Consider the following 42539-nt stretch of genomic DNA (forward strand, 5'->3'; position numbering starts at 1 on the left):
ATCCGCAAGCGGGGGGAGCCGCTACCGGTCGTGTCTGCACGCTTTGTCCCGGTGCCGCTCGGCTTTCTGCCTGCCGGGCGTACCGGCTCCGAGGAGCTGACGATACGAATCGAAATTCCCTACCACGCCGGCAGTCTGTCGGTGCACTGGCCGGTGGAGGACGGCGAGGGCTGTGCACGTTTGCTTCGCGGGCTGCTCGCATGATCCGCATCGAACGCATCTGGCTGGCCACCGAGCCACTGGACATGCGCGCCGGCACTGAAACAGCCCTGGCGCGGGTTGTTCAGGTGTTCGGTGCGGCGCAGCCGCACACGGCTTACCTGTTCACCAACAAGCGCGCTAACCGGATGAAAGTGCTGGTGCACGACGGCTTCGGTGTCTGGCTCGCGGCCCGCCGCCTTAACGAGGGCGGCTTCGTTTGGCCCGGTCGCGAGCAGGGCACGCAGCGCGAGCTGAACCCCGAGCAGTTGCAAGCGCTGGTGGTCGGCCTGCCTTGGAAACGGCTGGGGCAGGACGCCGCGATCAGCCTGCTGTAACACCCGCATCGGCTATCAACCATCGCTGCGCGGCAATTCACCGAACGCCTTATCGTCAGGTAAGGACGGGGCCGTCACAATCGGCCACATGCCCTCGACGACCTTCGACCATCTGACCCCCGAGCAACTGCGCGAACTGGCCGCGCAGTTGGCCGAGCGTGTCGTCCACCTTGATCAGCAGGTATCCGGTCTCAGCCAGCAGGTTCACTTCCACAAGACCCGCAACGAGCAGTTGGCCCACGAGATCGCGATCCTCAAGCGTCACAAGTTCGCCAAGCGAAGTGAGCAACTGAGCCCCGATCAGATCAGCCTGCTTGATGAACTGCTCGACACCGATATCGCCGCTATCGAGGCAGAACTGAAAGCCGTAAATCCCCCAGCGGCCCAGGGCGAACCCCGCCAGCAGCCCAAGCGTGCGCCGCTACCGGCCCAGTTTCCGCGCACCCTGATCCATCACGAGCCGGACAACACCCAGTGTGCCTGCGGCTGCCAGCTCAAGCGGATCGGCGAGGACGTCAGCGAAAAGCTCGACTACACGCCGGGCACCTTCACGGTGGAACGGCACATCCGTGGCAAGTGGGTCTGCGACCAGTGTGAGACGCTGATCCAGGCACCGGTGCCAGCTCAGGTGATCGACAAGGGCATCCCCACTGCCGGCCTGCTGGCTCATGTCATGGTGGCCAAATACGCCGACCATCTGCCGCTGTACCGGCAAGAGAAGATCTTTGGCCGTGCGGGTCTACCTATCGCGCGCTCGACATTGGCACAGTGGGTCGGACAAACCGGCGTGCAGCTCCAGCCGCTGGTCGACGCCTTGCGCGAAGCGGTACTGGCGCAAGGTGTGATTCACGCCGACGAAACCCCGGTGCAGATGCTGGCCCCAGGCGAGAAGAAAACCCATCGGGCTTACGTTTGGGCTTACTGCACCACGCCCTTCGCCGACCTGAAGGCGGTGGTCTACGACTTCAGCCCGAGCCGCGCTGGCGAACACGCACGTAACTTCCTCGGCTCCTGGGGCGGCAAGCTGGTCTGTGATGATTTTGCGGGCTACAAGGCCAGCTTCGAGCAAGGCATCACCGAAATCGGCTGCATGGCCCACGCCCGGCGCAAGTTCTTCGACCTGCACGTAGCTAACAAAAGCCAGTTGGCCGAGCAGGCGCTGCACTCGATCGCCGGCCTCTATGAAATCGAACGGCAGGCGCGTGACTTGAGTGCTGAGGATCGGTGGCGGATACGGCAGGAAAAGTCCTCGCCGATCCTCAACGCGCTGCATAAATGGATGCTGGCCCAGCGCGACCTGGTGCCTGATGGATCAGCGACCGCCAAGGCACTCGACTACAGCCTTAAACGCTGGAAAGCGCTGACGCGCTACCTGGATGACGGCGCCGTGCCCATCGACAACAATCGGGTCGAGAACCAGATCCGGCCTTGGGCGCTTGGACGCTCGAACTGGCTGTTTGCCGGCTCGCTACGCAGCGGCAAACGGGCGGCGGCGATCATGAGCCTGATCCAGTCGGCGCGCCTTAACGGTCACGACCCGTATGCCTATCTGAGAGATGTGCTGATGCGCCTGCCGACGCAACGGGCGAGCGAGATCGGCCAACTGCTCCCACATCAGTGGATGCCTGCCTGAGGCAAGCAAATAACGACAGCGGTGTATCACCCCAAACAGCCTACCCGTAATAGTCTCGCACTGATTTTTATGCGTGCAGCGTGTGATACAGAGCAGGCGTGCAGCATGTGATACAGCCTACCCGTGCACCGTGTGATACAGCTTGGGAAGGTGACTTGGCTAGACGCTTACGGACTTGTCGAACTCGCGCCAAAAAATCTGTTTTAAGCTCAAGCCACAAATATTCTCTAGCGGTTCGGGTATTGCCTCCGGGCCTACCTCCATAAAGCTGCGAATACACTCCCACTGCGCCATGGAGGAAATTCCACCGCCGGTATTGACCATCAGCACCCAGCCTTGTTTGTCGGGGGCGTAGTCTTCGTGCTCTTCCCCCTTGAGCGGGAACCACAGCAGCAGGCTGCCGTGCTTGCTGGCGCCGCCGGTATTGAGGCTGAGCGCACTGGGGGCAATGGCATGTACTCGCTCCCAGGGAACAAACCAGTAGCTACCATCAGGTTCGGTGATACAGACCTCGCGGCGCTGGCGATTAAAGCGAATCGGCGGGATCAGTGGCTTGCGGTACTGCTTGATAAACAAGTACCAAAGGGTGCCCATAAGCCCCCCCATAACCCCTAAAACCACCAGGCTGGCCACAATATCCCCACCTAAAGCGGCCCAAATAGCAACAGCGACAAATAAGAATGTCCCCATATGCAACGTCAGCCAACCCGCTCCCATGGAAAAGCTGCCGATATCCAAAAACACCTGATTTTTACGCCAGATGATATTCATCAGGTCGCTGGCGGGTTGGCCGGTTGGAATGGGTAATGGGGCCAGATGCTCCTGCTTCCGGAGAAGCCCCTGGGCGTGTTCGGTCATTGACTTTCCTTGGGTTGGAGCTGCTCAGCGCTCACTGGTACGGTGCTACAGCTATCGATAAGCAAAGGGCCGTCATTGGAGGCATGCTCAACGACTGCAGTGCCTCGGATGATATAGCGCAGACCCATGCCGCCGCCGACCACCATTTGCTGCGGGCCGAGTGTGCCGGCCTGCATAGCCAACGGGCTATGGTACAAAACCTGAAGCTGCCAGTAATGGCTGTCGGCGCGCTTGGGCAGTGCACCGCTCAAGCGCAAGCCCATACCCTGATGAATAGGTAACCATTGGCTTTCCAGATTGCCTAACCACTGCCGGGTACAGTCGGTGGGGGTGTTGCGGTTGTCGAATGCCGCAAGCTTTACATACAGCTGAGTACGTTCGGGATTGGCCCCCGGTAGAAACAGTTGCAGGCTGTCGGTTCGACTCTCGATCACGATGCTGTGATCACTCTGCCCAATCTGGCGGCTATGCAGGCTCGCGGAGGCCAATAGCTTGGGCTTAAACAGCAGGTCAATCAGGGTTTGCAGCTCCTCGCTGCGCTGCGCCGGGCTGTCGCCCCAGCGCCGCTTTTGCCCCCAGTAACATTGCTCAAGGAAGGCTTGCAGCTCGCTGTCCTTGAAATAGTTCCAGGCCAGGTACAGTCCTTCGATAATCAGCAGTAGCCAGTTCACTGGCACGATGCGCAAGGTGAACCACTTGATCGCCTGTTCGGTGGTCCATTTCCCAGTCAGCGCCATATAGGTAGCATAACCACCCAGGCCGGTTTGAGCGCTCATTACACCGAAGACTGCACCATCATGCCCCAAACGTGCCCAATGATCAGCCGTCCAATAGGCACCGTCTTTATGCATTTCAGCGGAAAGTTTGAGTAAATCGAAAACGGCTCCAAGAGTGGCCAATACACCAGTAGTAAAACCAAACAGCGTTACGATGGGAGCCTTAGCACCGAACTTGCTGATTTCAACCCGCCCAGTCGCCTCCCACGCCGCACCGATCACTGCCGATAGCGCCGCCCCTACCTTGAGGTTTTCGGCCAGATGTTCACGACTACGCACCTCATCATGCTCGCGCCCCTGGTCGCGCTGATTAAGTACCTGCACGTTGTTCATATGCAGCAGCAGAGCCGCCAGTGGCAGCACGCCACCCAGGGTGTTCAAACTCTTGATACCGGTGACAGCCGGGGTCAGACCTTTCTGCAGATTTTGCCCGGCAAGCCGACCCCAGTCCCACAGACGTTGCCCCACCGTACCGCTGAGGCTAAAGCCCATGCTGCCGGCCTTGATGGCGCTGTCCGAGCACAGCCTTACAATCACCAACAGCGCACGTAGCGGATCGGGGAAGCGCTGGATCAAATTGCTCGGGGCTGCGCTACTGGCCAGGTGCTCGGCCTCCAACGCAGCAAAGGCCGCAGACAACCGCGATACAGACTGCCCCCAGTCTGCGCCGCTTGGGCCGCCGAGCTCACTGAGCCAGGCATATTTACCACTGGCCACCAGGCTGCCGATCAGTTGGCCAATAGCCGCCTGATTGGCACTGGTGAGGGCTGCTTCTACCTCGGCGCCACGGTCTGCCAGGTCCATCAACGAGGGGCTGAAACCACTGGCCAGCAAGCTGAAAGGTTGTTCAACCGAAGGCGAGCGCAGCAGATTTACGGCCAGCTGAGTGCCAGGACCGCTGCTGCACAAGGCACTCAGGCTGTTGAGGCTGAGTTCACTGAGCCAGGAGCAGTGTGCGCCGTTGTCGTAATCGGCATACCAGAGCGCGCTCCCGTGGCGCGCCAGGTAGGTGGACATGTCTTTATAAAGCACCTCGCGGCGGGCAAACAGCCATTGGCGGTGCGGCTCGGCGATCTCGGCCATCCATTTCTGCATAGCTGCCAATTGCACACGGTCAGCAACCTGAGCGCTGCTTTTGGCGTCAGTCATGTTGTGGACCTTATTGGCCTGGTAGGCCATGACCACACCTTGCAACTGTCCGTGCAGATCCAGTGGAATAAATTCCCGGGTAGGAGCCAGAACCACTTCTTCACGGCGATGAATATCGGCAATGCGAGCATCAGCGGCAGCATGACCAATTCTGTGGCGCTGACGCTGATTGACTGCGGTCTCTTCGTCGAGCAAAGGGGTGAGTTCGCGCCGGGCCTTGAGCAGAATATCGCCCTGCTCCGGGGTGAGCTGGATATCGCGATCGCGGTAACGGTAGTTGATCAGGTTGCTCAGCTCTGCGCCGTCTTCACTGATCAGGCTGTTGATAAAGCCGGCGATCATCCCTTTGTGGGCGTGCTCCTGATCCCAGTCTTCTTCGCGCTGATTGACCATGCCTTGCTCATGATTCAGATCACGCAATACACCCAGATCATCGTCCAGGCTGGCGAACACCCCGTGAAGCTCGACAGCCTGGCTGCGCGCGCTGCTCAGCCAGGTATCCGTTGCCGGCACGTCCCATGGTTCCGCGCTCCATTCGCCGGGCGCGTGTTCGGCAGCTTCTGGCTGGCGGGCTGCGGCCCGTTCGCGCTCGTGCAGCCAGGTACGGGCATGGACGTACGCCTGAATGCGCTCGGGGGTAGGCTCGTCCATCATCTGCTTGCCGAGGGTATCCACACCCCCGCGGTAGGCGTCGCCGTTCTGCGCGTAGTCGTGGGACAGGGCTCGATCGCGAATCTCGGGCATCAGCTCGGCCATGACCTGCTCGGCGCTGTCCAAAGCTGGGCAATGGTCGGCCTCCAAGGTGCGCGCGACTTGAGTCAGGCTGATGCAGCGCATGCGGGCGCGGCGCTCGCTCGGTTCGCCGGTGAGGCGCTGGTGGACAGCGGCGGTCAAAGGGATTTCGGTATAAAGCAACAGGGCGTCGTGTTGTTTGTTTAGTGCGATGCCAGCGATGCTGCCGTTGGCTACGGCGCTTGCGGCGTCATCCAGTCCCTGCTCCAGCAACTGGCCGTCGGCGGCCACGGCAAAGCGGCGCAGCGGTCCTTGGTCGTGCCAGAGATAAAGGTAACCGGGGCGCAAGCGGCGCAGGGCCATGGGATGGCTCTGGGTTCCGCTCGCTGGTCTACAGCGTTTATGCGCGGCTGGCTGTTCGGCCAGGGCATAGCGTACGGGAACGATAAAAACCTCGGCCTGGCGCGCCGGACAGCTGGCCATGGGGCTGGACAGGTCGTCCTTTTCGAAGTCCTGTTGCGCGGCTTGGTCGGCGTGGGCCAGGCGTAGCGTTCGATCCTGAGGGCGGGTGGTCATGCGACTGACTCCTTGTCGGTACGCAGCAACTGGCATTGCAGTTCGCCGATGAGGTTGTCCAGGCGTTGTGCGGGTAGCGGGCCGCGCTGTTCGAGCAGTTGCCGATAAGTTTCGTGCTCGGGGGCCTGCGGAAAATCACTGCCCAACTCGGCCAACAAGCTCGCCCAACGGGCGACTTCATCGGCCGCGCTATAGCCATATCGTGCCGCGCTTTGACGACACAGGGTGACGAATTGCTGCTGGGCGGCAGCATCCATGCCCTGTAGCGATTCAGGGAAGAAACGCTGCAGATGGGCCAGCAGACGCTGATCGAAGCAGGCGTGCTTGGCCTGGTTTAACTGTTCCAGTTGTTCTTGGGAGAGCCGCAGCCAAGGCGTGTCGTCATAGCGCGCAAAGGTCTGCGGCTTGTTCTCGCGTAGCAGCGCCAGTTTCGCGCCAGAATCTGCCGGTAGGCGAATACGCTGCACCGGCCCCATCAATGGATCGCGCTCGTCCGCATTCAGCGGGCCCAGCCATAAAGCCATGATGCGTGGGTCGTGGTAGCGGAACAGAGTCGTTTGTTCACCTTCCAGGCGCACATGAATCAAGCTGCGCAGGTGCTCGACCAGATCGTCTTCGCTCGCATCGGACTCGAGCCAGATACCAGCCGTTGCTTGCCACTCCTGCTGGAATACCTGCGCAAGTTCGCTGTGCGGCCGTACCGCTACCAGCAGCGGGCCGACTTCTGCCAACGGTTCATAGGTGCTGTGTTGATAAAGCAGATGCAGCGAGGGGGATTCTTCCAGGCCGTAAATTCGGACAGCCAGTCCTTCGATCTGCGCGCCATCGAGTAATAGGTAGCTATGCAGCAGCGATTGGGCCGTCATACTTTGGCCTCGGTCTGCTGACAGATTTCACAGATCGGCAGGGCGGTACGCGCGGCCTGTTGCAACGCCTGTTTCTGCGCCTGAATCAGTAACTCACCGGCCTTGTCGGCATCCGCCGCCCTCACCTTGCCCGGCAACACTGGCGCCGCGCCCGAGCCCTTACCCGGACTTCCCCCGGAGTTCATTCGAATCACCGGCCCCACCATCGTGATGCCGCTCGCATCGAGCTTCATAAAGCTACCGGCGGCTTTGAAGGTCAGTTCGCTGCCAGCTTCAAGGACAACTTTCAGGCCGCTGGACAGGTGGATTTCCTGGCCGGCTTCAATGAACTGGCCGGTACCAATCTTCAGGTGTTGGCTGTTACCCACGGTGAGGTGGTCGTTGGCGCGGATTTCGGTCTTGCGGTCGGCGTGGGTGGTGCGGTGTTCTTCGGCGCGGAACTCGCTGTAGCTGTTGGCCTCCACGGTGTCGTGGCGCTCGTGGCCGACGCGGATTTTCTGGTCGTGCTCGATGTTCTCGTCCCAGTCGCGCTGGGCGTGGAGGTAGATCTGTTCGGCGCCCTTGCGGTCTTCGATGCGCAGTTCGTTGTAGCCGCCACCGCCCGGGCTGCTCAGGGTCTTGAACACGGTGCGGGTCTTGTTCGCCGGCAGGTCGTAGGGGACCTGGTGTTCCTTGTGGTACAGGCAACCGGTCACCAGCGGTTGATCGGGGTCGCCTTCGAGGAAGGTCACCAGCACTTCCATGCCAACACGCGGGATGGCGATGCCGCCGTAGCGGTCGCCGGCCCAGCTGGAGCTGACGCGCAGCCAGCAGCTGGTCTTGTCATCGGCCTGGCCTTCACGATCCCAGTGAAATTGAACGCGTACTCGGCCGTACTCGTCGCAGTGGATTTCTTCGCCTGCCGGCCCGGTAACTACGGCGGTCTGGCTACCGAGAACCTTCGGTTTCGGATGGCGAAGGGCCGGGCGGAAGGGGATGTCCCAGGGGGTGGCGGTGAAGTGGTTGCGGTAGCCTTGTTGGAAGCCGGAGCTGGTAAGAGCCCCCTCACCCCAGCCCTCTCCCCATAGGGGAGAAGGGGCCAGTCCGTGTTGAACCGGGACATTGGTAATTGACTCCTCCAGTACCTGTGGCTGCTTACCTTCATGCAGCACTTCGGTCAGCAGCCAGAGCTGGTTCCAGTCGCTGCGCGGGTGTTCGCCGAGCGGGAGGAAGTGCCCGCTCGCCAGTTGCGGCTGGTCGCTTTCGCCTTCGGCCAGTTCGTAGTCGTGGCGGTGGCGCTCCAGGGCGCGTTGCGACAGGTGCTTGCCGCGGGCGCGCTCGGTGAAGCGGCCGGGGTAATCGTAGTCTTCAAGGTCGGGCTGGAAGTCGCTGTGGAACGCGGCCTCCATGTTCAAGCGCGGCTTCTCGAAATCGTAATCGCGGCGCGTGACGCGGCTGGTGCGGGTTTCCAGGCGCAGGCCGAAGCGCTTGATCACCGGCTGGTCGGCGACCAGACCGCTGTCCTGCTGATAGGCGGTGGCGGCGAGCCTGGGGAAGACCGTCTGGTCATCGCCGAAGACCAGCACATGGCCAGCTGTGCTGTGCTGGAAGTGATAGTGAATACCCTCTTCCTCGCACAGGCGCTGGATAAAGTGCAGGTCGGTTTCGTCGTACTGCACGCAGTACTCGCGCTGTGGGTAGATCACCGGGCCGAGCTGGAAGCGGTAGGCATCGGCCTGGATGCCATGCTCCTCGAGCACCTGGGCGACGATCTGCGGCACGCTCAGGTGCTGGAAGATGCGCTGGTTGGTGCGATGGGCAAGGTAGGCCAGCTGCGGCACGAGCGTGACGCGATAGCGGGTCAGGCGCTTGCCGGATTCACCTTGGGCGGCTTGATGCACCAGCCCGTGGATGCCGCTGCCGTCCGGGGCGAAGGCGAGGAAGGCCGGGCGATGCAGCAGGCTTTCCAGATCCAGATCGGGGTGCTCGCTGACCAGTTCCAGGTCGAAGCGGTAGGGCTGGCTGATGGCCTCGCGGCCCTGGAATTGGAGCACCTTGAAGTCGTGCTCGACGCCTTCGAGGGAAAGCGTGAAGTGGGCCTGGTTGGCTGGGGCGAACATCCATGTTCCTCCTGTTCAGTCCATGTATCAGCGCATGGGCGCTTGCGGAGCCCCGTGTAACACAGGCCGGCCGCTCTAGAATGCATGGTCCGCGCATTCCAGAACGACGATGGCGGAATCTGTTCAGTGCTTCGCAAAAAGCATTCGGCCAGGCGAGCCTGGCCGAAGCGGGACCGCGGCGAATCAGCCAGCGATCGGGGTGCGCCAGTCGTCGGAGCCGGAGGTGCCGGAAACCTCGTGGGTCCAGACGATCTTGCGGTAGGTGAAGTACACGTCTTCCAGATGAGTGAAATGGGACATGTTCGGGTCCTGGCAGTTGGGCATGCGCGACTGCACGTCGACGATCACCGCATCTTCCAGTTCGATGGTGAAGTAGTGTTCCTGGGTGCCGGTGGACGAGGTGCGGTACCACTCCAGACGGCACTTGTTCAGGCGCTCGCCGGAAGTCAGAGCGTTGAAGATCAGCGGCGACGACTTATCGAATACCTTGGTGATCATCAGCGGCTTGTGTACGCGCTGGCCTGTCGGCTGGCCGGACTGCGGGTCACGCGGGATGATGACCTGATGCTGGAAGGCCTGCACCAGGATCTGGTCCTCATGGCCTTCCTGGAAGATGTTGCCAACCGAGTCCTCGGTGAAGGTGCCGGCGGTGATCAGGCCTTGCTTGGTGCCTTCGAGGGACAGATACGCGGGTGTTGGCATGGGTGCTCTCCTTGTCTGAAATGAGTGCCAAATGGCCATTTCGTAACAACAATCGCCATGCCAAAAATAAAAAACTGCTTATTTATCAAAAAGATATCTAATTTAAATTACACAGCCCGAATAGCAGAAGTGATGCCCGACACAGAAAGCTGCGCAAGTTCCTGCGCAGACATGGCAACAAGTTGCGCAACGCCCACCAAGCTCGTGACTCATCGCACTGCGAACAGCTTACCCACAAACTTATCCACAGAATGCTGCGCAAGAAATTGCGCAGGCCATTGCCCCTGATGAGGCCTCATCCACTTTTCTGCAGGCAAAAAAAACCTCGAACTTCATTGGGGGAGGGGGAAGTTCGAGGTCCAAATCCGGACCGCTAGGGCGGGGTCCAGAGATCTGCCAACACTTAACACAACAAGGAGCATCGAAGGGCTTTTACACCCTTCGCATGCTCTGACCGGATGGTTGCAGCGGAAGTTCAACGCGGACGAAAAAAATTTCGTCGACTACCGACATTTTTCGGCAGCCCGGTCAGTGGGCCTCGTCCCAGTTGTTGCCAACGCCCGCTTCGACCAGCAGCGGTACGTCCAGCTGGGCCGCCTCGCTCATCAACGGACAGATCTGCTGGCGGACCTGCTCGACCAGGTCTTCGCGCACTTCCAGCACCAATTCATCGTGTACCTGCAGGATCACCCGCGCATCCAGCCCGCTCTGCTGCAGCCAGCCGTCCACGGCGATCATGGCGCGCTTGATGATGTCCGCTGCGGTGCCCTGCATCGGCGCGTTGATCGCGGTGCGCTCGGCGCCCTTGCGCATGGCGCCGTTCTTCGAATTGATCTCCGGCAGGTATAGGCGCCGGCCGAACAGCGTCTCGACATAGCCCTGCTCGGCGGCCTGGGTGCGGGTGCGCTCCATGTAGGCCAGCACGCCGGGGTAGCGGGCGAAATAACGGTCGATGTACTCCTGCGCTTCCTTGCGGCCGACGTCGATCTGCTTGGCCAGGCCGAAGGCGCTCATGCCGTAGATCAGGCCGAAGTTGATCGCCTTGGCGCTGCGTCGCTGGTCGTTGCTGACCTGCTCCAGCGGCACGCCGAACACCTCGGCAGCGGTGGCGCGGTGCACGTCGAGGTCGTTCTGGAAAGCGTGCAGCAGACCGGCATCCTGCGCCAGATGAGCCATGATGCGCAGCTCGATCTGCGAGTAGTCGGCCGCGAGCAGCTTGTAGCCCGGCGCCGCGATGAAGGCCTGGCGAATACGCCGGCCCTCGGCGGTGCGGATCGGGATGTTCTGCAGGTTCGGATCGCTGGAAGACAACCGCCCGGTGGCGGTCACCGCCTGGTGGTAGCTGGTGTGGATGCGCCCGGTGCGGGGGTTGATCTGCTGCGGCAGCTTGTCGGTGTAGGTGCCCTTGAGCTTGCTCAAGGAGCGGTGCTGCATGATCACCTTGGGCAGCGGGTAATCCTGCTCGGCCAGTTCAGCCAGCACGCTTTCCGCGGTGGACGGCTGGCCGCCGGCGGTCTTGGAGATTACCGGGCAGCCGAGCTTGTCATAGAGGATCGCGCAGAGCTGCTTGGGCGAGCCGAGGTTGAACTCCTCGCCGGCAATATCGAAGGCCTCGCGTTCCAGCTGCACCAGCTTGTCGCCCAGCTCGACGCTCTGCTGGCCGAGCAACTGCGCATCGACCAGCGCGCCGTTGCGCTCGATGCGCGCCAGCACCGGCACCAGCGGCATCTCGATCTCGGTCAGCACCTTGAGCAGCGATGGCGTCTGCTCCAGCTTGCCGAGCAAGGTCTGGTGCAGGCGCAGGGTGACATCGGCGTCCTCGGCGGCGTAGGGGCCGGCCTGTTCGATGGCGATCTGGTCGAAGGTCAGCTGCTTGGCGCCCTTGCCGGCGATGTCCTCGAAACGGATGGTGCCACGGCCGAGATATTTCAGCGCCAGGCTATCCATGTCGTGGCGAGTGGCGGTGGCGTCCAGCACGTAGGATTCGAGCATGGTGTCGAAGGTCATGCCGCGCATCTCGATGCCGTAGTGCATCAGCACGTTCATGTCGTACTTGCCGTGCTGGCAGATCTTGGTCTTCGCCGGATCCTCCAGCAGCGGCTTGAGCGCGCCAAGCACGGCATCAAGCTCGAGCTGCTGCGGCACACCCATATAGGAATGACGCAGCGGCACATAGGCCGCCTGGCCCGGCTCGACGGCGAACGACACGCCGACCAGCTCGGCGCGCTGAGCATCGATGCTGGTGGTTTCGGTATCGAAGGCGAAGCACTCGGCGTTCTTCAGGCGCTCGAGCCAGGCATCGAACTCGGCCGGATCGAGGATCGTGGTGTACTCGGCTTCGGCCTGGATCGAGCAGCCTTCGGGCTGCACCTCGCAGTTCTCGCCCGCGGCCTTGGCCTCGCGCAGCAGGTCGTCCAGCCAGTTCTTGAATTCCAGCTCGCGGTACAGCGCAATCAGCGCCTCGCGGTGCGGCTCGCCGGGCATCAGGTCGGCGACCTCGACGTCCAGCGGCACGTCGAGCTTGATGGTCGCCAGCTCATAAGACATGAAGGCGGCGTCGCGGTGTTCGGCGAGCTTGGCGCCCAGTGACTTGGCGCCGCGGATCGGCAGGCCGGCGACCTGGTCGAGGTTGTCGTAAAGCCCCTTGAGCCCGCCGGGAATACCGTTGAGCAGGCCACAGGCAGTCTTTTCACCCACGCCTGGCACGCCCGGAATGTTGTCGACCTTGTCGCCCATCAGCGCAAGGAAGTCGATGATCAGCTCCGGGCCGACGCCGAACTTGTTCTTCACGCCTTCGATGTCATAAACGCTGCCGGTCATGGTGTTGACCAGGGTGACGTGCGGACAGACCAGCTGCGCCATGTCCTTGTCGCCGGTGGAGATGATCACGTCGCGGCCGAGCGCCGCGCACTGGCGCGCCAGGGTGCCAATGACGTCGTCGGCCTCCACGCCTTCCACGCACAGCAGCGGCATGCCGAGGGCACGGACGCTGGCATGCAGCGGCTCGACCTGGGAGCGCAGGTCATCCGGCATCGGCGGACGATGAGACTTGTAGTTCTCGAACAGCGCGTCGCGGAAGGTTGGCCCCTTGGCATCGAAAACCACCGCGAACGGACTGTCCGGGTATTGCCGACGCAGGCTGAGCAGCATGTTCAGCACGCCCTTGACCGCGCCGGTCGGCTTTCCGGTTGAGGTGGTCAGAGGAGGCAGGGCATGGAAGGCGCGATAGAGGTAGGACGAACCGTCCACCAGGATGAGGGGAGCTTGGCTCATGAGCGGAATCAACCTTTTCGGCGGGCCCGGAGCTAGAATGCCAAGGACCACTTATCGACAAAGGGACAAGGTTACCATGCGCGCTCTCAAACACCTGATGCTGGCCAGCCTGCTGGCGTGCGCTCCCCTGGCCGGTTTTGCCCAGGAGTCGGTCGACGGCGAGCCCGACGTAACCATCCGTCAGGAAGGCGACCGTACCGTCGAGGAATACCGCGTCAATGGCTTCCTCTATGCCGTGAAAGTCACGCCCAAGCATGGCAAACCGTACTTTCTGGTGCGCGCAGACGGCAATGACGGCAACTTCGTCCGTTCCGACCAGCCGGACATGCTGATCCCCTCCTGGAAGATCTTCAGCTGGTAACCCATCAACCGCCGGGAGGACAGCATGTCGGTATTCACGCCCCTGCAACGCGATGAACTGGAAGCCTTTCTGGCGCCGTACCGGCTCGGCCGGTTGCGCGGCTTCCAGGGCATCGTCGCAGGCAGCGAGAACAGCAATTTCTTCGTCAGCCTCGAACAGGGCGAATACGTCCTGACGCTGATCGAGCGTGGTCCGACCCAGGATTTGCCGTTCTTCATCGAGCTGCTCGACGTGCTGCACCGCGCCGGCCTGCCGGTGCCCTATGCGCTGCGCAGCGAGCAGGGTGAGGCGCTGCGCAAGCTGGCGGAAAAGCCTGCGCTGCTGCAGCCGCGCCTGCCCGGCAAGCATGTGATGGCGCCCAATCCGCACCATTGCGCCGAGGTCGGCCGGCTGCTGGCGCGTCTGCATCTGGCCACCCGCGAGCACATCCTCGAACGCGCCAGCGACCGCGGTCTGGACTGGATGCAGGAACAGGGGCCAAGCCTGGCGCTGAGCCTGTCCGAGGACCAGCTGCCGCTGTTGCGCGAAGGCCTGGCAGAGATCGCCGAGCTGCGGCCGAAACTCTTCGCCCTACCGCGCGCCAACCTGCACGCCGATCTGTTCCGCGACAACGTGCTGTTCGAAGGCAGCCACCTGACCGGCGTGATCGACTTCTACAACGCCTGCTCCGGGCCGATGCTCTACGACCTGGCTATCGCCGTGAACGACTGGTGCTCGCACCCCAATGGCGAGATCGACGGTGAACGCAGCGAACCACTTCTGGCGGCCTACTCCGCCCTGCGCCGCTTCACCCCGGCCGAAGCCGAGCTCTGGCAGCCGATGCTGCGCGTGGCCTGCGTGCGTTTCTGGCTATCCCGGCTGATCGCGGCGCAGCGTCACGAAGGCAAGACGGACGTGCAGGTGAAAGATCCCGGCGAATTCCATCGGCTGCTGAAAGCGCGCCAGCATCCATCCAGCGCGCTGCCTTTTGCCTTCTAGGTCGATTCCCGCTACCGGCTCGGCGCGAAAGCGTTCAGCACCTCGCAAATTTTCCAGCGCAACTTGCGACCGCCGGGGCTTTACCCCAAAGTGCCGGGCGCACAGGATGCGCGCTGGCGTTAGCCGAAATGCGCGACTCGCCGATCATCGAAAGGAATCGATGCATGCCCTCCATCTATCAGCTCAAGCCCCGTTTTCAGGCACTACTACGCCCACTGGTCCAGCGCCTCCATGACAGCGGCATCACGGCCAATCAGGTCACGCTGGCAGCGCTGGTCGTGTCGCTGGCAGTCGCAGCGGCGGTCGCGCTGCTGATCGAGCACCTCTGGATCTTCCTGCTGATCCCACTGTGGATGCTGCTGCGCATGGCACTGAACGCCATCGACGGCATGCTGGCGCGAGAATTCGGCCAGCAATCGAAGCTCGGCGCCTACCTCAACGAACTCTGCGATGTGTCCGCCGATGCGGCGCTCTACCTGCCGCTCGCGCTGGTGACCGGCGTCTGGCCAGCTGCCGTGGTGCTGGTGGTGGTGCTCGCAGCGCTGACCGAGTACGCCGGTGTACTCGGTCCGATGGTGGGCGCCTCACGCCGTTACGACGGCCCGATGGGCAAGAGCGACAGGGCCTTCGCCTTCGGCGTGCTGGCCACCGGCGTCGCCCTGGGCCTGTTGCCAGCCGCCTGGATCAACGGCTTGTTGCTGCTGATCGCCGGGCTGTCGATCCTCACGCTGAGCAACCGGGTCAGACAAGGCCTGGCGGAAACCGCAGCGGCGCCAGCCGAAGCGGACTGAACCGCCACCCGCCCGCACCACCGACTTTCCGCCCCGATACCGAGGAACCTCCCATGCTCGGCGCCCTGCTCGCCTTCGCGATCACTTCCGTTGCACGCCTGCTAACCGGTACGCGCAGCCTCTGGATCGGCTGCGCGCCGCTCAACCGGCAACGCATCTATTTCGCCAACCACAGCAGCCACGGTGATTTCGTGCTGCTCTGGGCATCGCTGCCGCCTGACCTGCGGCGCAGGACCCGGCCCGTCGCCGGCGCCGATTACTGGCAGAGCAGCGCGCTGCGCCGCTTCGTCATCCATCGCCTGTTCAACGGTGTGCTGGTGGAGCGCGAGCGCAGCGGCCCGGAGTCGAATCCGCTGCAACCAATGCTCGACGCCCTGGCCGGCGGCGATTCACTGATCCTCTTCCCCGAGGGCACGCGCAATCTGGAAGAAGGCCTGCTGCCGTTCAAGAGCGGGCTGTATCGCCTGGGCCTGGCGTGTCCGGACGTGGAGCTGGTGCCGGTGTGGATCGCCAACCTCAATCGGGTGATGCCCAAGGGCCGCAGCCTGCCGCTGCCCCTGCTGTGCAGCGTCAGCTTCGGTGCACCAATGAGTATCGAAAAGGACGAGGACAAAGACGCGTTTCTGCAGCGCGCTCGCCTGGCTCTGCTAGAACTGGCCCCGAAGGAAGACTGACATGGATCGCAATACCCTGCTGCTGTTCGCCGGTATCGGTGCCCTGCTCGCCCTGGCATCGCTGATCGGCTTCGTCCTCAAGCGTCGCAGCGGCGGCGAGAGTCCGGTGATCGACAACCTCAACGCCCGCATCAATGCCTGGTGGGTGATGGTAGCGCTGATCGGTATCGCCTTCTGGCTCGGCCACACCGCCGTGGTGATCCTCTTCTACCTGGTGTCGTTCTTCGCGTTGCGCGAATTCATGACGCTGACGCCGACACGCAGCAGCGACTATCCGGCCTTGGTCGCGGCGTTCTACCTGGTGCTGCCGCTACAGTATCTGCTGGTAGCGGTCGGCTGGTACGGCCTGTTCGCCATCTTCATTCCGGTCTACGTGTTCCTGTTGCTGCCGATCCTGGCGTCGCTGGGTGGCGACACCACGCGCTTTCTCGAACGTGCCTCGAAGGTGCAATGGGGCCTGATGATCGCAGTCTTCTGCGTCTCCCACGTCCCTGCCCTGCTCACCCTGGAAATTGCCGGCTACGAAGGTCGCAACCTGCTGCTGATCGCCTGGCTGATCATCGTCGTGCAGCTCTCCGACGTGTTGCAGTACGTCTGCGGCAAGCTGGCCGGCAAGCGCAAGATCGCGCCGCGTCTGTCGCCGTCCAAGACCGTCGAAGGCTTCGTCGGCGGGATCTTCCTCGCGACACTGATCGGCGCGGCGCTGTTCTGGATCACCCCGTTCGCCTGGTGGCAGGCGGCGCTGATGGCGCTGCTGCTGAACCTGCTGGGCTTCTTCGGCGGCCTGGTGATGTCGGCGATCAAACGCGACCGTGGCGTCAAGGACTGGGGGCACATGATCGAGGGCCACGGCGGCATGCTCGACCGGCTCGATTCGGTCTGCTTCGCCGCGCCGATCTTCTTCCACCTGGTGCGCTACGGCTGGACCTGACCAGCCTGGCACTTGCGCTGCCCGGCGAACCGCCGATCGCCCCGAGGGTCGAACCTGCCACGGCTCTCGGAGCGATTTGCCTCTCGCCTACCGAACGGATCGCCCACCGCTGCTGCGCCACCGCGTTAAGATGGCAGCACGCAGCCGCCGTTTCGGTGCACCAGCTCCGCGATGGTGTCGCCATCGAATTCAGGAATCACCAATGACCCAACGCAACGTAATCAACGCCTCGGTTACCCCCAAAGGCAGCCTGGAAACCCTGTCGCAACGCGAAGTACAGCAACTGAGCGAAGTCGGTTCCGGCAGCACGCACAAGCTGTTCCGCCAGTGTGCCCTGGCAATCCTCAACACCGGCACGCGCATCGATAACGCCAAGACCATCCTCGAAGCCTATGAGGACTTCGAGGTGCGAATCCTGCAGCAGGATCGCGGCGTACGCCTCGAGCTGTTCAATGCGCCGGCCGACGCCTTCGTCGATGGCGAGATGATCGCCAGCACCCGCGAGATGCTCTTCAGCGCGCTGCGGGACATCGTCTATACCGAGAGCGAACTGAGCAGCGCGCGCATCGATCTGAGCACTTCCCAGGGCATTACCGACTACGTCTTTCATCTGCTGCGCAACGCCCGCACGCTGCGTCCGGGCATCGAGCCGAACATGGTGGTGTGCTGGGGCGGCCACTCGATCAGCACCGAAGAGTACAAGTACAGCAAGCGCGTCGGCCATGAGCTGGGCCTGCGCAGCCTGGATGTCTGCACCGGCTGCGGTCCGGGCGTGATGAAGGGGCCGATGAAGGGCGCCACCATTGCCCACGCCAAACAGCGCCGCGTTGGCAGCCGCTATTTGGGGCTGACCGAGCCGGGCATCATCGCCGCCGAGGCGCCGAACCCGATCGTCAACGAGCTGGTGATCCTGCCGGACATCGAGAAACGTCTGGAAGCCTTCGTCCGCGTCGGTCACGGCATCATCATCTTCCCCGGCGGCGTCGGCACGGCCGAGGAGTTCCTCTACCTGCTCGGTATTCTGTTGCACCCGGCCAATCGTGAAGTGCCGTTCCCGGTCATTCTCACTGGGCCTAGCGATGCGGCGGATTATCTGCAGCAGCTGCACGATTTCGTCGGCGCGACCCTTGGCGAGGAAGCCCAGAAGCGCTACCAGATCGTCTTCAACGACCCTACCGAAGTGGCCCGGCAGATGACCGAGGGCCTGCGCGAAGTACGACGGTTCCGCCGCGAGCGCAACGATGCCTTCCACTTCAACTGGCTGCTGAAGATCGAGGAAGGTTTCCAGCGACCCTTCGATCCGACCCACGAGGCCATGGCCAGCCTGCCGCTGCGCCGCGACCTGCCGCCCCACGAGCTGGCCGCCAACCTGCGCCGCGCGTTTTCCGGCATCGTCGCCGGCAACGTCAAGGACAAGGGCATCCGCCGCATCGAGCAATACGGCCGTTACGAGATCCACGGTGACACGGCGATCATGCAACCGCTGGACAAGCTGCTGCAGGCCTTCGTCGAGCAGCACCGCATGAAACTGCCCGGCGGCGTGCCCTACACCCCGTGCTACCGCGTGGTCAGCTGAAGCTGCCGAAAGGCCGGGCGGCAACGCCCGGCCTTTGTTCATACGCGATGCGGCTGCGGCGCCGCCCTGAACACCAGTGCCAACCCCAGCAGAATCGCCCCCATTCCCAGCAAGCCGGTGCGCGACAGCTGATTGCCGAGGAACAGGTAATCCATCCCCACGGTCACCACCGGCACCAGGTAGAACAGACTGGTGACGTTCACCAGATTGCCGGTCTGGATCATGCGGTACAGCAGCAGCTGCGCCGCCACCGAGATCACCAGACCCAACCACAGCACCGGAATGATGAAGCCCGTCACCGCTTCCAGGCGCATCGGCTGGAACGGCACGAACGCCAGGCACAGCAGCAGGCTGACCCCGTACTGGGTCGGCAGCACCTCCACCGGGCTCTGGCGAACGCGCTGCTGCAGGATCGCGCCCACTGTCATGCACAGCAGCGCGCCGAGGGCGAAGAGCATCCCGGCGAGCGAGAAGCGCGCCAGCACCAGACTCTGAAATACCACCGCGGCCAATCCGGCCAGTGCCACCAGTAATCCCAGCAGACGCAGCGGCGAGAAGCGTCGTTCGAGGAGCAACAGGGTGAGAATCGGCTGCACGCCAAGCAGCGTCGCGATCACACCCGGCGTCACGCCATGGGCCATGGCCTGGAAATAGCAGATCGAATAGCAGCCGATCATCAGCAGTCCGGTGGCCGCCGTCTGCCAGACAGTACCAGGCGCCGACCGCCAGCGTCGGCGGTAGAGGCCGATCAACAGAACGGCACCCAGCGCCAGCGCGAAGCGCACGATCAGCAGGGCAAACGGGGTGCCGTGGTCCAGCCCCCAGCGGGTGAAGATTGCCGCGCTGCCCCACAGCAGCACGAACACGGTCATGACGCCGTAGGACGTCCACAACGATTTGTTGAAAGTCATCAGTGATTACCTGTCGAAGCGAAACAGGCTCCAGCGACGCCGAAGCGCGCGCACACCGACCCAGAAGGATCGGAAGCGAAAACCGGAGCTGCGAAGTGTGGGCGGATCAGCCCAGCGCAACCGCCTGTGGAGGTGGTGGCGCGATTGCCGGATCGGCAACGACAGAGGGAGGTGGAGCGAGTGCGCACAACCGGGCCGCGCCGAGATCGACGGGCTTCAGGAGTAACAGGCTGCGAGCAGTGGAAGACATTGGTTCAACGGCCGGACGGCGGTATGGAGAACGAAAACTAGCAGAGCCAGGCCCGCCGGGTAAAGCGGGCCTGACGAGCGTCACGGCAGGCGAAATCAGCGCAAGCCGTTTAGCCGCACTTGGAGTTGCCGCAGTTCAGGCAGGTGGCGCAGCCGTCCATCTGCACCACGGCCTGGGTATTGCACTTGTTGCACAGCTGCGCGCCGGCCGGGAAACCCTCGCCCGGCTCGACCGCCACCGCGCCCTGGCTGGCTTCGTAGGCGGCGCGCTTCTCGGCTAGGTACTTGAGCTGGGTTTCGTCCAGCGCATGACCTTCGAGCATGCCGATGGCGATCAGATGGCGCTCCAGCACCGCACCGATCTCGGCCACGATCGACGGCATGTAGACGCCGCCCTTCTTCAGGTAGCCGCCGCGCGGATCGAACACCGCCTTCAGCTCCTCGACCAGGAAGGTGCAGTCGCCACCCTTGCGGAACACCGCAGACATGATGCGGGTCAGCGCCACGATCCACTGGAAGTGGTCCATGTTCTTCGAATTGATGAATATCTCGAACGGCCGGCGCTGCTCGTGCGGGGTGCCGGCGTTGAGCACTATGTCGTTCACGGTGACGTACAGCGCGTGTTCGAACAGCGGCGACTTGATCTTGTAGGTCATGCCGATCAGGGTTTCCGGACGCTGCAGGCTCTCGTCCATCTCCACCACATTGACGGCCTTGCTCGCCTTGTTATCGGTACTGGCGGCAGCGGCCGCGGGGCGTTCGAGGGCCTCGTCGACGACCTTGAAGCCCTTGATGCGCTGGGTGATCTTTACGGTCATTGTGCAGATTCTCCTGCCGGGCGCAGCGATGGCCCGGCGCTTATACGATTGGCAGTCCGGTTCAGTACTTGCCGTAATAGCCTTCTTTGAGGGCGTCGAACAGGTTGGCGGCGGTGTTCACCTCGCCGTCGTACTCGACCTCCTGGTTGCCCTTGAGCTCGACCACGCTGCCGTCCTCCAGAGTGAAGCGGTACAGGGTCTTTTCCAGATCGGCCTCCTTGACCAGCACGCCCTGGAAGGCTGCCGGATTGAAGCGGAAGGTGGTGCAGCCCTTGAGGCCCTGGCGCCAGGCGTAGCGGTAGATGTCCTTGAACGCCTCGAATGGATAATCGGTCGGCACGTTGGCAGTCTTGGAGATCGACGAATCGACCCAGCGCTGCGCGGCGGCCTGGATATCCACGTGCTGGGTCGGGCTGACGTCATCGGCGGTGATGAAGTAGTCCGGCAGCTTCTCGCCCGGCTCGTCGGAGCCCGGCTTGGCGCGCTCGTTGATCAACGTGCGATAGGCCAGCAGCTCGTAGCTGAACACCTCGATCTTCTCCTTGGCCTTGCGGCCCGGACGGATCAGGTTGCGCGAGTAGTGATGGGCGAAGCTCGGCTCGATGCCGTTGGAGGCGTTGTTGGCCAGGCTCAGGCTGATGGTGCCGGTAGGCGCGATCGAGCTGTGGTGGGTGAAGCGCGCGCCCTGCTCGGCCAGCGCCTCGATCAGCTCGGGCGCGTACTCGGCGATCTTCTGCATGTAACGCGAATACTTGGCGTGCAGCACGCGACCGGCAATCTGGTCGCCGACCTTGTAACCGTCCTTGGCCATCTCCGGACGCTTGCGCAACATCTCGGCGGTGACTTCGAAGGTCTGGCTCAGCAACGGTGCCGGACCCTTCTCCTTGGACAGCTCCAGCGCCTGCTCCCAGCCGACCAGCGCCATCTCGCGGGCGACTTCCTCGGTAAACACGCAGGCTTCCGGGCTACCATAGCGCAGCTTGAGCAGTGTCAGGGTCGAGCCGAGACCGAGGAAACCCATACCATGGCGGCGCTTGCTTTCGATCTCGTGGCGCTGCTGCTCCAGCGGCAGGCCGTTGATCTCGACGACGTTATCTAGCATGCGGGTGAAGACGCGCACCACCTCGCGGTACTTGTCCCAGTCGAAGCGCGCGTCCGCACCGAACGGGTCGATGACGAAGTTGGTCAGGTTGATCGAGCCCAGTAGACATGACCCGTACGGCGGCAGCGGCTGCTCACCACAGGGGTTGGTCGCACGGATCGCTTCGCACCACCAGTTGTTGTTCAGCTGGTTGACGCGGTCGATGAGGATGAAGCCCGGCTCGGCGTAGTCATAGGTGGAGACCATGATCATGTCCCACAGATGCCGCGCCTTGACCCGCCCGTATATCTTGCAGGCCACCAGGCCGTCGTCACGCACGATGTAGCCGTCATGCACTGGCCATTCGCGCCAGAGCACATGCTCGGCGTCCGCCAGGTCAAGCTCGGCGGCTTCCTTGGCGTGCACCGGGAAGATCAGCGGCCACTCGCCATCGACCTCCACCGCCTGCATGAATTCATCGGTGATCAACAGGCTGAGGTTGAACTGGCGCAGTCGGCCGTCTTCGCGCTTGGCGCGGATGAACTCGCGCACATCCGGATGGCCGACATCAAAGGTGCCCATTTGCGCGCCGCGGCGGCCGCCGGCCGAACTCACGGTGAAGCACATCTTGTCGAAGATATCCATGAACGACAGCGGGCCGCTGGTGTGCGCACCGGCACCCGAGACGAAGGAGCCGCGCGGACGCAGGGTGCTGAACTCGTAGCCGATGCCGCAGCCGGCCTTGAGCGTCAGGCCCGCCTCGTGGACCTTGCCGAGGATGTCATCCATCGAGTCGGTGATCGAACCCGAGACGGTGCAGTTGATGGTCGAAGTAGCCGGCTTGTAATCCTGCGCGCCGGCGTTGGAGATGATCCGTCCGGCCGGGATGGCGCCGTTGCGCAGCGCCCAGAGGAAACGCTCGTGCCAGTGCTCGCGCTGCTTGGCCGGCTCGACGTCAGCCAGGGCGCGGGCGACGCGCTGCCAGGTGGCGTCGACGCTGTCATCGATCGGCGTGCCGTCCTTGCTGGTCAGACGGTATTTCTGTGCCCAGATATCTTCGGAAGCCGCCTGCAGGGCGATGCTGGAAGTGCTCTTGCTGTCTGCCGCGATGGGCCCGTCCGTCTTCGCCATGCGCTGCGCATCCTCGTGCCGAAAGTGGGAGAAAAGAAAGCTCGCACGATAGGCGAATTCGACAGGCGCCGTACATGATGCATATCAAACTAGGCAACGCGAACGACGACTGGTGTCAGGCACCGACACCAAGCGTTCGCCAGAAACGAAAAAACCCGCCGAGAGGCGGGTTCTTTCTTCAAGGGCCGATCAATTACTTGATCTTGGCTTCCTTGTAGATCACGTGCTTGCGTACGACCGGATCGAATTTCTTGATTTCGATCTTGTCGGGGGTGGTGCGCTTGTTCTTGTCGGTGGTGTAGAAGTGGCCGGTACCGGCGCTGGACACCAAACGGATCAGGTCACGCATGATTGCTCTCCTTAAACCTTTTCGCCGCGGGCGCGCAGCTCGGACAGAACGACGTCAATGCCGCGCTTGTCGATGATGCGCATGCCTTTGGCACTCAGGCGCAGACGGACGAAGCGGTTCTCCGACTCGACCCAGAAGCGATGATGCTGCAGGTTCGGCAGGAAACGACGACGGGTTTTGTTCATTGCGTGGGAAACGTTGTTCCCGGTTACCGGACCCTTACCGGTAACTTGACAGACTCTCGACATGCCTCAGCCCTCTAAAACCACATGCCCAACCCGGCATGGGTTGGCCGCTTGAATTCACTTGTCAGTTCGGCGCTCAGCGCCACGTTTCATGGGGGTCTTACCGGCCACGTTGCGAACGAAGATACCGGGCCCCTAGAAAAGAGCGCTGCTTTATATCAGAAACCCCCTAGGGCAACAAGCGCGGATTGAAATTTCCGCCCGACTGCCGTGCCTTCGAGAGTTGCTGCTCGATGCCGACCGGGGCCTGAGCACTGCAGCCCGTTCGTCAGCTCACCACCTATATATAGGTGGCAATCAACCTGCGCTACCCCGCGCCTCGTCGCGCAGCTGCCGACGCAGCAACTTGCCCACGGCTGTCTTCGGCAGCTCGTCGCGCAGCTCGAGATAGCTCGGCATCTTGTAGCCGGTGAGGTACTGCCGGCAATGCTCGAGCAACGCCTGCTCGTCGGCCGCATCGTCCTTGAGGCTGACGAAGACCTTCACTGCCTCACCCTTGCGCGCATCCGGTACGCCGACCGCCACGCATTCACGCACGGATGGATGCTGCATCAGCACATCCTCGATCTCGTTGGGAAAGACGTTGAAGCCGGAGACCAGGATCATGTCCTTCTTGCGATCGACGATTTTCACGAAGCCGGCGGCATCCAGCAAGGCGATGTCGCCGGTCTTCAGCCATCCCTCGGGCGTGAACACCTTGGCCGTCTCGTCCGGTCGCTGCCAGTAGCCCTGCATCACCTGCGGGCCGCGCAGCCATAGCTCGCCCGGCATTTCCGGCGCTACGTCGTTGCCCTCGTCATCCACGGTGCGCAGCTCGGTTTCGATCAGCGCCTGGCCGATGTAGCCCTCGCGGTAAGGGCTCAGCTGTGTACCGGTCGCCACAACAGGCGAGGCCTCGGTCAGGCCGAAACCTTCGCGGATCGGCGCCCCGGTCAGTGCCTGCCAGCGACGCCCGACTTCACTGTTGAGCGGCGCGCCGCCGGACGTCGCCCACTTCAGATGGGAGAAATCGATGCTGCGAAACTCCGGGTGATTCATCAGCCCGACGAACAGCGTGTTGATGCCGCTGAGCAGGCTGAACGGATAGCGCTGCATGGCACCGATTGTTTCGTCCAGATTGCGCCCGTCCCGGATGAATACGGTGTGCAGGCCCATGCCCACCGAACTCAGGCAGTTCGTGGCAAAGGCCATGATGTGATACAGCGGCAGCGGTGCGATGCGCACGTCCTTTTCAGGCTCCAGCAGACCCGGCTTGTCGAACAGCTCGATGGTCTGCAGCACATTGGCTAGCAGATTGCGGTGACTGAGCATCGCGCCCTTGGACACACCGGTCGTACCGCCGGTGTACTGCAACAACGCCAGCCGGTCGAGGCCTGCTTCGCGCTCCAGCGGCGGGCTTTCCGCCCCCAGCCGCAGGGCCTGCATGAAGCGCTGCGTTCCCGCCTCGCTGCCTTCGTGAATCGGCCTCTGCAGATCATCGACGCTGGTGAGCATTACGTGCTCCAGCTCGGTGTCCGCCTGCACCGCGCGTACCAGCGGCAGCAGCCGATCGAGCACAAGGATCGCCCTGGCGCCGGAATCGCGGAACTGATGGCGGGCTTCGACGGCCGTGTACTGCGGATTGGTATTGACGATCACCAGCCCGGCCTTGAGTGCGCCAAACACGGCGATGGGATATTGCAACGAATTGGGCAGCTGCAGCGCCAGCCGGTCACCGGGTTGCAGCCCGGCGTGATGCCGCAGGTAGCGCGCGAACGCGTCGGCAAGACTGCCCAGCTCGGCGTAGGTGAGCTGGTCGTCGCCACAGGAAAATGCCGCGCGCTGCGGATGCTTCGCGCAGGCCTGAGCCAGCAGGTCATGGACGTTCTGGTAGCCGCCACGGGCGAGTTCGTTAGCCACGTAGCCTTGCACGGAAGCGGACATCGACATTCTCCAAAATGAATTATTGTTTTACTGTGCGAAACTGGATGTCGAATCCGATAGTAGTAGATCGCTTTTTCCGTCGCAATGATCGCCAATGGCCGCACTGCCCCGCGTCGGGCGATCTGCTATCGTTCGCCACCGCTGCCCACTAGCCAGACAGACCGAGACCATGAGCGACGACATCGAAGACACCGGCACACCCAAGGATCGCAAGTTCGTCGAGGCCCTCGCCCGCGGGCTGGACGTGCTGCGTGCCTTCACCCATGGCTCGGTGGTGATGGGTAATCAGGACATCGCACGCATCACCGGGCTGCCAAAGCCCACCGTGTCGCGCATGACCTACACGCTGACCAAGCTCGGCTACCTCAGCTATTCGCAGCAGCTGGAGAAGTACCAACTCGATTCCGGCGTGCTGGCGCTCGGTTATGCCTACGTTTCCAACCTGCGCGTGCGCCAGCTGGCCAAGCCGTACATGGACGAGTTCGCCCGCCGCACCAACACCACCGTGGGCCTGACCTGCCGCGACCGGCTGTCGATGATCTACGTGGAGAATTGCCGCCCGGCCGAGGTCACCACCCTGCGCATGGACGCCGGCGTGCGTCTGCCGCTGGCCACCACCGCCGCTGGCCGCGCCTTTCTCGCCGCCACCCCGGAGAAGGAACGCGAGCATCTGATGGCCGCTCTGGCCAGCAAGTACGGTGATGACTGGGCCGCCATCGAGGCTTCACTGCACGCCTCGTTCGAGGAGTTCGTGCAGCACGGCTTCTGCCTGTCGCTCGGCGACTGGGACCGCAACGTGATGGCCGCCGGTGTGCCGCTGCACCTGGCCGATGGCAGCATCATGGCGCTGACCTGCGGCGCGCCGTCATTCCAGCTCAGCGAGGAAACCCTGAAGAACTCGCTGGCCCACCAGCTGGAAATGCTCGCTCGGGATATCGAAAGCCTCGGCGTCTGATCGTCAGGCCCTGACGCTGGCCCAGGCGATGTCCGCGAGCAGCTCGCGGCAGTCGGCCAGCGCGGTGCGGGAACGCCCCGCCAGCCAGTTGCGCGCCATGTCGTGGCAGGGTCCGATCACCACCGCGAGAAAGCAGTCGCCGGGCATACGCCGAAAGGCTCCGCTTTCGCGATGGCGCCGCAGAATTGCCCCAACCCGCTCGCCGTGGGTGCGATTGACCTCGCGCAGCTGCTCGCCCATCTCGCCCGCCTCGACCCGCCCGCGGTTGTGCAGGACGAAGCGCGCCCAATCCGGGTTCGCAACCACCCAGTCGATGTAGCTGGTGACGAACAGCCGGACGCAGGCCTCGGCATCCAGCGTCTCGATCAGCCCGGCTTCCAGCAGCGCGGCGTACTCTCCGATGCCTTCCAGATACAGCGCGGCGATGATCCGCTCGCGATTGCCGAAGTGGTGATAGAGGCTGCCGATGCTGGCGCCGGAGCGATCACGAATCATCTCGATGGTGGTCGCCTCCACGCCGAACTCGGTGAAACAGGCGAGTGCGGCCTGAAGGATTTCCTGCTTGCGGCTACTACGGGCCATCCGGCCTCCAGTCTGAACTAGAATATTTTTCTAGAATTATCTTCTGCTCTTCGTATACTGCACCGATCGCAGCAATCGCAGAAGCGCGGAGAACAACAAGATGGCGACGATACAGGTTGAAGAACGCTCCATCGACAACGGCAACGGCCATGCCCTGTCCAGCTACTGGTATCAGCCGAGCAGCCTGCCATGCGGCGTCGTGCTGATCGCGCCGGCGATGGGCGTGCCGCAGCGCTTCTACACCGACTTTGCCAATTGGCTGGCCGGCCAGGGCTATTTGGCGGTAACCTTCGATTACCTGGGCATGGGCCGCTCGCGGCGGGTGCCGCTCCGCCAGTTGAACGTCGACATCCTCGACTGGGCGCGCCACGACTGCAGCGCGGTGCTCGCCGCGGCGGCCGAGGTTGCCGGTGAGCTGCCGCTGTACTGGATCGGCCACAGTGTCGGCGCGCAGATCCTGCCGCTGGTCAAAGGCCATGAGCGCCTGACCCGCATCGTCACCATTGCCGCCGGCAGCGGCTACTGGCGCGAGAACAGCCCGCAGATCCGCAACAAGGCCTGGCTGCTCTGGCATGGTCTGGCGCCCGTGCTGACCGCCGTGGCCGGCTACTTCCCGGGCGGTCGCATCGGGGCGGTCGGCGACCTGCCCGCCGGGGTGATTCGCCAGTGGCGGCGCTGGTGCCTGCATCCGGACTACCTGGTCGGTGTCGAGGGCGAGCCCGTGCGCCAGGCCTTCGCGGCGGTGCGCACGCCCCTGACCTCGCTGTCCTTCAGCGACGACGAAATGATGTCGGCGCGCAACACCGAATCCCTGCATGGCTTCTACAGCTCGGCACCGAAAACCATGCAGCGCATCGCGCCCGCGGAAATCGGCGCCACGCGGATCGGCCACTTCGGCTTCTTCCGTCGCAGTTTCGCCGACAACCTCTGGACGCCACGTCTGTTGCCAGAGTTGGTGCCAGGCCAACAAAAAGCGATGGTGTGAGCCCACAAGCGCACCTGTTTCGCAGGGCGGAACACGGCTAGCATATTTCGAAACATATGCGAGGGTTATTCACCTTGCCGGATGGCTGATCTCCGACAAAAGTGAGGATGGGCTGGTTACAGCCCTCCTCGCCAATGGAGCCTTGCCATGCACAACAACAATAACGGCTACCCCTCGCAAACCCGCGCCTGGGCCACGGTCGCCATCCTCATGCTCGCCTATGTGCTGTCCTTCGTCGATCGGCAGATCCTCAACCTGCTGGTCGAACCGATCCGCCGAGATCTGGACATCACCGACACCCACATGAGCCTGCTGATGGGCTTCTCCTTCGCGGTGTTCTACACCATCTGCGGCGTGCCCATCGGGCGCCTGGCCGACCGCAAGAGCCGCCGCGGCATCATCGCCATCGGCGTGCTGGTGTGGAGCCTGATGACCGCGCTGTGCGGCACCGCGCGAACCTTCTGGCAGTTTCTCGTGTTCCGCATCGGCGTCGGTGTCGGCGAGGCCGCGCTATCGCCCTCGGCCTACTCGCTGATCGCCGACAGCTTCCCGCCCAAGCTGCGCGGCACCGCGATGAGCGTCTATTCGATGGGCATCTACATCGGCTCCGGCCTGGCCTTTCTGCTCGGCGGGCTGGTGGTCAAGTTCGCCTCGGCCCAAGGCGACGTGGAGCTGCCGGTGCTCGGCATGGTCCGCCCCTGGCAGTTGATCTTCCTCGTACTCGGTGCAGCCGGCGTGCTGTTCACCGCCGTGCTCTTGCTGATCCGCGAGCCGTCGCGCAAGGGTGTCGGCGCCGGCGTCGAGGTGCCACTCAGCGAGGTGGCCGGCTACATTCGCCAGAACCGCCGCACCGTGCTCTGCCACAACTTCGGCTTCGCCTGCCTGGCTTTCGCCGCCTACGGCAGTTCGGCGTGGATTCCGACGTTCTTCATCCGCACCTACGGCTGGTCGGCCAGCGACGTCGGCGTGCTCTACGGCTCGGTGGTGGCGGTGGCGGGCTCGGTCGGCATCATTGCCGGCGGGCGGCTCTCCGACCTGCTGCACCGCCGCGGTTATCGCGACGCACCGCTGCGCGTCGGCATCATCTCCGCCGCGCTGACCCTGCCACTCAATCTCGCCTACCTGGCCGGCACCGGCGAACTGGCGCTGGCGCTGATCGCCCTGCACGTCTTCACCATCGCCATGCCCTTCGGCGTCGGCCCGGCGGCGATCCAGGAGATCATGCCCAACTCCATGCGCGGCCAAGCGTCGGCGGTGTACCTGTTCGTCATCACCATGGTCGGCCTCGGTATCGGCCCGACCGCCGTGGCGCTGGGCACCGACTTCGTCTTTGGCGACGACAACGCCCTGCGCTACTCGCTGCTGATCGTCACCGGCGTTGCGCTGGTCGGCGCGATAGTCCTGCTCGGCATGGGGCTCAAGCATTACCGCGGCAGCCTGGATCGCTTGCAGGAGTGGAAGCCGCAAGGTGTAGCGCCAGCCGAGGCAGAGGCGAGACCGGCCTGATCGGACGCGGGACGTCAGGCGTAGGGCGGATCACGCTTTACCGATCCACCGATCCACGGGTACCGACCCAACCGCGTGGATGTGAAATGCGACATCCACCCTACGAACCCGAACCGATAGCGTAGGGTGGATCACGCTCCTCCGATCCACCGCCCCACCCAGCCAACGTGCCGACCCGCCGCATGTGGTGAAACGCGCCAACCGCCCCTACCGAACTGTTCGCATACCCGGCTTAGCACCGGAGCCAAGAAACGTCGCGGATAAGTCCGCTCCCACAGCACAATCACCGCAACGGTATCCACCGCCCACAAAAAACCCGCTCCTGAGAGCGGGTTTTTTCATGCCTGACGGCGGACGATCACGCCACCTGCATCAACTTCGCATAGACCTTCAGATGATGGTCGTCGTCACCGAACTGGTGGGCGATCATCACCAGGCGCTTGGCGTGGTGGGCGAGGTTGTATTCCCAGGTCATGCCGATGCCGCCGTGCAGCTGGATCGCTTCCTCGGCCACCTTGCGTGCGGCGCGGGCGCAGATGTATTTGGCGGAGGCGATGATGCGACGGCGGTCGTCGTTGTCTTCGCCGTCGGCAAAGGTCGCGGCGAGGATCGCCATGCTGGTGGCCTGCTCCAGTTCGGTCTGCATGTCCACCATGCGGTGCTGCAGCACCTGGAATTTGCCGATCGGTACGCCGAACTGCTTGCGCGTCTTCAGGTAGTCCAGGGTCAGCTTGCAGGCTTCGTCCATGCTGCCCAGCGCATCAGCGCACTGCGCGGCGATAGCGCGGCCCTGCTGGTAACGCAGCGCCGGCAGTGCATTACCGATCTCGCCAAGCACCGCATCGGCACCGACCTGCACGTTGTCGAGGAACAGCTCACAGCCTTTACGTCCGTCGATGGTCGGGTAGACCCGGCGGCTCACGCCTTGAGCATTCGGGTCGACCAGGAACAGGCTGATGCCGGCCTCATCGCGGCTATCACCTGAGCTGCGTGCGGAGACGATGATCTTCCCGGCGCTGTGCCCGCCAATCACCACAGCCTTACGGCCGGACAAGCGATACCCGCCGTCGACCGCCTCGGCTTTGGTCTGTACATCGTGCAAGTTGTAGTGGCTCTGCGGTTCGTCGAAGGCCACCGCCAGTTGCAGCGAACCAGCAGCAACCTGCGGCAGCAAGTCCGCTATCTGCGCATCGCTGCCCAGCTGATTGAGCAACCCACCGCCGAAAATCACCGATTGCAGGTAGGGCTCAAGCGTCAGGCCGCGGCCCAGCTCGGTCATCACCAACATGGTTTCCACGCCGCCGCCGCCAAAGCCGCCGATCTCTTCGGCGAACGGTACGGCGGTCAGGCCCAGCTCGCCCAGCTGGCCCCAGAACTCGGCAGAAAAGCCCAGTTCCGACTCGCTGAATTTCTCGCGCTGCTCGAACGGGTAGGCGTCGCGCACCAGGCGCGCCGCGGTGTCTTGCAGCATTTGCTGCTCTTCAGTCAGTTTGAAGTCCATTGCGGTGCCCCCTTACAGCTCGAGAATCATCTTCGAGACGATGTTCTTCTGGATTTCGTTGGAGCCGCCGAAGATCGACAGCTTGCGCATGTTGAAGTAGTCGCCTGCCAGCGACGCGCTGTAGTCGGCATGCAGCAGCTCGCCGTCATAGTCCAGCTGCAGCTCTTCTTCGAGGAACGGCAGCGCGTACGGCCCGATAACCTTGCGCAACAGGTGAGTGATCGCCTGGCGAATCTCGGTGCCCTTGACCTTGAGAATCGACGACTCGGCACCGGGCACGCCGCCTTCCTTCGCCGCGGCGAGGATGCGCAGGGTGCTCATCTCGATGGCCATCAGCTGCATCTCGACCTCCGCGACCTGAGCGCGGAACAGCTGGTCTTCGAGCATCGGCTTGCCGTCGCAGACTTCCTTCATGGCGATGCGCTTCAGATGCGCCAGCACTGCCTTGGACGAGCCGATGCCGGCCAGGCCCGTACGCTCGTGGGTCAGCAGGTACTTGGCGCATGTCCAGCCCTGGTTTTCCTTGCCGACTAGGTTCTCCACCGGCACGCGGACGTTGTCGAAGAAGACTTCGTTGACCTCGTGGTCGCCGTCCAGGGTGATGATCGGCCGCACGCTGATGCCCGGGCTTTTCATGTCGATCAACAGGAAGCTGATGCCGCGCTGCTGCTGGGCTTCGGGGTCGGTGCGCACCAGGCAGAAAATCATGTTGGCGTGCTGGCCGAGGGTGGTCCAGGTCTTCTGGCCGTTCACCACATAATGGTCGCCGTCGCGCACGGCGCGGGTCTTCAGGCTCGCCAGGTCGGAGCCGGCACCGGGCTCGGAATAGCCCTGGCACCACCAGTCCTCACCGGAGAGGATGCGCGGCAGGTAATGGTCGATCTGCTGCTGGGTGCCGAACTTGATGATCACAGGGGCAACCATGTTGACGCCAAAGGGCACGGTACGCGGCGCGCCGAAGGCCGAGCACTCCTCGTCGAAGATGTGCTTCTCGACCGGGCCCCAGGTGGTGCCGCCCAGTTCAACCGGCCAGCCCGGCGCGTACCAGCCGCGCTTGACCAGAATCTGCTGCCAGCGCTCGTGATCCGCTTTGGACATGTGTTTGCCGAGCTTGACCTTGGCGGCGATGTCCGCCGGCAGCTCGCTTTTCAGGAAGGCGCGCACTTCATCGCGGAAGGCGAGCTCTTCGGCCGTGTAGTTGACGTTCATGGGAAAGTCCTCATGGTGCGTTCGGATTGCAGGCGGGTCGCGTTCATTGCCCGGCCTGCCATTCGGTGAAGGTGCGGCCTTCGGCGGCCAGTTTTTCCAGCAGTGGCGCCGGCTTCCACCAGTCGCCGCAACGTGCGTGCAGCTCCTTGACCCGCGCCAGCACCGTGTCCAGGCCAACGCTGTCGGCATAGAACATCGGCCCGCCGCGGAACGCCGGGAAGCCGTAGCCGTTGAGGTAGATGACGTCGATATCACTGGAGCGCTGGGCAATGCCCTCTTCAAGGATCTTCGCGCCCTCGTTGACCAGCGCGAAAATGCAGCGCTCGACGATGTACTGCTCGTCCAGCGCCTTTCGCTCGATGCCTTTCTCCTGCGACGCTGCTTCCAGCATAGGCACGAGTTCGGGGTTCTCCAGCGGGGTGCGGTTGCCCGGCTCGTAGCAGTAGTAGCCGGCGCCGGTCTTCTGCCCCAACATGCCAGCGGCGCAAAGCTTGTCGGAGACGGTGGGGAAATCCAGATGCGCCGGCAGCGTCGCGCGCTGGCGTTTGCGGATCGCCTGGCCGATGTCGAGCCCCGACAGATCGCGCATGGCGAACGGCCCCATGGCCATGCCGAAGTTGCGCAGGGCAGCGTCGACCTGCTGCGGCGTGGCGCCCTCCTCCAAGAGGAACTCCGCCTCGCGGCCGTACTGGAAGACCATACGGTTGCCGACGAAGCCGTCGCAAACGCCGACCACCACTGAGACCTTCTTCAGCTGTTTGCCGATGGCCATGGCAGTGGCCAGCACTTCATCGCTGGTCTTCTCGCCACGCACTACTTCCAGCAGGCGCATGACGTTGGCCGGGCTGAAGAAATGCAGACCGACCACGTCTTCCGGCCGTTTGGTGAAGGCGGCGATGGCATCCAGATTCAGTGATGAGGTGTTGGAAGCGAGAATTGCGCCGGGCTTGCAGACGGCATCCAGCTGTTCGAAGACCTGCTGCTTCACGGTCATCTCTTCGAACACCGCTTCGACCACCACGTCGGCATCGGCCAGCGCGGCGTACTCGGTCACGCCCTCGATCAGCGCGAGGCGCTTCTCCATCGCCTCCTCGGTCAGGCTGCCGCGTTTGACGCTCGCCGCGTAGGTGTCGCGGGCGCGCTGCAGGCCGCGTTGCAGTGCCTCCTCATTGATTTCCAGCAGCTTTACCGGAACACCGGCATTGGCGAAGCTCAGGGCGATACCGACACCCATGGTGCCGCCACCGATGACCGCGGCGGAGTTGATCGGCCGCGGCTTCACGTCGGACGGCAGGTCATTGATCTTGCCCGCCTGGCGTTCGGCGAAGAACGAATGGACCAAGGCACCACGCTGAGGCGAGTTCAGGCACTCGGCGAACAGCTCACGCTCACGCTTGAGGCCCTCGGTCAGCGGCAGCTTTGTCGCGGCCTCGACCGCCGCAATGCAGCGCAGCGGCGAGAACAGCCCAGGCATGCGCTTGGCCACCTCGGCGTGCTTGGCGCGGATCAGCGCCTCGTTGTCGGCGCCCTCAAGGCCTTGAGACTGCTCGCCAGTGCGTCGCGGGGCGCGGCCTTCCTCGACCATACTACGGGCGTAGGCCAGGCCAGCGTCCACCAAATCACCCTCGAAGAGCTCGTCGACGATGCTGTGCTCGACAGCCTCGGCAGCGCTGATCGGCGTGCCGCTGACAATCATGTCCAGCGCTTTCTCGACCCCTGCCAAACGCGGCAATCGCTGGGTACCACCGGCACCGGGTAACAGACCCAACTTCACTTCGGGCAGGCCGACCTTGGCGTCCTTGCGGGCAATGCGGTAATGACAACCCAGCGCAACTTCCAGCCCGCCACCGAGTGCGGTGCCATGAATGACTGCAACGCTCGGCTTGTTGCAGCCTTCGATGACCTCGATCACCTCGGGCAGGCTCGGCGCCTGCGGCGGCTTGCCGAACTCCTTTATGTCCGCGCCGGCAATAAAGGTATTGCCCTCGCACACCAGCGCCACGGCGCGGACGTGCTGGTCCGCTTCGGCATGCTGAAAGGCCTTCAGCAGCCCCTCGCGCACCGCCTGGCCGAGGGCGTTGACCGGTGGATTGTTGACCGTGATCAGCGCGATATCGCCCTGAACTTCGAGCCGTACGACATCTGTCATGACTGGCCTCCGCTGTGTGAAATGCTGATTGGAATTGTAATTTCACGGAATCATGTTTCGCACAGCAGAATAAAGGAGTCACGTTACGCATGTCGATAGGCCGGCATCGGACAGCAATCAAGCGAGGCAAATGGGCGCAACGCGCGTCAGTGCTTGATATTGCCGGCAGCCGGACCGGGCGTCGCACAGCACTATCAGTCAGAGAAATGTCGCCGCAAAAGCGGGGGCGGCGGTGTCAGCCGGAAACGGCATGCCGCGGGGCGCGAGCGAGCAGGTCGGGGTCGATACGCAGCAAACGCACCGTCCGCTCGCCGGAAAGGGAGGCGGGCTCGCCGCCTTCCGGCAGATCGATCAGCAGCCGCGTCAGGTTGAGCACCAGCGCTTCGCGGCTGAGTGCGCCGGCGCCCAGGGCGTAGTAGGCCGCGATCACCTGGCGCAACTCCAGCGGCAGCGCCCATTGCGCGCGCAACGCCGAGCCAAAGCCTGCGGCCCGTTCCCGCAGGCAGCGCTGAAGACTCGACTCATCCAGCTCACCGCCACTGTCGAGCCAGTCCTGCAGGCTGCGTAATAGCGCCAGTTCACCGATATTCCTCAGCAGGCCGGCGCTGAAGCAGAGCTCTCTGTCCAGCTTCAGCTGCCGCGCCAACCAGCTGGCCAGGCGTGCGGTGCGCAGCGCCTGCGCGCCAAGCTGCGCACCCAGTTCGGCCAGACGTGGCTCGATCAGCCGGGCGTTGTGCTGCAGCGCCAGCTCGGTCACCAGCTGGAGACTGCGCGCAGCGCCGAGCCGGCGCTGTGCCTCGCCCAGGCTGAGGCATGGTGCGGCCTGTTGCGTACCGCTGCTGGCGACGCTGATCAGCCGCGCGGTCACCTGCGGGTCGCGGGCCAACAGCTCTTCGAGCTCGGCGAAATCCTGATCACCGCTCTGCAGACGCTGCAGTGCCACCAGCACCCCCTCCTGCAGCGGCGCGCCGCGGTTATGCGGGCGCATGCGCTCAAGAAAACTGTCCACGCTGTCTGTCGATGCGGGCGTCGTTATCCCTGCACGACCGGCCGAACGCGGCAACAGTTTGTCCAGGCGCTGGCGCAGGTCGTCGAGATCATAGGGTTTGCCCAGGTAGGCGGCGGGTGCCAGCGGCAGCACGGTGCGTACGCTGGCGGTATCGGTGCGCGCGCTGATCAGCACGCAGGGCAGGCGCTGGGTCGGACCGTGGCGACGCAGTTCGCGCAGCAGTTGGCGGCCATCAAGGCCATCCAGCTCACCATCGACGATCAACAGGCTGGGCACCTGACGCTTGCACAGTTCCAGCGCGGCATGCCCATCGGCCGCTGGCTGCACGCGCATACCGGGGCGCAGTTCGCGCACCAGCTGACAAAGCTGATCCGCGCGCCAGGGCTCGTTGTAGGCAACCAGAACGAATGAAACTTGGGCGGAGATGCTCACTGCACTGCTCGCTGGAGATGTCACCACAGCCTAGCGACGGTGTAGGTAGATGGCGAAAGATCCTCGAGAGGGATCGCGCCAGTGGGGGCGCGATTCTGCACGGACCTATAGCAAACAGCCAGCCTCGGCCCCTGAGGCCAGCTGTCGCAGGTGGCTCAGATGCCCATGCAGAGATACTTGATCTCCAGGTAATCCTCGATGCCGTACTTGGAGCCCTCGCGGCCGAGACCGGAGGACTTCACGCCGCCGAACGGCGCCACTTCGGTAGAGATCAGCCCGGTATTGATGCCGACCATGCCGTACTCCAGCGCCTCGGCGACGCGGAACACCCGGCCCAGATCGCGCGCGTAGAAGTAGGAGGCCAGGCCGAACTCGGTGTCGTTGGCCTTGGCGATCGCATCGGCCTCGTCCTTGAAGCGGAACAGCGGCGCCAGCGGGCCGAAGGTCTCTTCCTTGGCCACCTTGGCGCTGTCCGGCACGTCGACCAGCACGGTCGGCTCGAAATAGCTGCCGCCAAGCGCATGGGCCTGGCCGCCCGCCACCAGTCGCGCGCCCTGGGCGACGGCATCCTCGATATGCTCGCGGACCTTGGCGGCAGCGCGATCATCGATCAGCGGGCCGAGATCCGTGCCCTCCTCCAGGCCATTACCGACCCGCAGCCTGGCCACCGCCGCCTGGAATTTCTCGGCGAAGGCGTCATACACGCCATCCTGCACATAGATGCGATTGACGCAGACACAGGTCTGCCCGGCATTGCGATACTTGGACTGCACGGCACCCTTCACCGCCTCGTCCAGATCGGCGTCGTCGAAGACGATGAACGGCGCATTGCCGCCCAACTCGAGGGACACCTTCTTGATCCCCGGCGCGCACTGCTCCATCAACTTGGCGCCAACCTCGGTGGAGCCGGTGAAGGAAATCTTGCGCACCTTGGGGTTGGCGGTCAGCTCGTTGCCGATGTCGCCGGCCGAGCCGGTCACGACGCTGAGCACGCCCTTGGGAATCCCGGCGCGTTCGGCCAGCTCGACCATCGCCAGTGCCGAGAACGGCGTCTGCGAAGCGGGTTTGATCACCATGGTGCAGCCAGCTGCGAGTGCCGGGCCGGCCTTGCGGGTGATCATCGCTGCCGGGAAATTCCACGGGGTGATCGCCGCGGTCACGCCGATCGGCTGCTTGATGACGATGATGCGTTTGTCTTTCTGATGGCCAGGAATGGTATCGCCGTAGATGCGCTTGGCTTCCTCGGCGAACCACTCGATGAAGGAGGCGGCGTAGGCGATCTCGCCCTTGGCCTCGACCAGCGGCTTGCCCTGCTCCAAGGTCATCAGCCGGCCCAGATCGTCCTGGTTCTCCATCAAAAGCTCGAACCAGCGGCGCAGCTTCTGCGAACGCTCCTTGGCGGTCAGATCACGCCAGGCCGGCAACGCACGCTCGGCGGCATCGACGGCGCGACGGGTTTCCGCGGCGCCCATCTTCGGCACCGTGCCAAGCGTTTCGCCGGTGGCAGGGTTGTTCACGCTGATGGTCTGGCCGCTGTCGGCATCGACCCAGGCGCCATCGATATAGGCCTGCTGACGGAACAGAGCGGTGTCTTTGAGTTGCATGGCAGTCTCCTCGGGCATCGTAGCGGCAGGCCCGCTGCGGAAAGTTTGGCTGATACGACGATCATCTGAACCGTCCTTCGCCGCCCGGTTCCTGTCGCCGCATTGCACTGCGAACGGCCATGCTAGGACCGCAGCCACTGGCCCGGCAAGCTCATGACGCATGACGTTGTCGCGCCATTGACCAGCCTGATACATCGCACGGCCTGTCACGACTTGTTACCCAAACCCTACTACTGGCCGGGGTATAGTTGCGCGCGAGCGGCCTCGGCCGCCGATAACCAAGGATCGATAAGGAGTTACCGTGAAAGCATTGATGACAGGCGCCGTGGCCGCCGCCCTGCTGGCCAGCACTGCCGTCCAGGCGCAGATGAAGCCGGAAGAGATGGTCGAAACCCGCCAGGCCGGCTACCAGTTCATGTCCTGGAACATGGGCAAGATCAAGGCCCAGGTGGTCGACGGTAAGGAGCCCTACGACCAGGCCAAGGTCGCCGCCGCCGCCAATGCCATCGCCGCCATCGCCAATGCCGGCATGGGCAGCCTGTACAGCCCGGATACCACTACCGAGCAGCTGGGCAAGGCGACCCGTCTGAAGCCTGAGTTCTTCCAGAACCTCGATGAGGCCGGCCAGATCGGTCGCAACTTCACCGCCGCCGCCAACCAGCTCGCCAAAGTCGCCGCAGAAGGTGATCAGGCCGCCATCAAGAAGGCCTTCGGCGATGTCGGCGGCAGCTGCAAGTCCTGCCACGACAAGTTCCGCGCCGACTGACCCGGCGCAGCCAGCCGACACCTGCCAGTCGGCTGGCTTACCAGTCCAGGCTCGGTGCGACCGCAGCGGGCTCCGGCTCCAGCCAATCCCCTACCGCTTGCACGCCCCATACGCAGGCCGCACCCAGCGCAATCGCCAGCACCGCCGCGAACAGCGAACCACCGCGGGCATCCTGCTGGGTCGGGTGCTCGCGCTGCGTTCTTCCTGCAATCATCGCGCGCACCAGCGGACGGCGCATCACCAGCGTGTAATAGATGATGGCCCCGATGTGCATGCCGATCAGCACCAGCAGCAGCCACTTTGCCTGCCGATGCAGGCCGCTCAGCGCGCTGCCGGTTTCGCTGCTGACCAACGCATAAAGCGGGCCCTGGAAGGCAATGTCATCGGTTGCCATCAAGCCGCTTGTCACCTGAAAGCTCACCAGCAGCAGCATGGCCAGCACCGAAAAAGCACCGAGCGGGTTGTGCCCGGCCTCGCGCCAGTTGCCCTGCAGATAGTCCTTCACACCGACGGTTGCCGCGAAGATCCGCGACCAGCGTGCGTAGGTCGACCCGACGAAGCCCCACATCAGACGAAATACCAGCAGCCCCAGCACCAGCAGACCGAGCCGGCCATGCCAGGGCATCAGATTGCCGCCCACCCAGCCGGTGACGACGGCTGCGATCACCGTCCCGGCGAACAACCAGTGAAACAGCCGCAGCGGCGCATCCCAGAGTTTGATATGGCCCGACATCTCCATCCCCTCGCCATTCGAACACCCACGGCCCCCGGCCGCGACACGCAAGGGTACCAGCCGGACCAGCCTCGGGCAGCTGCGAAAAAGCCGCACTTGGACCGTATCCGTCCGGCCGCACCAGCATGGACGCCCGTCAACGACATGCGTATGATTGCGCCCCGCAACGCATCCGTAGCTCAGCTGGATAGAGTACTGCCCTCCGAAGGCAATACTCACCGAGTTGAGAAGGGTGTCAGCTAATGGTCAAATAGACCGCCGCAACACATGCGCACCAGTAGCTCAGCTGGATAGAGTACCGCCCTCCGAAGGCGGGGGTCGTGGGTTCGAATCCCGCCTGGTGCGCCATATCTCTTTGTTTTATAAACTTTTTTATAAAGCTCAAGCCGATTCAAATCTCGTGCTGGCCCACTCCTGCACGAACCTCCCGATGTCGGCCGTCAGACGCGACGAGCACTGCCCTGGCCACCGTTTTTGGCTGTATTTCGGGCTGTGCCAATTCTGTGCCTATACCGTGCCGCATCCTCTGACGGAGTGCCATCCCTTGCCACCTGCACGAGCACTAGCTCATCGCGCGACGCACATACGCTCAAAACAGCCGCGCTGCACTCAGCCGAATTCAGAAGCTCAGCCCTTACCCCACAAACGTAGCTCCCGATCCAGACCATGGAAAACGCAGCAAGTGATAAGACAGCTGAACATAATCTGAATCGCCCCTAGTTTCGTAGACACCTCCAGGCCTCATAATACGGCCCACTAGGAGGAGTCATGAGCAACCCGCGTTATCCCGAATAATTCAAAATCGAAGCAGTCAAACAGGTGACCGAACGAGGTCTGCCAGTGGCGGAGGTAGCTGCTCGTTTGGGCATGTCGACCCACAGCCTGTATGCCTGGGTTAAGCGCTACAGCAAGCCCCAAGAGCGGCGCGCGCAAGAGGACGATCAGCAAGCTGAGCTGCGTCGTCTTCGTACCGAACTCAAGCGCGTGACCGAAGAGCGAGACATCCTAAAAAAGGCCGCCGCGTACTTTGCCAAGGAGTGCGGCTGAAGTACGCCTTCATCAACCAGCTATCCGCTGACTATTCGGTTCGCCGCCTGTGCCTGACGCTGAAAGTACATGCCAGTGGTTACTACGCGTGGCTGGCTGAACCGAAGTCGGCACGAGCCAAGGATGATCAACGCCTGCTTGGACTGATTAAGCACGCGTGGCTAGAGAGCGGCGGTGTGTACGGCTACCGCAAAATCCACGACGACCTGCGTGAGCCTGGAGAAGCATGCGGCAAGCATCGTGTTGCTCGACTGATGCGCTTGGAAGGGCTGCGCTCACAGACAGGGTATCGTCGCCGACCGGGCCGCTATGGTGGTAAGCCTCCAGCGGCTTCACCGAATCATCTGGAGCGCCGATTCAATGTCACCGAACCCAACAAGGTCTGGGTCACGGACATCACCTTCATCCGCACCTATGAGGGCTGGTTGTATTTGGCGGTGGTGCTCGATCTGTTCTCGCGGCAGGTAATCGGTTGGTCAATGAAACCGCAGATGACCAGCGACCTGGCTATTGATGCGTTGCTGATGGCAGTTTGGCGGCGTAAGCCAAAGCAGGAAGTGATGATTCACTCAGATCAGGGGAGCCAGTTCAGCAGCGGCGACTGGCAGAGCTTCCTGAAAGCCAACAACTTGCTTGGCAGCATGTGTCGGCGCGGCAATTGCCATGACAACGCAGTAGCGGAAAGCTTTTTCCAGCTGCTGAAGCGGGAACGGATCAGGCGAAAAATCTATAGCACCAGGCAGGACGCACGCGCTGATGTGTTCGACTACATCGAGATGTTTTACAACCCAAAACGCCGACACGGTTTCAACAACCAGCTGTCACCAGTAGAGTTTGAGAAGCGACATTTACTGAGCCTGGGAAGTGTCTAAGAAATCCCTAAGAAATCCGGGGCGATTCAATCTTCATCGCCATTCTCCCAAGGGGTAATTAAACATGAATCCGCATAACACGCAAGATTACAGCTGTACGTATATGCGCCCGGCACGAGTTATAACTGAATGTAGTGTTTGAGGAATTGAAAAAAGCGGCGTATCTGGTTGATTGTTAGTCGCCAAACAAATCAGCCAGATACGCCGCCATGAATAAGCCATTGACCGACCTGCTGCGCCAAGGAGCGCGAGACCTGATCCAGCGGGCTGTGGAAGCTATGCTGGTGGCTGGCCTATTTGAGACCAGCCCCGCCGTCACCAACCGACACAATAGGCCTACTTATGGTTAGGCGCCATATAGGCCTCAATGACCTTCATTCCCACATAAAACACGCTAGCCGGGTGAGTGACTCGCAGCGCTGATCCGTCGCGAAATTTGTACACTTGGTAAAATTCTTGCTCCCCACGTCCCCATAAAAACTGTGAATCTAAGTACCCCCATTCAAATTCTGCTGACCGAACTTTTTCCTTCACTAAGATCTCGATCTCCTCTCGTGGGAGACCATCTGTTGCAGCCAGAATCCTGTATGCATCAAGGGGCTGCAGCTCACGCGCCCGGTTAGCCCTAAGCGCCTCCTGAGCACTCTTGACGTCTTGCCCCATAAAGCAGCCCAGCCACTCGCACGGCCCTTCGAGATAGGAGATCATCCATAAATCTCCATCCGCATCACGCCAAAGCTGCGAACGGCTAGAGCATCTGTCCTGCCCAGGCTCTACTGATGTCAGACTGAACGGCAGGACCAAGCCGGTTCCATATGGCGATTCCCATCCTCTACACAAGGTAACGCCTAGCCTGCCAGACCGCCCGGGGAAGAATTCAGTGTGCCCATTTTCCAGTATCATACCGCGCTCCTTATATCGGTAACCGTTACTCCCTCCAGCATAAGCGACTGAAATTTCTGAGCAGCCGAAGTCGTTGCACTTACTCCAACCTAGGCTGAGCAGAGCCGCTGGCCTAAGCATGCCCTTCATAGCGAACCGCCAGGGCTGAGCAGAATGGAGAGCTGATTGGCGGAAGTATTCAGCCGCTTTAAATGCTGACTGGCGGCCTGGTAGATCTCGCCGAAATGAACGGGGGAAGACAGGAAAAAGTAATGCGCGGTGATGGGTACATCGACCTGCTGGCGCAGCCAGGCCAGGTAGGGCTCCACTAGCTCGGAGGGGTATGAGCAGAGCAGTTCGACGCTATCGAAGGACACCGTGTTCAGCGTCGCCAGAATCGGGCCTGCCTCAGCACCTGCAACTGCCTTGAGATCATTCCCGCCAACCCAGCTGGCCAATACGCACTGCTTCTTTACCACTGTCCCTGTACTCCCGACCTCCCTATTGCCCATCAACGGGCAGGAGAAAAAATGTGCTCTGGTTCGCGCCTTGGATAGTAACCAATACGCTGATCCGGGTCTTTAACTGCCTGACTGGATGTTCAAGTTGCGCTTTGCCGACAGTGGAACCGTTGATCCAAACGCAGCTCGGCGGGGGAATGGATCACGCTCGCCGCTGCCAGGGGGAGAACAATGAAGGGGCCTTTCGGCCCCTTCTGCACTTAGTTAGCCAATAAGCTTTCAAGCTTCTCGATCAGAAAGTCCAGCGGGCTACGGCCCTCCAGGCGCTTTTCGAACACTTCGTTGCGGTGGTAGGCGACCCAGGTCTCGAGGGCATGCCGGTTATCCTTCTCGTAGCCGGAGCCGAGGACGCAGATAAGCTCGGTGCCATGGGGGTTCTCAAGGTAGTGACTCATAGCTGAAGCCAGATGCTTGAGGTACTTATGCTCGCGGGCCTCCATAGATGGATGCAGAGGGGTCACGTTGTCGCATTTGATCAGTTTCATGATGGAACTCCTCAGGCCTTGAGATTGGCTTTGATCAGGTTGTCGAAGGCACTGCCATCACGGCGGGGCAGGGTGGGGACATA

Annotated in this window: 36 protein-coding genes, 1 tRNA gene and 1 pseudogene; 15 read left to right on the plus strand and 23 right to left on the minus strand. The window is 62.7% G+C overall.

Annotated features, from left to right (window positions below):
* From F753_RS28975 to tnpC, 3 genes are all read left to right on the plus strand, one after another.
* On the plus strand, positions 1 to 204 hold a 204-nt coding region (locus F753_RS28975; RefSeq protein WP_023444192.1), incomplete at its 5' end, for a hypothetical protein.
* The gene (tnpB, locus tag F753_RS28980) at positions 201 to 536 is read left to right on the plus strand and encodes an IS66 family insertion sequence element accessory protein TnpB (RefSeq protein ID WP_023443792.1); all 336 of its coding nucleotides are present in this window, start codon (positions 201 to 203) and stop codon (positions 534 to 536) included. The genes F753_RS28975 and tnpB, both read left to right, overlap by 4 nt.
* Before the next feature lie 88 nt (positions 537 to 624).
* On the plus strand, positions 625 to 2169 hold the full coding sequence (gene tnpC, locus F753_RS28985; RefSeq protein ID WP_023444193.1) for an IS66 family transposase: 1545 nt from the start codon (positions 625 to 627) through the stop codon (positions 2167 to 2169).
* Between the two features lie 159 nt (positions 2170 to 2328).
* Here tnpC and F753_RS28990 read toward each other — a convergent pair whose 3' ends face one another.
* The 7 genes and pseudogenes from F753_RS28990 to polA all read right to left on the minus strand — a co-directional run bounded on the left by F753_RS28990 (position 2329) and on the right by polA (position 13200).
* Positions 2329 to 3027 carry a hypothetical protein gene (locus F753_RS28990; protein ID WP_023444194.1) on the minus strand — a complete coding sequence of 233 codons (699 nt, stop codon included), beginning with the start codon at positions 3025 to 3027 and terminating at the stop codon, positions 2329 to 2331.
* A complete protein-coding gene (locus tag F753_RS49690; protein ID WP_167332053.1) occupies positions 3024 to 5708 on the minus strand; it encodes a hypothetical protein in 2685 nt (894 codons plus the stop codon). Before F753_RS49690 ends, F753_RS28990 begins: the two co-directional genes overlap by 4 nt.
* A gap of 57 nt (positions 5709 to 5765) precedes the next feature.
* Positions 5766 to 6296: pseudogene (locus F753_RS50280) on the minus strand (toxin VasX); the annotation flags it as partial.
* Complete coding sequence (locus F753_RS29000; protein WP_023444196.1) at positions 6257 to 7126, minus strand: DUF4123 domain-containing protein; 870 nt, start codon at positions 7124 to 7126, stop codon at positions 6257 to 6259. The pseudogene F753_RS50280 and the gene F753_RS29000, both read right to left, overlap by 40 nt.
* Positions 7123 to 9225 (minus strand): type VI secretion system Vgr family protein, encoded by a 2103-nt coding sequence (locus F753_RS29005; protein WP_023444197.1) that lies wholly within the window; start codon positions 9223 to 9225, stop codon positions 7123 to 7125. The genes F753_RS29000 and F753_RS29005 overlap by 4 nt, the downstream gene beginning before the upstream one ends.
* Before the next feature lie 183 nt (positions 9226 to 9408).
* Positions 9409 to 9927 carry an Hcp family type VI secretion system effector gene (locus F753_RS29010; protein ID WP_003286458.1) on the minus strand — a complete coding sequence of 173 codons (519 nt, stop codon included), beginning with the start codon at positions 9925 to 9927 and terminating at the stop codon, positions 9409 to 9411.
* 528 nt (positions 9928 to 10455) lie between these two features.
* On the minus strand, positions 10456 to 13200 hold the full coding sequence (polA, locus tag F753_RS29015) for a DNA polymerase I (RefSeq protein WP_023444198.1): 2745 nt from the start codon (positions 13198 to 13200) through the stop codon (positions 10456 to 10458).
* Positions 13201 to 13276: 76 nt separating this feature from the next.
* Between polA and F753_RS29020 the strand changes: the two genes are divergently transcribed.
* From F753_RS29020 to ppnN, 6 genes are all read left to right on the plus strand, one after another.
* Positions 13277 to 13561, plus strand: a complete 285-nt coding sequence (locus F753_RS29020) for a DUF2782 domain-containing protein (protein ID WP_003291686.1) — start codon at positions 13277 to 13279, stop codon at positions 13559 to 13561.
* 24 nt (positions 13562 to 13585) lie between these two features.
* Positions 13586 to 14539, plus strand: coding sequence for a homoserine kinase (locus tag F753_RS29025; RefSeq protein ID WP_023444199.1), 954 nt, complete (start codon positions 13586 to 13588; stop codon positions 14537 to 14539).
* Between the two features lie 164 nt (positions 14540 to 14703).
* Positions 14704 to 15330: a CDP-alcohol phosphatidyltransferase family protein gene (locus F753_RS29030; protein ID WP_023444200.1), complete on the plus strand. Its 627-nt coding sequence runs from the start codon at positions 14704 to 14706 to the stop codon at positions 15328 to 15330.
* Positions 15331 to 15383: 53 nt separating this feature from the next.
* Complete coding sequence (locus F753_RS29035) at positions 15384 to 16004, plus strand: lysophospholipid acyltransferase family protein (RefSeq protein ID WP_023444201.1); 621 nt, start codon at positions 15384 to 15386, stop codon at positions 16002 to 16004.
* Position 16005: 1 nt separating this feature from the next.
* A complete protein-coding gene (locus F753_RS29040; RefSeq protein WP_023444202.1) occupies positions 16006 to 16935 on the plus strand; it encodes a phosphatidate cytidylyltransferase in 930 nt (309 codons plus the stop codon).
* 202 nt (positions 16936 to 17137) lie between these two features.
* Positions 17138 to 18511, plus strand: coding sequence for a nucleotide 5'-monophosphate nucleosidase PpnN (gene ppnN / locus F753_RS29045; RefSeq protein ID WP_014822111.1), 1374 nt, complete (start codon positions 17138 to 17140; stop codon positions 18509 to 18511).
* A gap of 38 nt (positions 18512 to 18549) precedes the next feature.
* Here the strand turns inward: ppnN and F753_RS29050 are convergent, their stop codons facing one another.
* The 6 genes from F753_RS29050 to F753_RS29070 form a co-directional block, all read right to left on the minus strand.
* Positions 18550 to 19422, minus strand: a complete 873-nt coding sequence (locus F753_RS29050) for a DMT family transporter (RefSeq protein ID WP_023444203.1) — start codon at positions 19420 to 19422, stop codon at positions 18550 to 18552.
* 359 nt (positions 19423 to 19781) lie between these two features.
* The gene (locus tag F753_RS29055) at positions 19782 to 20489 is read right to left on the minus strand and encodes a TSCPD domain-containing protein (protein ID WP_003284183.1); all 708 of its coding nucleotides are present in this window, start codon (positions 20487 to 20489) and stop codon (positions 19782 to 19784) included.
* A gap of 61 nt (positions 20490 to 20550) precedes the next feature.
* A complete protein-coding gene (locus F753_RS29060) occupies positions 20551 to 22701 on the minus strand; it encodes an adenosylcobalamin-dependent ribonucleoside-diphosphate reductase (protein WP_023444204.1) in 2151 nt (716 codons plus the stop codon).
* A gap of 193 nt (positions 22702 to 22894) precedes the next feature.
* A complete protein-coding gene (gene rpmG / locus F753_RS29065; RefSeq protein ID WP_003284185.1) occupies positions 22895 to 23050 on the minus strand; it encodes a 50S ribosomal protein L33 in 156 nt (51 codons plus the stop codon).
* 11 nt (positions 23051 to 23061) lie between these two features.
* Positions 23062 to 23298: a 50S ribosomal protein L28 gene (rpmB, locus tag F753_RS0124625; RefSeq protein ID WP_003284186.1), complete on the minus strand. Its 237-nt coding sequence runs from the start codon at positions 23296 to 23298 to the stop codon at positions 23062 to 23064.
* A gap of 294 nt (positions 23299 to 23592) precedes the next feature.
* The gene (locus F753_RS29070) at positions 23593 to 25218 is read right to left on the minus strand and encodes an AMP-binding protein (protein WP_023444206.1); all 1626 of its coding nucleotides are present in this window, start codon (positions 25216 to 25218) and stop codon (positions 23593 to 23595) included.
* 169 nt (positions 25219 to 25387) lie between these two features.
* Here F753_RS29070 and F753_RS29075 point away from each other — a divergent pair, with 169 nt between their 5' ends.
* The gene (locus F753_RS29075; protein WP_023444207.1) at positions 25388 to 26173 is read left to right on the plus strand and encodes an IclR family transcriptional regulator; all 786 of its coding nucleotides are present in this window, start codon (positions 25388 to 25390) and stop codon (positions 26171 to 26173) included.
* A gap of 3 nt (positions 26174 to 26176) precedes the next feature.
* Here F753_RS29075 and F753_RS29080 read toward each other — a convergent pair whose 3' ends face one another.
* Positions 26177 to 26755, minus strand: a complete 579-nt coding sequence (locus F753_RS29080) for a TetR/AcrR family transcriptional regulator (protein ID WP_015278855.1) — start codon at positions 26753 to 26755, stop codon at positions 26177 to 26179.
* Positions 26756 to 26855: 100 nt separating this feature from the next.
* Between F753_RS29080 and F753_RS29085 the strand changes: the two genes are divergently transcribed.
* Both F753_RS29085 and F753_RS29090 read left to right on the plus strand, forming a co-directional pair.
* On the plus strand, positions 26856 to 27740 hold the full coding sequence (locus F753_RS29085; protein WP_023444208.1) for an alpha/beta hydrolase family protein: 885 nt from the start codon (positions 26856 to 26858) through the stop codon (positions 27738 to 27740).
* 147 nt (positions 27741 to 27887) lie between these two features.
* Positions 27888 to 29246, plus strand: coding sequence for a spinster family MFS transporter (locus F753_RS29090; RefSeq protein ID WP_023444209.1), 1359 nt, complete (start codon positions 27888 to 27890; stop codon positions 29244 to 29246).
* 358 nt (positions 29247 to 29604) lie between these two features.
* On the opposite strand, the gene F753_RS29095 is transcribed toward F753_RS29090, so the two are convergent.
* The 5 genes from F753_RS29095 to gabD all read right to left on the minus strand — a co-directional run bounded on the left by F753_RS29095 (position 29605) and on the right by gabD (position 37150).
* The gene (locus F753_RS29095) at positions 29605 to 30747 is read right to left on the minus strand and encodes an acyl-CoA dehydrogenase family protein (RefSeq protein WP_023444210.1); all 1143 of its coding nucleotides are present in this window, start codon (positions 30745 to 30747) and stop codon (positions 29605 to 29607) included.
* A gap of 12 nt (positions 30748 to 30759) precedes the next feature.
* On the minus strand, positions 30760 to 31956 hold the full coding sequence (locus F753_RS29100) for an acyl-CoA dehydrogenase family protein (RefSeq protein ID WP_023444211.1): 1197 nt from the start codon (positions 31954 to 31956) through the stop codon (positions 30760 to 30762).
* Between the two features lie 43 nt (positions 31957 to 31999).
* Entirely contained in the window at positions 32000 to 34105 is a 2106-nt protein-coding gene (locus F753_RS29105) for a 3-hydroxyacyl-CoA dehydrogenase NAD-binding domain-containing protein (protein WP_023444212.1), read from the minus strand.
* A gap of 235 nt (positions 34106 to 34340) precedes the next feature.
* Positions 34341 to 35546: an HDOD domain-containing protein gene (locus tag F753_RS29110; RefSeq protein ID WP_023444213.1), complete on the minus strand. Its 1206-nt coding sequence runs from the start codon at positions 35544 to 35546 to the stop codon at positions 34341 to 34343.
* A 155-nt stretch (positions 35547 to 35701) separates the two neighbouring features.
* Entirely contained in the window at positions 35702 to 37150 is a 1449-nt protein-coding gene (gene gabD / locus F753_RS29115; RefSeq protein WP_023444214.1) for an NADP-dependent succinate-semialdehyde dehydrogenase, read from the minus strand.
* 313 nt (positions 37151 to 37463) lie between these two features.
* Between gabD and F753_RS29120 the strand changes: the two genes are divergently transcribed.
* Positions 37464 to 37916, plus strand: coding sequence for a c-type cytochrome (locus F753_RS29120; RefSeq protein WP_023444215.1), 453 nt, complete (start codon positions 37464 to 37466; stop codon positions 37914 to 37916).
* Positions 37917 to 37953: 37 nt separating this feature from the next.
* Here the strand turns inward: F753_RS29120 and F753_RS29125 are convergent, their stop codons facing one another.
* Complete coding sequence (locus F753_RS29125) at positions 37954 to 38655, minus strand: cytochrome b/b6 domain-containing protein (RefSeq protein WP_023444216.1); 702 nt, start codon at positions 38653 to 38655, stop codon at positions 37954 to 37956.
* Positions 38656 to 38920: 265 nt separating this feature from the next.
* Here F753_RS29125 and F753_RS29130 point away from each other — a divergent pair.
* Together F753_RS29130 and F753_RS29140 are read left to right on the plus strand one after the other, a co-directional pair.
* A tRNA-Arg gene (locus F753_RS29130) sits at positions 38921 to 38997 on the plus strand.
* Between the two features lie 453 nt (positions 38998 to 39450).
* Positions 39451 to 40568, plus strand: a protein-coding gene (locus tag F753_RS29140) for an IS3 family transposase (RefSeq protein ID WP_231108049.1) whose coding sequence is annotated in 2 segments (ribosomal slippage) — positions 39451 to 39655 and positions 39655 to 40568 — 1119 coding nt in all. Because the reading frame shifts where the segments join, the coding sequence is not laid out codon by codon here.
* Between the two features lie 336 nt (positions 40569 to 40904).
* Here F753_RS29140 and F753_RS29145 read toward each other — a convergent pair.
* The 3 genes from F753_RS29145 to F753_RS29155 all read right to left on the minus strand — a co-directional run bounded on the left by F753_RS29145 (position 40905) and on the right by F753_RS29155 (position 42456).
* Positions 40905 to 41276, minus strand: a complete 372-nt coding sequence (locus F753_RS29145; RefSeq protein ID WP_023444219.1) for a hypothetical protein — start codon at positions 41274 to 41276, stop codon at positions 40905 to 40907.
* 320 nt (positions 41277 to 41596) lie between these two features.
* On the minus strand, positions 41597 to 41908 hold the full coding sequence (locus tag F753_RS29150; RefSeq protein WP_023444220.1) for a hypothetical protein: 312 nt from the start codon (positions 41906 to 41908) through the stop codon (positions 41597 to 41599).
* A 263-nt stretch (positions 41909 to 42171) separates the two neighbouring features.
* Positions 42172 to 42456, minus strand: coding sequence for a hypothetical protein (locus F753_RS29155; RefSeq protein ID WP_023444221.1), 285 nt, complete (start codon positions 42454 to 42456; stop codon positions 42172 to 42174).
* Between the last annotated feature and the right edge of the window lie 83 nt (positions 42457 to 42539).

This window comes from Stutzerimonas chloritidismutans AW-1 (genome assembly GCF_000495915.1).
GTDB classification, from domain to species: domain Bacteria; phylum Pseudomonadota; class Gammaproteobacteria; order Pseudomonadales; family Pseudomonadaceae; genus Stutzerimonas; species Stutzerimonas chloritidismutans.

What these genes read in the sequence shown, in the direction of transcription:
- tnpB (WP_023443792.1), top strand. Translation starts at nt 201, where the DNA reads ATGATCCGCATCGAACGCATCTGGCTGGCCACCGAGCCACTGGACATG.
- tnpC (WP_023444193.1), top strand. Translation starts at nt 625, where the DNA reads ATGCCCTCGACGACCTTCGACCATCTGACCCCCGAGCAACTGCGCGAA.
- F753_RS28990 (WP_023444194.1), bottom strand. Translation starts at nt 3,027, where the DNA reads ATGACCGAACACGCCCAGGGGCTTCTCCGGAAGCAGGAGCATCTGGCC.
- F753_RS49690 (WP_167332053.1), bottom strand. Translation starts at nt 5,708, where the DNA reads ATGGCCGAGCTGATGCCCGAGATTCGCGATCGAGCCCTGTCCCACGAC.
- F753_RS29000 (WP_023444196.1), bottom strand. Translation starts at nt 7,126, where the DNA reads ATGACGGCCCAATCGCTGCTGCATAGCTACCTATTACTCGATGGCGCG.
- F753_RS29005 (WP_023444197.1), bottom strand. Translation starts at nt 9,225, where the DNA reads ATGTTCGCCCCAGCCAACCAGGCCCACTTCACGCTTTCCCTCGAAGGC.
- F753_RS29010 (WP_003286458.1), bottom strand. Translation starts at nt 9,927, where the DNA reads ATGCCAACACCCGCGTATCTGTCCCTCGAAGGCACCAAGCAAGGCCTG.
- polA (WP_023444198.1), bottom strand. Translation starts at nt 13,200, where the DNA reads ATGAGCCAAGCTCCCCTCATCCTGGTGGACGGTTCGTCCTACCTCTAT.
- F753_RS29020 (WP_003291686.1), top strand. Translation starts at nt 13,277, where the DNA reads ATGCGCGCTCTCAAACACCTGATGCTGGCCAGCCTGCTGGCGTGCGCT.
- F753_RS29025 (WP_023444199.1), top strand. Translation starts at nt 13,586, where the DNA reads ATGTCGGTATTCACGCCCCTGCAACGCGATGAACTGGAAGCCTTTCTG.
- F753_RS29030 (WP_023444200.1), top strand. Translation starts at nt 14,704, where the DNA reads ATGCCCTCCATCTATCAGCTCAAGCCCCGTTTTCAGGCACTACTACGC.
- F753_RS29035 (WP_023444201.1), top strand. Translation starts at nt 15,384, where the DNA reads ATGCTCGGCGCCCTGCTCGCCTTCGCGATCACTTCCGTTGCACGCCTG.
- F753_RS29040 (WP_023444202.1), top strand. Translation starts at nt 16,006, where the DNA reads ATGGATCGCAATACCCTGCTGCTGTTCGCCGGTATCGGTGCCCTGCTC.
- ppnN (WP_014822111.1), top strand. Translation starts at nt 17,138, where the DNA reads ATGACCCAACGCAACGTAATCAACGCCTCGGTTACCCCCAAAGGCAGC.
- F753_RS29050 (WP_023444203.1), bottom strand. Translation starts at nt 19,422, where the DNA reads ATGACTTTCAACAAATCGTTGTGGACGTCCTACGGCGTCATGACCGTG.
- F753_RS29055 (WP_003284183.1), bottom strand. Translation starts at nt 20,489, where the DNA reads ATGACCGTAAAGATCACCCAGCGCATCAAGGGCTTCAAGGTCGTCGAC.
- F753_RS29060 (WP_023444204.1), bottom strand. Translation starts at nt 22,701, where the DNA reads ATGGCGAAGACGGACGGGCCCATCGCGGCAGACAGCAAGAGCACTTCC.
- rpmG (WP_003284185.1), bottom strand. Translation starts at nt 23,050, where the DNA reads ATGCGTGACCTGATCCGTTTGGTGTCCAGCGCCGGTACCGGCCACTTC.
- rpmB (WP_003284186.1), bottom strand. Translation starts at nt 23,298, where the DNA reads ATGTCGAGAGTCTGTCAAGTTACCGGTAAGGGTCCGGTAACCGGGAAC.
- F753_RS29070 (WP_023444206.1), bottom strand. Translation starts at nt 25,218, where the DNA reads ATGTCCGCTTCCGTGCAAGGCTACGTGGCTAACGAACTCGCCCGTGGC.
- F753_RS29075 (WP_023444207.1), top strand. Translation starts at nt 25,388, where the DNA reads ATGAGCGACGACATCGAAGACACCGGCACACCCAAGGATCGCAAGTTC.
- F753_RS29080 (WP_015278855.1), bottom strand. Translation starts at nt 26,755, where the DNA reads ATGGCCCGTAGTAGCCGCAAGCAGGAAATCCTTCAGGCCGCACTCGCC.
- F753_RS29085 (WP_023444208.1), top strand. Translation starts at nt 26,856, where the DNA reads ATGGCGACGATACAGGTTGAAGAACGCTCCATCGACAACGGCAACGGC.
- F753_RS29090 (WP_023444209.1), top strand. Translation starts at nt 27,888, where the DNA reads ATGCACAACAACAATAACGGCTACCCCTCGCAAACCCGCGCCTGGGCC.
- F753_RS29095 (WP_023444210.1), bottom strand. Translation starts at nt 30,747, where the DNA reads ATGGACTTCAAACTGACTGAAGAGCAGCAAATGCTGCAAGACACCGCG.
- F753_RS29100 (WP_023444211.1), bottom strand. Translation starts at nt 31,956, where the DNA reads ATGAACGTCAACTACACGGCCGAAGAGCTCGCCTTCCGCGATGAAGTG.
- F753_RS29105 (WP_023444212.1), bottom strand. Translation starts at nt 34,105, where the DNA reads ATGACAGATGTCGTACGGCTCGAAGTTCAGGGCGATATCGCGCTGATC.
- gabD (WP_023444214.1), bottom strand. Translation starts at nt 37,150, where the DNA reads ATGCAACTCAAAGACACCGCTCTGTTCCGTCAGCAGGCCTATATCGAT.
- F753_RS29120 (WP_023444215.1), top strand. Translation starts at nt 37,464, where the DNA reads ATGACAGGCGCCGTGGCCGCCGCCCTGCTGGCCAGCACTGCCGTCCAG.
- F753_RS29125 (WP_023444216.1), bottom strand. Translation starts at nt 38,655, where the DNA reads ATGGAGATGTCGGGCCATATCAAACTCTGGGATGCGCCGCTGCGGCTG.
- F753_RS29145 (WP_023444219.1), bottom strand. Translation starts at nt 41,276, where the DNA reads ATGATCTCCTATCTCGAAGGGCCGTGCGAGTGGCTGGGCTGCTTTATG.
- F753_RS29155 (WP_023444221.1), bottom strand. Translation starts at nt 42,456, where the DNA reads ATGAAACTGATCAAATGCGACAACGTGACCCCTCTGCATCCATCTATG.